The organism is Curtobacterium sp. ME26 (genome assembly GCF_903970945.1).
Classification (GTDB): Bacteria; Actinomycetota; Actinomycetes; order Actinomycetales; family Microbacteriaceae; genus Curtobacterium; species Curtobacterium citri.
This window is the reverse complement of sequence record NZ_CAJCKG010000020.1, coordinates 1-57,671: the sequence shown is the minus strand read 5'-3', so window position 1 is coordinate 57,671 and position 57,671 is coordinate 1. Positions and strand designations below refer to the sequence as shown.

Sequence of the window (57,671 nt, the reverse complement as noted above, 5' to 3'; positions counted from 1 at the left end):
CAAGGAGACGCAGTCGAACGTCGAGTTCCTGGTCCAGATCCAGAAGTCGGTGCCGGCGACCAACGGTCACCACGGCAACGGCCACCAGGAGTAACGCGTGTTCGAGTCGGTGGCAGGGCTGCTGGCGGAACACGAGGACCTGACGCAGCAGCTGTCGGACCCCGCGCTCCACGCCGATGCGGCCCGCGCGAAGAAGGTGAACCGGCGGTACGCCGAGCTCAACCAGATCAAGGCCGCGTACGAGGCCTGGCAGGCGGCGGGGGACGACCTCGCCGCCGCCCAGGAGCTCGCCCGCGAGGACGAGGCGTTCGCGGACGAGGTCCCGGCACTCCAGGAGCAGCTGTCGGAGCGCCAGGAGCGTCTCCGTCGACTGCTCATCCCGCGGGACCCGGACGACGGCCGCGACGTCATCATGGAGATCAAGGGCGGTGAGGGCGGCGAGGAGTCCGCACTCTTCGCGGCCGACCTCCTGCGCATGTACTCGCACTACGCCGAGACGAAGGGCTGGAAGGTCGAGCTCCTCGAGCGGACCGAGAGCGACCTCGGCGGCTACAAGGACGTGCAGGTCGCGATCAAGTCGAACGCGACCGACCCGTCCCAGGGCGTCTGGGCGCACCTGAAGTACGAGGGCGGCGTGCACCGCGTGCAGCGCGTGCCGGCCACCGAGTCGCAGGGGCGCATCCACACCTCGACCACCGGCGTGCTGGTGTTCCCCGAGGTGGACGAGCCCGAGGAGGTCCAGATCAACCAGAACGACCTCAAGATCGACGTCTACCGGTCCTCCGGTCCGGGCGGGCAGTCGGTCAACACGACCGACTCCGCCGTGCGCATCACCCACCTGCCCACGGGCATCACGGTGGCGATGCAGAACGAGAAGTCGCAGCTGCAGAACCGCGAGGCCGGCATGCGCGTCCTCCGGGCCCGCATCCTCGCGCGGCAGCAGGAGGAGCTCGACGCCATCGCCTCGGACGCGCGCAAGTCGCAGATCCGCGGCATGGACCGTTCGGAGCGCATCCGCACGTACAACTTCCCGGAGAACCGGATCGCGGACCACCGCACCGGGTACAAGGCGTACGACCTGGACCGCGTGATGAACGGTGCGCTCGAGCCCGTCGTGCAGTCCGCCATCTCGGCGGACGAAGAGGCTCGGCTCGCCGCCATCGGCGACCAGGACGCCTGACTGCCGGCCTGGAGGCACGCATCACGTCCGACACGCCCGTCCCGGCCGCCGCGGATCGCCTGCTCGAACAGGCGACCGCGGCGCTCGTCGCGTCCGGCGTCCCGACCCCACGAGTGGACGCCGAGCTGCTGCTCGCGTGGGCGACGCACACCTCCCGGGGCGCGGTGCAGGCCCGGGCGATGACCGGGGGAGCGATCGCCCCGGAGCACGTCGAGCGCTTCCGCCATGCGGTCGCCCGACGCGTCACCCGTGAACCGCTCCAGCACATCACGGGGCAGGCGTACTTCCGCGCGCTGACCCTGGCGGTCGGACCGGGCGTCTTCGTGCCCCGGCCCGAGACCGAGGGCGTCGTGCAGTTCGGCATCGACGCGCTCCGCGCGACCGCGGTGCCGTCGCCCGTGGCCGTCGACCTCGGCTCCGGCAGCGGGGCGATCGCGATCGCGATGGACACCGAGGTGCCGAACGCCGTGGTGTACGCGGTCGAGCGGTCGCCCGAGGCACTGCCGTGGACGCGGCGCAACGTGGACGCCCACGGTGGGACCGTTCGACTCGTCGACGGCGACCTCGCGGACGCGCTGCCCGAGCTCGACGGCACGGTGTCGGTCGTCGTGTCGAACCCGCCGTACGTGCCGGACGACATGGTGCCCGTGGACCCGGAGGTCCGCGACCACGACCCGGCGCTCGCGCTGTACGGGGGAGCGGACGGCCTCGACGCCGTGCGGGCCCTCACCGAGACGGCCCGGCGGCTGCTCGTGCCGGGCGGCCTGCTCGTGATCGAGCACGCAGAGCAGCAGGGTGCCGGCGTGCGCGCGGTGCTGGCGCGCCGGGGGTTCCGGTCCCCGGAGACGCACGTCGACCTGACGGGACGCGACCGCACGACCACCGCGACCCGCTAGGCGGACGCTCGACGGGCCTCCCGTCCGGCCTGCCCGTGCCGCTCAGGCGGTGGTGACGCGCTCCTGGGCCGTGACGAAGGCACGCACCGCCCGGCGCAGGTCGGTGTGCTCCTCGACGAGGACCGCGTGGATGCCGACGCTCCTGGCCGCCTCGACGTTGACGGGCATGTCGTCGGCGAAGAACGCACGCTCGGCCGGCACGCCGTGGTGCGCGAGCGCCCGCTCGAACACCGCGGGCTCGGGCTTGCGCGCACCGAAGTTGCTCGTGGTGTCGAGGTGCTCGCCGAAGAGCGGGGGCAGCGACGGGGCCCAGCGACCGATCCACCGGCCGGCGAGCGGTCCGTTGTTCGTGAGCAGACCGACCCGACCGTGGTCGGCGGCGATGCGCACCGCTTCGATCCGCTCGGGCAGCTCCGTCATCGCGGCGCCGCGGATGCGGGCCCAGTCGGCCTCCGGCACCGCGCACCCCATCGCCTCGGTGAAGGCCGCGAGGTAGGCGTCGCCGTCGGGGAAGTGGCCCGCCTCCGCACGCGCCTCGTCGCCGCGGTCCCACCACCGACGCCGGATCTCCTCGAACGAGTGCCCGGTGTACTCGGCGAGGGCGGTCATCCGCACCCGCCAGTCGTAGCGGACGAGCACGTCGTCCATGTCGAAGAGGAACAGGAGTCGGGGCGCGGGCGTCTCGTTCACGATGCCACCCATTGTGGCGCACTATCATCGTCGAGTCATGGCCTCCCGATACGACTGCACCGACCCCGACGGGCTCCTGACCGGGATGCGGCTCGCTCGTGCCGCACTCGGACGGGGCGAGCTCGTCGTCGTCCCCACCGACACCGTCTACGGCGTCGCCGCGGACGCCTTCAGCGCGAGCGCCGTCCAGCGGCTGCTCGACGCGAAGGGCCGCACGCGGCAGTCGCCGCCGCCCGTGCTCATCCCGGGCCCGCCGACGCTCGAGGCGCTGGCGACGGACATCCCGCAGCAGGTCCGCGACCTCGTCGACGAGTTCTGGCCGGGCGGGCTGACCGTGATCCTGCGCGCCCAGCCGTCGCTCGACTGGGACCTGGGGGAGACCCGGGGCACGGTGGCGCTCCGGATGCCCGACTCGCGGATCGCGCTCGAACTCCTGCAGGAGGTCGGCCCGCTCGCGGTGTCGTCCGCCAACTCGACGGGCGACCCCGCGGCGATGGACGTCGACCAGGCCGAGGCCATGCTCGGCGACAGCGTGTCCGTCTACCTCGACGGCGGCCCGCTCCGACTCCACGACGGCCACGCGGCGTCCACCGGTTCCACGATCGTCGACGCCACCGGGCTGTCGACGGGCGGGAAGCTCCGCATCGTCCGGCACGGGGTGATCGCCGACGAGGACGTCGTCCGGGTCGTCGGAGCCGACCTCGTCACGTGAAGTACTACCTGCTCGCGGGGGCCATCGCGGCCGTCGTGAGCTTCGTGTGCAGCTGGGCGGTGTGGAAGCTCGGCCTGCGGTACGGCTGGTACCCGAAGGTCCGTGAGCGCGACGTGCACCGGACCCCGACGCCGCGGCTCGGCGGGATCGCGATGTACCTCGGCGTGATCGTCTCGTTGCTCGCGGCCTGGTTCCTCTTCCCCTCGATCGCCGGCACCGACTACTTCCGCCTGGTGTTCTCCGAACCGGGGCGGGTGCTGGCCGTGCTCGCCGGGGCGACGATCATCGTCGTCCTGGGGGTCGCGGACGACATCTGGGACCTCGACTGGATGACCAAGCTCGCCGGGCAGATCATCGCCGCGGGAATCCTCGCCTGGCAGGGCGTGGCGATCGTCTCGCTCCCGATCGGCAACACGCTGGGCGTCGGGTCGTCGTACATGAGCCTGATCTTCACCGTGCTCGCGGTGGTGCTCGTGATGAACGCGGTGAACTTCATCGACGGCCTCGACGGCCTGGTCGCCGGCGTCGCGATCATCGCGGGCGGGGTGTTCTTCCTCTACACGTTCTTCATCAACCGCGTCGTCGTGCAGACCGAGTTCTTCTTCAACCTGCCCTCCCTCCTGACGGCGGTGCTCGTCGGGGCGTGCTGCGGCTTCCTCGTCCTGAACTGGCACCCGGCGAAGCTCTTCATGGGCGACGCGGGAGCGCTGCTCGTCGGCTTCCTCATGGCCACGAGCGCGGTGTCGGTCACGGGCAACATCGACCCGGCCGTGATCCAGAGCCGCCAGGCGCTCCTGCCGGCGTTCATCCCGATCCTGCTGCCGTTCGCGATCCTCATCGTGCCGATCCTCGACTTCGGCCTCGCCGTCACCCGGCGCCTCAGTGCCGGCAAGTCGCCGTTCTCCGCGGACCGGAAGCACCTGCACCACCGGTTGCTCGACATGGGGCACTCGCACTTCCACGCGGTGCTCGTCTTCTACGCGTGGACCGCCACCGTCGCCGTCGGCTGCCTGCTGTTCCTCTTCGTCGAGTGGTACTGGGTCGTGACGGTCGTCGCCGTCGGGTTCACCGTCTGTGCCGTCGCGACCTTCGCCCCGCTCGGCCGCAAGCGCGCCGAGTTCGCCGCGCAGGCGGCCACCCGCTCGAACACCGTGGTCGACGCCAGCCTCGACCCCCTCGACCGCGCCGCCAACGACCGTACGATCCCTGGAGACCCCTCGTGACCGCACCGAACGCCCTCGACCACGTGCGGCCCGTGTTCCGCCGGATCCTCGTCTGGGCGGCCGTCCTGGCCGTCGCGCTGGCGGTCGTCGGGGGAGTCGTCGGGCTCGTCCTCGCGGGCACGCCCGGCCTCGCCGGCGGCCTGCTCGGCGCCGTCCTCAGCGTGGTGTTCCTCGGCCTGACCGCGGTGTCCGTGCTCGTGGCGCTCCGGGTGTCGAAGGGCCAGATGATCTCGGGCGCCTTCTTCGGCATCGTGATGGGCACCTGGCTGCTGAAGTTCGTGCTCTTCCTCGTGGTGCTCATCGCCCTGCGTGATCGCACGTGGGTCGACTTCCCGGTGCTCGCGGTCGTCATCATCGCCGGTGTCGTCGGGTCGCTCGTGATCGACGTCGTCGCGGTGGCGAAGGCCCGCATCCCGATCGGGGTCAGCCTGCCCGGCGACCCGGACCCGTCCGCGCCGAGCGGCTCCGGCGCCGCTGGGAACGACACCCCCCGGGCCTGAGAGCCCGAGAAGGCTCTCGCACCTGATAGGCTTCTGGTCGTCCGCGTCCGGAGCCTTGCTCGGGGCGGACGAGCCTCCACAACGTCCACCATCGCGTGCAACGTCTGCGCGCGCCGACACAGGAGACAGCGCTGCTATCCCACGCTCTTCCCCTGTCCCTCACCGCCGCGGGTAACGCCGTGGCGGCGGGGAGCAGCAAGGCCGCCGAATTCCATGGTCCGTCGATCAACGAGTTCTTCCCGGACCCGATCTTCTTCGCCGGGACCCCGATCGAGATGGACCGCATCGTCCTCATCCGCCTGTTCGCGGTGGCCGTGCTGCTCGTCTTCGCGTTCGTCGGGACGCGCGCGCTGAAGCTGGTCCCGAACCGCGGACAGGCCTTCATCGAGTACGCGTTCGACGTCGTCCGTCGCAACACCTTCGACAACCTGGGCGAGAAGGACGGCAAGCGCTTCCTGCCGCTCCTGGCGACGATCTTCTTCGGCGTCCTGTTCATGAACCTGACGGGTCTGATCCCGTTCATGAACATCGCCGGCACGAGCCGCATCGCCATGCCGTTGATCCTCGCGGTCGTCGCCTACGTCGCGTTCATCTACGCGGGCCTCCGCAAGCACCCGGGTACGTTCCTCCGGAACGCGCTCTTCCCGCCCGGTGTGCCGTGGTACCTCTACATCATCGTGACGCCGATCGAGCTGGTCTCGACCTTCGTGCTCCGTCCGGTGACGCTGACGCTGCGACTCCTCATGAACATGGTCGTCGGCCACCTCCTGCTGGTGCTGTTCTTCTCCGCCACCTGGTTCTTCTTCTTCGACGCCGACAGCCTCTTCAAGCTGTTCGGCATCGGGACCCTGGCGTTCGGCATCGCGTTCAGCTTCTTCGAGATCCTCGTCGCACTGCTCCAGGCGTACGTCTTCATGCTCCTGACCGCGGTGTACATCCAGCTCGCGCTGGCCGACGAGCACTGACCGACCCCTTCTGACCCCCATACGGCACGACATCCGTCGGGCCGCACTCGAAAGGAAAACACGTGGACGCAACGACCGTTCTCGCGGAGATCAACGGCAACATCGCGACGGTTGGCTACGGCCTCGCTGCGATCGGCCCGGCCATCGGCGTCGGCATCGTCGTCGGCAAGACGATCGAGTCCGTCGCTCGCCAGCCCGAGCTCCAGGGCCGTCTGACGACCCTCATGTACATCGGTATCGCCTTCACGGAGGCCCTGGCCTTCATCGGTATCGCGACGTACTTCATCTTCACCAACTAAGGCTTCTCGATGCAGACTGCACTCATCATCGCGGCGGAGGAGACCCACAATCCGCTGATCCCACCGGTGTACGACATCGTGTGGTCCGCGGTGGCCTTCGTCATCATCTTCCTCGTGATGTGGCGCGTCGTGACGCCGCGCATCACGAAGATGCTCGATGAGCGCACCGAGGCCATCGAGGGTGGCATCAAGAAGGCGGAGGCCGCTCAGGAGCAGGCCGCCGCTGCACTCGACGAGTACAACAAGCAGCTCGCCGACGCGCGTGCTGAGGCCTCGCGCATCCGTGAGCAGGCCCGTGCCGACGCGACCGCGATCGGCAACGAGGTCCGCGAGCAGGCGCAGGCCGATGCAGCACGCATCACCGCCAACGCCCAGGCGCAGATCGAGGCCGAGCGGCAGAGCGCGCTCCAGTCGCTGCGGAGCGAGGTGGGCACCCTCGCCCTCGACCTCGCCTCCGGTGTGATCGGCGAGTCCCTCCGGGACGACGCGAAGTCGGCTGCGGTCGTCGACCGCTTCATCGCCGACCTCGAGGCGTCCCAGGGCCAGCCGGCCGGGGAGCGCTGAGCATGCGGAGCGCCACGCGGTCCGCACTCTCGTCCACGCGGGCGGTCCTCGCTGACCTCGGCGGGTCGGTCGACCTCGCCACGGGCACCGAGATCCTCTCCGCCGGGCGTGCGATCGCCGGTTCCTCCCAGCTGCTCGGCCTGCTGGCGGACCCGACCGCGGACGTCGTCGGCAAGAAGGTCGTCATCGACCGCGTCTTCGCCGGCCAGTCCGAGGCGACGCGTGCGGTGCTGACCGCGGTGGCCGGCTCACGCTGGTCCTCGCCGTCGGACCTGCTCGCGGGTGTCGAGGACGCGGGCATCCGCGCCGTCGCCGGCACCGCGTCGTCGGAGACGTCGATCGAGGCTGAGCTGTTCTCCTTCGAGACCGCGGTCCGCTCGGACGCAGCCCTCGAACTGGCGCTGGGCACCAAGCTCGGCAGCCCGTCGGAGAAGGGTGCGCTCGTGCAGCGGCTCGTCGGCTCGAAGGTCTCGGCGCAGACCACCGCGATCCTGGAGCACCTCGTGCAGCAGCCCCGCGGCCGCCGCATCGGTGAGATCGTCCGCGACGCCTCGCGCATCGTGGCCGACCAGGCCGGCAAGCTCGTCGCCACGGTGACCACCGCGGCCCCGCTCTCGGACGGTCAGGCGGCTCGCGTCGCCCGCGGCATCAGCGAGCGGTACGGCAAGGACGTCAGCGTCAACCAGGTCGTCGACCCCGCGGTCGTCGGCGGGATGCGCGTGCAGGTCGGTGGCGACGTCATCGACGGCACGGTGTCCACGCGCCTGTCGGAGCTCCGGCTCCAGCTGGCCGGCTGAGCGTACCGTCGAAGCCGACCCCTCCAAGTCCACAACGGGAACTGTCCCTCACCGGGCAGCATCACCCTCTCGGAGCCGCAGGGCCCCGGAAACCTACAAGGAAAATCCCATGGCAGACATCACCATCAGCCCCGATGAGATCCGTGATGCCCTGAAGGACTTCGTCTCGAACTACGAGCCGACGAAGGCCTCCACGGCCGAGGTCGGGCACGTCACCGACGCGGGCGACGGCATCGCGCACGTCGAGGGCCTGCCCGGCGTCATGGCGAACGAGCTCATCCGCTTCGAGGACGGGACCCTCGGTCTCGCGCAGAACCTCGACGAGGACGAGATCGGCGCCATCGTGCTCGGCGAGTTCGGCGGCATCGAGGAGGGCCAGGAGGTCACCCGCACCGGCGAGGTCCTCTCGGCCCCCGTCGGCGACGGCTTCCTCGGTCGCGTGGTCGACCCGCTCGGCAACCCGATCGACGGTCTCGGCGAGATCCAGGCCGAGGGCCGTCGTGCCCTCGAGCTCCAGGCCCCGGGCGTCATGTCCCGCAAGTCGGTCCACGAGCCGCTGCAGACCGGCATCAAGGCCATCGACGCGATGATCCCCGTCGGCCGCGGTCAGCGTCAGCTGATCATCGGCGACCGCCAGACCGGCAAGACGGCCATCGCGATCGACACGATCATCAACCAGAAGGCCAACTGGGAGTCGGGCGACGAGGACAAGCAGGTCCGCTGCATCTACGTCGCCATCGGCCAGAAGGGCTCCACGATCGCCTCCGTCAAGGGCGCGCTCGAGGACGCCGGTGCGATGGAGTACACCACCATCGTCGCCGCCCCGGCCTCCGACCCGGCCGGCTTCAAGTACCTCGCCCCCTACACCGGTTCGGCCATCGGCCAGCACTGGATGTACGGCGGCAAGCACGTCCTCATCATCTTCGACGACCTGTCGAAGCAGGCCGAGGCCTACCGTGCGGTGTCGCTCCTCCTGCGTCGTCCGCCGGGCCGCGAGGCGTACCCGGGCGACGTCTTCTACCTGCACTCCCGTCTGCTGGAGCGTTGCGCGAAGCTGTCCGACGACCTCGGCGCCGGGTCGATGACGGGTCTGCCCATCATCGAGACCAAGGCGAACGACGTGTCGGCGTACATCCCGACCAACGTGATCTCGATCACCGACGGCCAGATCTTCCTGCAGTCGGACCTGTTCAACGCGAACCAGCGTCCGGCCGTCGACGTGGGCATCTCGGTGTCGCGCGTCGGTGGTGACGCTCAGGTCAAGTCGATCAAGAAGGTCTCCGGCACGCTCAAGCTCGAGCTGGCGCAGTACCGCTCGCTCGAGGCGTTCGCGATGTTCGCGTCCGACCTCGACCAGGCGTCGCGTCGTCAGCTGGACCGCGGTGCGCGCCTGACCGAGCTCCTCAAGCAGCCGCAGTACTCGCCGTACCCGGTCGAGGAGCAGGTCGTCTCGATCTGGGCCGGCACGAACGGCAAGCTCGACGAGGTGCCCGTCCCCGACGTGCTCCGCTTCGAGGCCGAGCTGCTCGAGCACCTGCGTCGCAACTCCGACGTCCTGACCACCCTGCGTGAGACGAACCAGCTCAGCGACGAGACCGTCGCCGCGATGGACCGTGAGATCGACGCCTTCACGAAGGGCTTCCAGACGAGCGACGGCAAGACGCTCGGCTCGGAGTCGTTCGACGCGGCCCAGGCCGAGGACGTCGACCAGGAGCAGATCGTCAAGGGTCGTCGCTAGATGGCGGCACAGGTCCGGGTCTACCGCCAGCGCATCAAGTCGGCGAAGACCACGAAGAAGGTCACCCGCGCGATGGAGCTGATCTCGGCGTCGCGGATCCAGAAGGCACAGGCGCGCATGGCCGCGTCCGGTCCGTACTCGCGGGCCGTGACGCGTGCCGTGTCGGCCGTGGCGACGTTCTCGAACGTCGACCACGTGCTGACCACCGAGCCCGAGTCGTCGACCCGTGCAGCCGTGGTGCTGTTCACCTCGGACCGCGGCCTGAACGGCGCGTTCAGCTCGAACGTCCTGAAGCAGGGCGAGGAGCTCGCCTCCCTGCTCCGCAGCGAGGGCAAGGACGTCGTGTTCTACCTCGTCGGTCGCAAGTCGGTCGGGTACTTCGCGTTCCGCGAGCGTCCCTCCGAGCGGCAGTGGATCGGCGGGACGGACCAGCCCGAGTTCTCGACGGCGAAGGAGATCGGCGACGCGGTCGTGTCGAAGTTCCTCCAGGACACGGCCGAGGGCGGCGTGGACGAGATCCACATCGTCTTCAACCGGTTCATCAGCCTGGCGACCCAGGAGCCGCAGGTCGTGCGCCTGCTCCCGCTCGAGGTCGTCGAGGGCGTGGAGGAGCCGTCGAACGGCGAGCCCCTGCCGCTCTACGAGTTCGAGCCCGACGCCGACGCCGTCCTCGACGCGCTGCTCCCGGTGTACATCGAGAGCCGCATCTTCAACGCCATGCTGCAGTCGGCCGCTTCCGAGCACGCCGCCCGGCAGAAGGCCATGAAGTCCGCCAGTGACAACGCCGACTCGCTCATCAGCGAGTTCACCCGTCTCGCGAACAACGCGCGTCAGGCCGAGATCACCCAGCAGATCTCCGAGATCGTCGGCGGCGCCGACGCCCTCTCGTCGAAGAAGAAGTAGTGGTCCGCGAAGCTCGCGGACAGAACCCCTCAGGAAGGCACCAGCCATGACCGACACCGCCACCACCGCGGTCGAGACGTCGTCGGCGCCCGGTGTCGGCCGGATCGCCCGTGTCACGGGTCCCGTCGTCGACATCGAGTTCCCGCACGACGCGATCCCGGAGATGTACAACCTCCTGTACACGACGATCACCATCGGTGACTCGTCGCAGGAGATCGGCCTCGAGGTCGCGCAGCACCTCGGCGACGACCTGATCCGCGCCATCTCGCTGAAGCCGACCGACGGCCTGGTCCGTGGTCAGGAGGTCCGTGACTCGGGCGCCCCGATCTCGGTCCCCGTCGGCGACGTCACCAAGGGCAAGGTCTTCGACGTGCTGGGCAACGTGCTCAACACCGACGAGAAGCTCGAGATCACCGAGCGTTGGCCGATCCACCGCAAGGCGCCGGCCTTCGACCAGCTCGAGTCGAAGACCACCATGTTCGAGACCGGCATCAAGTCGATCGACCTCCTCACCCCGTACGTGCAGGGTGGCAAGATCGGCCTCTTCGGTGGTGCGGGCGTCGGCAAGACCGTCCTCATCCAGGAGATGATCCAGCGCGTCGCGCAGGACCACGGCGGTGTCTCGGTGTTCGCCGGTGTCGGTGAGCGCACCCGTGAGGGCAACGACCTCATCGGCGAGATGGAGGAGGCGGGGGTCTTCGACAAGACGGCCCTCGTGTTCGGCCAGATGGACGAGCCGCCGGGAACGCGTCTCCGCGTGGCCCTGTCGGCGCTGACGATGGCGGAGTACTTCCGCGACGTCCAGAAGCAGGACGTGCTCCTCTTCATCGACAACATCTTCCGCTTCACGCAGGCCGGTTCCGAGGTCTCCACGCTGCTCGGTCGCATGCCGTCCGCGGTGGGCTACCAGCCGAACCTCGCCGACGAGATGGGTGTGCTCCAGGAGCGCATCACCTCCACGCGTGGTCACTCGATCACCTCGCTGCAGGCGATCTACGTGCCGGCCGACGACTACACCGACCCGGCTCCGGCGACCACGTTCGCGCACCTCGACGCCACGACCGAGCTCTCGCGTGAGATCGCGTCGCAGGGTCTGTACCCGGCCATCGACCCGCTGACCTCCACGTCGCGGATCATGGACCCCCGGTACCTGGGCGCCGACCACTACGAGACCGCGACGCGCGTCAAGCAGATCCTGCAGAAGAACAAGGAACTGCAGGAGATCATCGCGATCCTCGGTGTCGACGAGCTCTCCGAAGAGGACAAGATCACGGTGGAGCGCGCACGTCGCATCCAGCAGTTCCTCTCGCAGAACACGTACATGGCGAAGAAGTTCACGGGTGTCGAGGGTTCGACGGTCCCGCTCAAGGACACGATCGAGTCCTTCCGCGCGATCGCCGACGGCGAGTTCGACCACGTGGCGACGCAGGCCTTCTTCAACGTCGGTGGCATCAACGACGTCGAAGAGAAGTGGTCGCAGATCCAGAAGGAGAACCGCTGACATGGCGGCACTCACCGTGAGCGTCGTCTCGGCCGACCGTGAGGTCTGGTCGGGCGACGCCACCATGGTCGTCGCACGTACGACTGAGGGCCAGATCGGCATCCTCGCGGGGCACGAGCCGCTGCTCGCCACCCTCGCGCAGGGCCAGGTCCGCATCACACGGGCCGACGGCTCGACGGTGACGGCGGACGCCGAGGACGGCTTCCTGTCGGTCGAGCACGACACGGTCACGATCGTCGCGCGCCAGGCCGCGCTGGCGTCCTGACCGGACTGACCGTCCTCCTCCCGCCGTCCGAGACGAAGCGGGAGGGCGGGGACCCGGCACGCGCCCTCGACCTGGGTGCGCTGTCCTTCCCGGAACTGTCCGACGAGCGGGCCGCGGTGATCACCGCGGCCCGCTCCGTCAGTTCCGAGGAGTCGACCGCGCGGACGGCCCTGAAGCTCGGTCCGCGGTCGGTCGACGAGCGCCTCCGCAACCTCGAGCTCGACACCGCACCGACGATGCCCGCGATCGAGCGGTACACGGGCGTCCTGTACGACCCCCTCGACGCGACCGCCGCGGACGATCGGACGCGGGGGTGGTGGTCGGACCACGTCGTCGTGCAGTCGGCGATGTTCGGCCCGATCGCTGCCGGTGACGCGATCCCCGCGTACCGGTTGTCCCACGACTCCCGGCTCGGGGCCCTGCGGCTCGCCAAGCACTGGCCGGAGGCATCGACGCGTGCGATCGGCACCCGGGGCGACGGTCTCGTCCTCGACCTGCGGTCGGAGGGGTACCGAGCCCTCGGACCCGTGGCCGGGGCGCTGGCCCTGCGCGTGGTGAGCGTCGACGCCGGTGGACGTCGGAAGGCGCTCAACCACTGGAACAAGACCGCCAAGGGGCGCCTGGTGGCGCTGCTCGGCCGCACCGCGGCGGACGTCGACGACGTCGACGCGCTCGTCGCCTGGGCGCGCGCCCACGACGTGGTGCTGGAACGCACCGTGGACGGCTGGGACCTCGTCGCCGAGAGCTTGGAGCCTGTGCGGGCCTGATCCTGCACAGGACCGGCGCGCGTGGTCCCCTTCCACAGGTGGACGAGCGCAGCCGGCCGGGAGGCCCGTCCTCCGTCACGATCTCGTGCATGACCTCGACGAGACACGGACACTCCTCCACCCACGTGCGCTGGCCCCGCGAGATCGCGGCGGCGGTGACCCTCCGCGCGGCCTGCGCCGCGCTGGTCGCGCCCTCCACGGGCGGACCGGCCGGTCGGGACGAGCCGGTCGACCACGAGCTCGACCAGGAGCTCGACCGTCCGCGCGCGGTCGTGGTGACGACGGCGTGCGGCGCCCTCGCCACGCGCTTCGCCCTGGTCGGGTTCCTCGCGGCGTGCGACGACCCGGACCCGCGCACGGTCGTCCCCTTCGACCCGTTCCGCGATCCGACACCACCGGCGCTCGGCGGTGGTGGCCCGGTGCCCGATCGTGCGCGCCTGCGGGTGGCGGGCGCGCGCTGTGCCTCGGCCTGGCGGACGTGGCGTGCGGACGGCGCCGTCGGAGGCGACGTGGGGATCGGTGCAGCGGGCGCGCTCGCGCTCGGAGCGTGGTGCGCCTGGGCGGTCGGGTCCTCCGCCCGCGCCGAGGTCCGCGCACGGCACGCGCTCGACACCCGACCGGACGACCCCTTCGCCTGGCTGGTGCTCCGCGCCGTGCGGTCCGGACACGAGCCGGCGTGGTGGGGGAGCGCCACGGGGCGGACGGGATCGTCTACGGTGGACTGACCATGGTGGGTGAGCCGGCACGCGGGGACGACGACGACACGGTGCTGCGCGCGCACGCTCGGCAGGAGGGCGACGACCGGGCGGCCGCCGCGGTGGCGGACACGGTGCTGCGGCCGCGCCGGACCGACGTCGAGGCCCGCGCGGTCGACCAGGCCGGCACGGTGGACGACGACCCGCTCGGTGACACCGTGATCCGTCCTGCGGTCGGGGCCCGCCCGCCCGCCGTGCCGTCGCCCGTCGCGCCGTCGCTCGACGACACGGTCGTCCGTCCGCGTCGCGACGGCCATGCGTCGGCACCCCGGAGTGGCGACCGCGTCCCGGGCCCGGAGGCGCGGCTCGAGCCGGTGCACGCACCGGACGCCGACCCGTCCGTCGGGGTCCCCACGCGCCTCCCGTCCGGCCCCGTCGCGCCCCCGCGCGTGCCGTCGATCCGGGTCGGCGGTCGTGTCGTGCGCCTCGACCGCCCGGTCGTGGTGGGCCGGCGTCCCGCCGCGCCCCGCGTGGTGCACGGAGCCGGACCCGAGCTGGTGACGGTGCCGTCGCCGACCACCCAGGTCTCGTCCTCGCACCTGCTCGTGCACGCGGCCGGAGAGGCCGCCGTGGTCGACGACCTCCGGTCCACGAACGGCACCGTGGTGCGCCCGCCGGGGTCCGCGCCGTTCCGGATGGCGTCGGGTGCCTCGATCGTCGTCCTGACCGGTACGCTCGTCGAGATCGGTGACGGCAACGTCATCGAGGTCCTGTCGCCGCACCTCCGGGTCGGACCCGACGACGGCCTCCCACCGTTCCCGTCGGTCCCGTGAAGACCGAGCAACCGGCCCGTCCCCACCAGAGAGCGACCCACACACCGTGACCGAACTCGGCCGAGCAGCCACCGAGCACGCCATCGACGTCCCCGGTGCCGCGGGCGCCACCCTCACGCTGTCGTGGGGCGCCGCGACGGACGTCGGGCGGCGACGCGACCACAACGAGGACAGCTACCTGGTCGGGGCGCCGTTCTTCGTCGTCGCCGACGGCATGGGCGGGCACCTCGCGGGCGACCGCGCGAGCGACGCGGTGGTCAGGCGGCTCGACCAGGTCGTCGAGGGGGCGTTCACCTCGCGGCAGGCGATCCAGCGGGCCCTGCTGCTCGCCACCGCCGACATCGAACGTGCCGCCGGAGGCAACGCGCTCGGTGCGGGGACCACCGTGACGGGCGTGGCGCTCGTCGCCGCCCAGGGGCAGCCCGCCGCGCTCGTCTTCAACGTCGGCGACTCGCGGACCTACCGCATCGAGGGCGGTGTCCTCCGCCGCGTGACCGTGGACCACTCCGTCGTGCAGGAGATGGTGGACGCCGGGCTCCTGCGCGCCGAGGACGCCGAGCAGCACCCGGACAGCAACGTCATCACGCGGGCGGTGGGCTTCGGCGAGCCGCCGGAGCCGGACTGGTGGACGCTGCCGCTGCGTGCCGGCGACCGGTACCTGATCTGCTCCGACGGACTCACCAAGGAGCTCGGCGACGCGGGGATCGCACGGATCGCCGCCCGGGTGCCCGGAGCACAGGCACTGGCCGAGCGGCTCGTCGGCGACGCCGTCGTCGCCGGTGGACGCGACAACGTGACCGTGGTCGTCGTGCAGGTCGACGCGGCTCCCGAGGACACCGACGTCGAGGACACCCTGCCCCGTCACTGAGGGCCGGCGCGCCGTCCGTGCCCCCTGAAGTGGGGGATGGTCGCCCTCCACAGGGCGTCAGGCCCGCCCCGGGGCGTCGGACTCGCTTCGTAGAATGGCCTGGCCGCGACGATCGACACGGCCGACCACGGGCCGGGGAAGGGAAGGACACCCATGGCACGACGCCTGCCGTCCGACCCGCCCGTCATCGCCGGCTTCACCCCGGTGCACGTCCTCGGCTCCGGTGGGTTCGCCGACGTCTTCCTGTACGAGCAGGACATGCCCCGACGCCAGGTCGCGGTCAAGGTCCTGCTCGACGAGGTCGTGGACGACCGGGTGCGACAGATGTTCCAGGCCGAGGCGAACCTCATGGCGCGGCTGAGCACGCACCCCTCGATCCTCACCGTCTTCCAGGCCAGCATCGCCGCCGACGGACGCCCCTACCTCGTGATGGAGCTGTGCTCCTCGTCGCTCAGCGACCGCTACCGCCGTGAGCCGGTGCCCGTGTCCGAGGTCCTCGCGATCGGCATCCGGATCGGGGCCGCCCTCGAGACGGCGCACCGCGAGGGCGTCCTGCACCGCGACGTGAAGCCCTCGAACATCCTGCGGACCGCCTACGGCAACCCCGTGCTCTCCGACTTCGGCATCGCGGCGACCATCGGCAGCGCCGACCCCGACGAACCGGTCGGCATGTCGATCCCGTGGTCGGCGCCCGAGGTCCTCGGCGACGAGTCCCGCGGCACGATCCAGTCCGAGGTCTACTCGCTCGCCGCGACCGTCTACTCCCTCCTCGCGGGCCGCAGCCCCTTCGAGGTCCGTGGCGGCAAGAACGGTGCCGCCGACCTCATGGACCGCATCGAGCGCGGCGGCGTGCGCCCGACCGGGCGGGCGGACGTCCCGCCGTCGCTCGAGCGCCTGCTGGCGACGGCGATGTCGCGCAAGGTGTCGTTGCGTCCGGCGACCGTGATCGAGTTCGTCCGCGGTCTGCAGCAGGTCGAGGCCGAGCTCGGGATCCCGCAGACCGCCGCAGACGTCGCGGTCGAGGCGTGGGCCGTCACGACGCCGTCGACCGACGGTGACCGCACCGTCGTGCGGGAGCTGCAGGCGCCGTCGCGTGTCGGTGCTCGTCGACGGAACCGGCGGTCCCTGCAGGGCGGGTCGGACGTCGGCGTGCAGAGCGTGGGGACCGTGCACCGCACCGGGTCCGCGACACGGGTCCGCCGACGCAGCCGGTCGACGCTGCTGTGGGCCGGCTCCGCCGGTGTCGTCGTGGTCGCTGCCCTCGCGGTGGTCACCGTGCTCCTCGTCACGCGGATCGGCACCGGTTCGATCCCCGCCGTGACGGACGTCCGCGCCGCGGCGACGGCGGACTCGGTGTCCTTCAGCTGGCAGGACCCGGGACTCCGCTCGGGCGACACGTACGTGATCTCCTCGGACGGGGTGTCGAGCCAGCAGACCGGCACGACCTTCGTCGTCTCCGGCGAGTCCGGTGCCGAGGAGTGCATCACGGTCGCGGTGAACCGCGACGGCAAGACCGGCGCAGCGAGCGCCGAGCAGTGCGGCACGATCGGCGGCGCCGGGTGATCCGCGCGTTCCTGGCGAAGCACCGCTCGGCCGCCGTGTCCGTCGGGGCCTCCGTGCTCGTCGGTGCCGTCGTCGCGACCGCGGCCGTCGTGTCGACCGGCTACCACACGCAGCGCGTCGACCTCGGGGACGGCACCGTGTGGGTGCCGTCGGCGCAGTACGGCGCCGTGGGTCGGGCCAACACCGCCGTGCTCGAGCTCAACACCGCGGCGGAGTCGCCGAGCGACGACCTGTCCGTCCTGCAGCGCGGCGCCGACGTCTACAGCGTCGACGGCACCAAGGGGACCGTGTCGCGGGTCGACGTCGCGGCGGCCACGGTCGGCGACGCCGTCACGCTGCCGGCCGGTTCACCGCAGGTCTTCCTCGCCGGGGACACCGCCGTGGTGGGCAACGGGGACACCGGTGAGCTCTGGGCGACGCCGGCTGCCGACCTCGCCGACTTCGACGCCTCGACCCGGGCGGACCTGACCCTCGGCGCGGACGCCGTGTTCGACGCGTCCGACCGACACGTCGCCGTCTACTCACCGCGGACGGGCCGTGCGGCGCTCGTCGACGTCGGCGCGGACCTGACGGTCGACCGCCGGTGGGACGTCCGCTTCGACCGCGCCCACGAGTTCCAGGTCGCCTCCTTCGGCGACCACGTCGCCGTCCTCGACCGCACCTCGGGTCAGCTCGCCGTCGACGGGGACGTCGTCGACCTCGGTGACGCGATCGGTGGTGCCCCGGCCCTCCAGCACTCCTCGGACTCGTCGACGGACGTCGTGGTCGCGGGGTCCGCCGGGATGGTGCGCGTCTCGGCGTCCGGTACCGTCGACCGGACCGCGCTCGGGGTCTCCGGACGCCCGGCACGGCCCGCGGTCGTCGGCTCCTGCACCTACGCCGCCTGGGCCGGTGGGCAGGCGACCGACTCGTGCCAGGGCACCGGACTGCAGCGGCTCGCGCAGACCGCCGGCGCGGACGACCTGCAGATCGTGCACAACGGACGCACCGTCGTGGCGAACGACCCCCGCAGCGGCCGGTCCTGGGCGATCGACCGCAGCGGCCAGCTGATCGACAACTGGTCGGACCTGGTCGAGCAGGACGACCAGCAGCAGCAGGAGCGGGTGTCGGACGAAGACCCGCAGGTCGACAAGGACCAGAAGCCGCCCGTCGCGGTCGACGACGACCTCGGGGCGCGTCCCGGCCGGACCACGAGCCTGCCCGTGCTGCTGAACGACCACGACCCCAACGGCGACCCGCTCGTGATCAGCGAGGTCGGCAGCGTCGACGACGCGGTCGGCAGCGTGGCGATCGTCGGCGACGGCCAGCGGCTGCAGATCACCCTCGCGGCCGACGCGAAGGGCACGGTTTCGTTCCCGTACACGATCACGGACGGCAACGGCGGCTCGGACAGTGCCACGGTCCGGGTGACCGTCCGGCCGGACTCCGAGAACGAACCACCCCGACAGGTCCGCAGCACCTCGGCCGACGTCGTCCAGAACGGACACGTGGTCACCGACGTGCTCTCGGACTGGGTCGACCCCGACGGCGACCCGGTGTACCTCGAGTCCGCGTCGGCGGAGGGGGACCAGGTCTCCACGACGCCCGACGGCATGCTCGACTACCGCAACGCGAGCGGGAAGACCGGCGACCGGACCGCGCAGATCGTCGTGAGCGACGGGCGTGACCGCGGACGCGGGTCGGTCACGGTCCGTGTCGCGAAGGCGGGGAACGTCCCGCTGCTCGCGGACCCGTTCGCCGTGCAGGGCTACGCGGGCAAGGCGTTCACCGTCGACCCGCTCGAGCACGTCCGCGGCGGGAACGGGACCGTGACGCTCACGAGCGTGTCGTCGTCGTCCGGGCTGACCGTCACCCCGTCGTACGACGCCGGGACCTTCCGCGTCGAGGGCGCGGGACCCGGTGACCACCAGCTCGAGTACACCGTCACCGACGGCACGAAGACCGCGAGCGGCATCGCGCGCGTGACCGTGCTCGCACCGCCCGACGCGTCGACGCCGCCGATCACGACCCCCAAGACGGTGTTCGTGAACACGCTGTCGACCAAGGACACCGACGTCACCGCGACCGACACGGACCCGGCGGGCGGGGTGCTCATGGTGACCGCACTCGACGGGCTGCCCCGGGACGTCGGCGTCCAGGCGAGCATCCTCGACCAGCACGTCGTCCGGGTCGCGCTCACCGCGCCCCTCGACGGACCGGTCTCGTTCCGGTACACCGAGTCCAACGGGCTGGCCACCGCGACGGGCACGATCACGGTCGTCGAGATCCCGCGGCCGGACCGCATCCAACCGCCCGTCGCGCAGGCGGACTCCGCGACCGTCCGGGTCGGGGACGTCGCGGAGATCGACGTCCTCGCGAACGACTCGCAGCCCGAGGGCGAGCCCCTGACGCTGCAGCCCGAGCTCGTGCAGAACGTGCCGGGCGACGGTGGCCTGCTCTTCGTCGCCGGCGACCGGCTGCGGTACCTCGCGCCGGACACGCCGGGCAACCACACGGCCGTCTACCGCGTCTCCGGGCCGGACGGGCAGTACGCCGACGCGACCGTCTCGATCTCGGTCCGCGAGCGCGACGCCGCGACCAACAACCCGCCCGTGCCGGAGACCGTCACGGCACGCGTGGTCGCAGGCCAGTCGGTGCGGGTCACCGTGCCGCTGAACGGCATCGACCCCGACGGCGACTCGGTGCAGCTGGTGGGCGTGGCCGACAACCCGGACAAGGGGTCCGTGAGTGACGTCACGTCCGACGCGCTCACCTACGAGGCGGGGGACTACTCCGCGGGGACGGACGAGTTCACCTACACGGTCGTCGACGCCCTCGGGGCACGTGCGACCGGGACCGTCCGGGTCGGCATCAGTCCGCGCGCGGAGCAGGCGTCGGACCCGGTCGCGCAGGCCGACCACGTGACGATCCGACCCGGCGGCACGGTGACCGTGCGGGTCCTGCAGAACGACTCGGACCCGCAGGGCGGGCAGCTGACGGTGACGACCGCCGAGCCGACCGCCGCCGGGGTGACCGCGCGGGTGCTGCAGGGCACCCAGGTCCGCGTCACACCGCCGAAGTCCGCGACCGAGGGCGACTTCGCCGTGCTCTACACGGTGACGAACCCGAGCGGTGGGTCGAGCACGGCGTTCCTCACCGTGACCGTCGACCGCGACGCCCCGCCGCTCCGTCCGGAGGTCGAGGACACGACCCTCGACCTGCAGGACATCCTGCGCCGCCAGAGCGTGACCGTCGACGTGCTCCGCAACGTCTTCTTCGCCGAGGGCTCGACCTCGCGGCTCGTCGTCGGCGTCGTCGACGGGTACGGCGACACCGCCCGGGTGACGAACGACCGACGCATCACCGTGCAGCTCACCGACGCATCGCAGGTCATCCCGTTCTCGGTCGCGCGGTCGGACCACCCGGACGTCGTGTCGTACGGCTTCATCCACGTGCCCGGGTTCGACGACGCACTGCCGCAGGTCGACCGCAGCGCGGGTCCGGTGACGGTCCGGAGCGAGGCCACGGTCCGGATCCCGCTCGACCGGTACGTCGTCACCGCGAACGGCCGGACCGCCCAGCTCACCGACCGTGGCACGGTCAAGGCGACGCACGCCGACGGCAAGGACCTGGTGGTCGACCGGTCGACGCTGCAGTTCACGTCGTCGAAGCTCTACTACGGCAACGCGTCCATCTCGTTCGAGGTCACCGACGGCTCGGGTGCCAACGGAGGCAAGGGTCGCGTGGCGACGCTCGTGCTGCCCATCAAGGTGACCCCGCGCACCAACCAGCCGCCGTCGTTCTCGGGCTCGAACATCGACATGCAGCCCGGGGACTCCCGCACGATCGACCTCGCCAAGCTGACGGACTACCCGTACCCGGACGACCTCGGCGAGCTCCGCTACTCCGTCGTCAGCCGACCCGGTGCGGGCACCACCGCGACGATCCAGGGCCAGCAGCTCCGGATCAGCGTCGCCGACACCGCGTCGAAGGACACCACCGCGTCGATCGGCATCGGCGTCGCGGACGACGCCAACGCGGGACGCGCCGGTGTCGTGCAGGTGGGGATCGTCGGCTCGACCCGCCCGCTGGTGCAGCCCGGTGCGGACCGCGCGGTCGTCGAGCGCGGGAAGTCGTCCACGATCGACGTCCTGACCAACGACCAGCCGACGAACCCCTTCCCCGACGAGCGGCTCCGCGTCGTGGCGATCCGTGGTCTCTCCGGCGGCCTGCCCGCCGGGGTGAGCGTGTCGCCGAGCGCCGACCGGTCGCGCCTGCAGGTGTCCGTGTCCGACTCCGCCGCACCGGTCGACGCCCACCTGCAGTACCAGGTCGCCGACGCGACGGACGACGCCGCCCGGTACGTCTGGGGCGACGTGACGATCTCGGTCCAGGACGTCCCGGACGCGCCGGGAGCGCCGACCCGGACGGGCACGTTCCAGGGCGGCCAGGCGACCCTGACCTGGGCGACCCCGCAGTCGAACAACTCGCCGATCACGGGCTACCGGCTCCAGGGCACGGGCGGTGTGGCGAAGGACTGCGGCACCTCGACGGTGTGCACGGTGACCGGCCTCGACCCCGCGGCGTCGTACCGGTTCTCGGTCGTCGCGCAGAACGCCGTGGGAGACTCGGTACCGTCCGCGACCTCCGCGTCGATCAGCGCCGACTTCGTGCCGGCCCCGCCGAAGGGCCTGCGGGTCGAACCGAGCAGCACGACGCCGAACCAGCTCGACGTGTCCTGGAACGCGGTCGGAGCGCCGAGCGGCGGCTCCGCGGTGTCGAACTACGTCGTCTCCGTGCAGGGCCCCGGCCTCTCGACCACGCGGAACGCCGGCACGGCGACCAGCGTCTCGTTCACCGGTGCGCAGAGCGGTGCCGAGTACACGGTCCGGGTCTCGGCCCGGAACGCGGCCGATCGTGACGGCAGCCCGGTCCAGTGGAACGAGGCGTCGGCGACGGGGTCCGCCGTCGGCGCTCCGGCGACGCCGCAGTTGAGCGCCACCGGGCAGCCGGACGGGTCGGCGACCGCCGTGACGCTGCGCGCGTCGGAGTCCGACTGGGCCGGCGGGAGCGCGGGTTGGCGGATCGTGAAGTACGCGAGCTCGACGCCCGTCCCCTCCGGCTGCTCGACGGCGGGCGCCGAGCAGGTGTTCACCGGCGCGTCGGCGAGCGACCGCATCACCAGCCAGTACCGGTACGTCGCACTGGCCGACAACGGCCTGTTCTGCACGCCGTCGCAGCCCGCGAGCGTCCAGGGCTACCAGACCCCGACAGCACCCAGCGGGAGTGTCGACACCGTCCAGGACGGGGCCACCGCGCCGACCTGGGGTCTCCGTGCGACCGCGACCGCGACGTCACCGTTCCTGTACTACTCGGTGAACGGCGGGACCCCCGTGCGGTTCTCCGGCTCCGCGTCGATCGGCGCCGGCAGTGGCTACGGTCTCGAGACGTCGGTCGTCTTCACGTCCTGCGCCACCGATGGTGCCTACTGCGCGTCCGGCGAGGCGGTCCGCGCCACGGCCTACACGACCCGTGCGAGCATCGCCAGCGCCGTCGTGGGACAAGCGCCCGTGGTCAACGCTCCGGACAACAACGGACGGATCGCACCGGACGGCTACCAGGTGTCCTACTGCCGGACGATCCTCCTCCAGGTCTGCTCCGACACGAACCCGGACACCGGTGCTCCGTGGGCGACCACCGACGCCGTGCCCGACGGCTACACCTCGATCCGGGTCAAGGCCACCGTCAGGGGTTCCCAGGACCCGGTCGGCGCCGTCCGCGACGTCACGGGCCAGTCCGCCCCGTCCGACCCGGCCCCGGACCCGAGCCCGACCGACCCGCCCGCCGGTTAGTCGGCGGCCGGACCCGCAGCCCCACCCGCGCCCTTCGAGAACGAGGACCCTCCCGCATGAGCATGACCCCCGAGCAGGCCGCCTGGTTCGCCGACGTCGCCGGTCGCATCGTGACGAACGTCGAGCAGGTCCTCCTGGGCAAGACGTTCGTCATCCGACTGGCCGTCACGGCCATGCTGAGCGAGGGCCACCTGCTGCTCGAGGACGTCCCCGGCACGGGCAAGACGAGCCTCGCGCGCGCGATGGCGCAGAGCGTGCAGGGGAGCACCAACCGCATCCAGTTCACGCCGGACCTGCTGCCCGGGGACATCACGGGCATCAGCGTCTACGACCAGCGCACGCAGGAGTTCGACTTCCACCGCGGTCCGGTGTTCGCGAACATCGTGCTTGCCGACGAGATCAACCGGGCCAGCCCGAAGACCCAGTCGGCGCTGCTCGAGGCGATGGAGGAGTCCGCGGTCACCATCGACGGCACACGCCACACCCTGGCGGCACCGTTCATGGTCATCGCGACGCAGAACCCCGTCGAGCAGGCCGGCACGTACCGCCTGCCGGAGGCGCAGCTCGACCGGTTCCTGATGCGCACGTCGATCGGCTACCCCGACCACGCCGCCACGGTCCGACTCCTCGAGACCTCCGCGGCACCGTCCGCCGCGGTCCCGCTCGCGAGCGTCGTCCCCGCAGCGACGGTCACGGAGATGGCGGCACTCGCGCGGACCGTGCACGTCGACCCGACCATCGCCGACTACGTCGCCCGCCTGGTCGAGGCGACGCGTGGCGCGAGCGAGGTCCGCCTCGGTGTGAGCGTCCGCGGCGCGATGGGCCTGATCCGTGCTGCGCGCGTGCACGCGGCGGTGCTCGGCCGCCACTACGTGACCCCCGACGACGTCAAGGCACTGGCGGTGCCGGTGCTCGCACACCGCCTGGTGCTCGACGCGGAGGCGGAGTTCGACGGCGTCAGCGCGACCAGCGTCGTCTCCCAGCTCCTCGTCGAGACCCCGCCGCCCGCCGACCGAGCGGTGTCGTGACCGACCGCCGCCCCGCTGCCACCCGCTCGCGCCGAGACGCCACCCGCTCACGGCGCAGCTCCGCCGTGTCCGAGCGGACCGGCACGGTCGCCGGCCTGACGAACGTCCGCACCCGCCTGGTGGGGGACCGGGACGGGGTCGCCGCCGACGCGGTCGTCGGGGTCGCGAAGGCGTGGACCGCGGCCTGGAGGCTCGTCCGCCGCGGGTGGGCCGAGGTCTCGTCCGTCGTCACCGGCCTGGGCTGGACGGTCGCCGCCGTCACGCTCGTCGCCTTCGTCGCGGGCTACCGCTTCGGACTGCGCGAGGTCGTCGTGGTGGGCTTCGCCGGGACGGTCCTCGTCGTGGTGGCGGTGCTCGCGCTGCTCGGACGGTCCCGCCTGCTCATCCGCATGCGCCTGCCGCAGCACCGGGTGGCGGTGGGCGACGACGCGGGCGTCGTCGTCACGGCCGAGAACCCGGCGCGGCTGCCGTCGGTCCCGACCACGGTGGAGGTGCCCGTCGGCACCGGCCTGGTCGACGTGGCGATCCCCTCGATCGCGCCGAACGGCGTCTTCGAGCAGCAGGTGCCGGTCCCGACCGTGCGTCGCGGTGTGCTCGACGTCGGTCCGGTCACGGGCGTGCGGGCGGACCCGGTCGGCATCGTCCGGCGCGAGGTCGTCTGGACGGCGCGGGAACAGGTCATCGTCCACCCGCGCACCATCGCCATCCCGTCGACGAGCACCGGCTTGGTCCGCGACCTCGAGGGCCAGGCGACGACCGACCTGTCGCCGGCGGACATCGCGTTCCACGCGGTCCGCGAGTACCTGCCGGGCGACGACCCGCGCACGATCCACTGGAAGTCGACGGCGAAGTCGGGCGCGTTGATGGTGCGACAGTTCGAGGACACCCGGCGATCGCACCTGGTGGTTGCCCTCGCGACCGGCCGCGGCGAGTTCGCGGACGACGACGAGTTCGAGCTGGCGGTGAGCGCCGCGGCGTCGCTCGGCACCCGCGCCGTCCGGGACGGGCGCGAGGTGTCGGTCGTCGTGTCCGAACGGACCCCGGAGTACGCCAAGCGGCCGGTCTACGCCGTGCACCGCCTGCCCACCGTGACGCCCACCCGCCTGCTCGACGAGTTCGCCACGGTCGGCCTCTCCGACTCGTGCCTCCCCGTCGCCGAGGTCGCGCGGATCGTCGGCGCCGACACCGCCGGCATCTCGGTGGCGTTCCTCGTGGTCGGCTCCGAGGTCGGGCTCCCGGCGCTCCGGCTCGCCGCCACGCGCTTCCCCGTCGGGGTCGAGGTCGTCGCGGTGACCTGCGAGCCCGAGGCACAACCGCGCTTCCTCCGGGTCGCCGGGCTGACGGTCGTGACGATCGGCTACCTCGACGACCTCCGGCAGGCCCTCCACCGATCGGCAGCGGCGTGAGCGCGGCGACCGAGGACGCTCCGCGACTGCGGACGCGGCGGACCGACCGCCGGGGCGACCGCCGGGCCGAGCGTCGGCGCGGTGCCCTGCGCACCGCGGGGGGCACCCTCGCCACCTGGCTCGTGCTCGCGGTGGCGAGCACCGCCTGGTGGCCGGTCCACCGCGACGCCTCGATGGTGACGGCCGGCGTGACCGCGGTCCTCGCCGGGACGGCCCTCGCCCTCGCCGGCGCCCTCGCCCGCCTGCCCGCCGCGGTGGTCGGCGCGCTCACCGTCGCGGTGTTCGCGCTCACCGGCGTCCCGGCGGCGGTGCCGGACCGTGCCGTCGGGATCCTGCCCACCGGTGCCGGGCTCGTCGACCTGTTCGCCGGTGTGGCGCTCGACTGGAAGCGACTCGTGACGGTCAGCCTGCCGGTCGGGTCCTACGAGTCCCTGCTGGTGCCGTACTTCGTGACGACGCTCGTCGCCACGGTGGTCGGCGTGAGCGTGGCGACCCGTGCCTCCCGTCCGGAGCTCGCGAGCATCCCGGGACTGGTGCTGTTCGCGGCCGCGGTCGTGGTCGGACCCAGCCGACTGGACGTCGCCCTGGCGACGGCCGTCGTGCTCGGCGGCATCGCCCTGGTCTGGGCCCTCACCGCACGGCACGTGCGTCGCGCCGTCTCGGTGGCGACGACGGTCGGGGCGCGCGTGCCCGTGTGGCGGTCCGTGCTGCGACCCGCCCTCGTCGGGACGGGCACCATCGTGGCGGCCGCGGTCGTCGCGACGGGCCTCGGCCTGGTGGCTCCGCCGTCGGTGGGGCGGACGGTCGCGCGGACCGACGTGGTCAAGCCGTTCGACCCGCGTGACGAGCTCAGCCCGCTCAGCGCGTTCCGGTCCTACGAGGAGCCCGGCCAGGCGGACGCCGCCCATCTGCGGGTGACGGGCCTGCCGCAGGGTGGCTTCGTGCGGATCGCCACCCTCGACACGTACGACGGTGTGGTCTACCGCGTGGGGGGCGACGACGGAGCCTCCGCCTCGGGCACCTTCGAGCGCGTCCCGACCTCGGTCGACGTGCGCGGTGTCCGGGGCACCGACCTCGACGTCACTGTCGCCGTCGAGGGGTACCGCGGCGTGTGGCTGCCCACCGTCGGCGACCTCGAGACGGTGACCTTCCGCGGGTCGGACGCCGACCGGGACCGCGGCGCCTTCTCCTACAACCGCACCACCGGGACGGCCGTCGTGGTGGGTGGCGTCGACGCGGACACCCGGTACGACCTGCGGGCGGTGCTGCCGGACCAGCCGACCGACGACCAGCTCGCGTCGGCGCGTCCGGGCACGGCCACCGTGCCGAGCCCGACCGGTGTGCCGGACGCGGTGCGGGAGCGAGTCGAGGCGACGTCCGCCGACGGCGGCTCGGACGGTGCCAGGCTCGTCGCGGCGATCGAGTCGCTCAAGCGGACGGGCTACGTGAGCCACGGCGTCGGCGACGACCGGGCCAGCCGGTCGGGACACGGTGCCGACCGGATCGAGGAACTCCTCACCGCGCCGGTCATGATCGGCGACCAGGAGCAGTACGCCGTCGCCGCCGCGCTCATGGCACGGCAACTCGGGTTCCCGTCCCGGGTCGTGATGGGCTTCACCGCCGGCGGCGACTCGGGAGCCGCGACGTCCTCCGGCACCGGCACCGACGGGACGACCACGTTCCGCGGGTCGGACGTCACGGCGCGCGTCGAGGTGGACACCGAGCAGTGGGGGTGGGTGATGGTCGACCCGAACCCGGTCGTCCGCGACATCCCCGACGAGCAGGACCAGACGCCGCAGCCGGTCACGCGGCCGGAGACCGTCGTCCCACCGCCGCCCGTCGAGCAGCAGGACCAGGACCAGCACGCCCCGCCCCAGAGCGACCGGGACACGCCTCCCGTGCAGCCGCTCTGGTTGCAGATCCTCCTCGCCGCCCTGCCGTGGGTGCTCGCCACGCTCGGCTTCGTGGCACTCGTGCTCCTGCCGTTCGCCGTCGTCGTCCTCTGCAAGCGGCTGCGACGTCGTCGACGCCGACGGGGGCCCACACCACGAGCGCGGGTCGTCGGTGCGTGGGACGAGTACCGGGACGCACTGGTCGACCGCGGGCACGACGTCGTGATGGCGGCCACGAGGCGCGAGGCCGTCGCGGGCGCACCGGGGGAGGGCGGCATCGGGCTCGCGGCGCTGGCCGACCGGAGCGTCTTCGGGCCCGGTGAGGTCGAACCGGGGACCGCCGACCGCATGTGGTCGGCCACGGACGAGGCGATCACGAGCCTCCGAGCGGGGCGCACCCGACGCGAGCGCTGGCGTGCCGCGGTGTCCCTCCGGTCCCTGCGTCGCCCCGCGGTCCGTCGCCACGGCGCACGGGCAGCGGACCGGCTGCGCCCGGAGGCGCCGGAGGCCGGTGCCGGGCTCGGTGGGGACGGCCAGGATCGTCGCGGAGGTCGTGACTACGATGGTCCGAAGGCCGGCGAGCGTCGTGGACGGCCGAGTGAGGACAGAGGCGAACCGTGATCAGATGCGAGCACTGCGGATCGATGCTGCCGGACGGCGCGATCTTCTGCGGTGAGTGCGGGCGCTCGGTGACCGTCTCGGCGAACCGTCGGCCCGTCCAGGCCGCGCCCCTCGACGAGACCCCGCCGCCGCCCCTCCGCCAACCGGACCAGCACGGTCGGCACCCGGACCCGGCCACCGAGGCCTGGCTGCCCGAGGCCACCCTCGACCCGGCCACCCGTGCCTGGCTGACCGGCGAGGACCGGCAGCCAGCCTCCCGCCCCGACGACCGACCCGCGGCACCGCCCGCGCCGACCCCGACGCAGGGTGTCGCACCGGACGCGGAACCGCCGCTCGATCCGGCCGCGTACCCGGTCGCCGACGAGACCCTGCCGGCGGACGGCACCGTCGCTCGGACACACGCAGCACAGACGCCCGGAGCGGGGGCGACTGCGGCGGACGACACCGAGGCGGATGCGGACCGCGCGGGCGCTGACGACCGGGCTGCCGCTCCGGTCTGGGCGCCCGCCGCACCGCAGCCGCCCGCTCCGTCGCGCCCGTCGTGGTGGGTCGGTCGCGGCTCGGCGGCACCGGAGCCTCCCGTGGCCGAGGAGCCGCGGGACGACGACGGTCCGCAGCCCGGTGACACCGCCGTGGTCGAGCCGCTCGTCGAGCGTCGCGCCCCGACCCCGCTCGTCACCCCGAGCAGCGGACCGGCGACCTGCCCGGTCTGCGGACACACGCTCGAGCCCGACGACATCTTCTGCGCCGAGTGTGGCGCCGTCCGACCGACGGTCACCGCCGCCTTCACCGGCCCCGTCGTGCCGCTGCCGCTGGCCCGTCCCGACTGGGCCGCCGAGCACCTGCCCGTGGACGATGCCGAGCCGGAGTCCCGGTCGGAACCGGCGGACGGGTCCTCGGAACACGTGGACGTGTCGTCGGAAGTCGCGGACGCTCCCTCGGAGCCCGAGCACGCTGACACCTTCGACGAGGCACCTCCGAGCGACCTGCCCGAGCCCCGCACGGACGCGCCCGGACCGGACGCATCAGGATCGGCAGCGCCCGAGGACACCCCGAGGACGCCCCTCCGGACCCGTGGCGCGCACGCCGCGCCCGACGCGGTCCCGGGTGCACCGGTGACGGTGCCGCCCAATCCGGCCTCGCCGACCGTCCCGACCGCCTCCGTCTCGGTGCCGCCCCTCGACGGCGTCCCGCCCGTCCCCACCGCGGCGCCGCTGCCGCCGGTGCCCGGTGCGACCGGGCCGGTGCTGCCCTCCGCGGCCTCGGCGGCCGTGCCCTCGAGTGCGGACGACGGGTCCGATGCCGAGGACGTCGAGGAGACCCGCATCGTCGACCGGAACACGAGCACCGCACCGTTCGTGCTGCACTTCAGCACGGGGGAGCGCACCGCCGTGCAGGGGACCGGCCTGCTCGGGCGTCTTCCCCGCCCGCAGCCCGGCGAACGCTTCGATGAGCTCCTCACCGTGCACGACCCCGGGAAGTCGGTGTCGAAGACGCACCTCGAGCTCGGCCGCGACGGGGACGACCTGTGGGTCGCGGACCGGTTCTCGGGCAACGGCACGGTCGTCCGGCACATCGACGGCACGATCCGTCGCTGCGAGCCGGGCCGGCGGTACCGTGTCGAGCGTGGTGCCCGGGTGGACATCGGCGAGCAGTTCTTCCTCGTGCAGTGACGGTCGGCGGTTCCCCGCCGACCTGACCCTCCTGCACAGGAGGCCGACCCGCTCGCCCGCTCCCCAGCGAGCGTCCCGCCGTTCTCGGTAGCGGGGCGGAGGCGGTTCGCTCGGACCGTGTCCCTCGCCGTCGCCCGCTCGTGCCTCGTCGGTACCGCGGGTGCGCTCGTGCTCGTCGGCGTGGTCGCGGACCTGCCGGGCTCCGGCCGTGCGGCGCTCCTCGTGGCCGGCGGGTGGTGCGCCCTGCTGGACCTCCTCGTCGTCCGGTCCGACCGAAGGACGTCGACGGGTCCGCCGGTGGTGCTCGTCGACCCGGTCACGGCGCCGTCGGAGGGCAGCGGCGTCCGGGACCACGGCGGCTCGGTACCCGACCCCAACCCCGCACCCGGCCCCGGCATCCTGCTCGGCCGGCGTGACGACGGTCACCTGGTGCGTGTCGCCACCGACCCGACCGCCCCGTGCCACGTGGTGGTGGTGGGCACCGGCGCACTCGCCGAGGGCATGTTCACCGCGGTCCGCGCCCAGCTCGACGGCGGCGCGACCACCGGGAGCCCGCCCGACGACGTCGTCCGCGCCTCCGGTGCGGGGGTCCCCGGACCACCGAGCACCCCGCTGCCCCCGGGGACCGCCGTCGCGGTCCGGCTCGACGGCGGCGGCCGGCCGCGGACGACCGTCGTCCTCGTGCCCGGACTGCACCTGCTCCCGCGCCGCTGGGACCACCTCGTCGAGGTGACCCGCCACGGCTGTCGCACGCAGGACAACGACGACGGCGGCTCGACGACGATCGACCCCGTGCTGCCCCTGCTGGTCCCGGGGAGCACGACGCCGTGACGCCCGGCTCAGCCCAGACCGGCTCCGCGCAGACCGGCTCAGCGCAGACCGGCCCCCGGTCGGACCCGTCCGACGGGGACCCCACCGCCGAGCACCTGCTCGCTCGTCGCCGCCAGGACGTCCGCCACGCCCGCGGCGTCGAGCAGACCGTTGCGTTCGAGCAGCGTCAGCGCCGCGACGGTGCCGGCGCGCTGCGATCCGTCGAGCGTCTTCACCGCGACGGCCGCACCGCCCGGGAGGCCCATGACCATGACGCCCTCGGCGCCGAACTTCGCCAGGACCTGCAGTCGTTCGATGGTCACGGTGTTCGCCCGTCCGACGCCGTCGATGACCCACGGGTGGTCGAGCACCGCGTCGACGAGGGCCGCCGTGTCCGCGTCCCGTCGCGCGACGACCCCGGCGAAGCCGCGGGCGAGGCCGCGCAGGGTGAGAGGGAAGACCGGGGCGCCGCAGCCGTCGGTCCCGACGACGTCGACGGTCTCGCCCGTGTACTCCTCGACGGTCTCCCGGACGCGCTGCTGCAGCGGGTGCGCCATCTCGAGGTAGGTGGCCTCGTCCCAGCCGTTGACGCGGCAGGCGGCGAGCATGCCGGCGTGCTTCCCTGAGCAGTTCATCGCGAGGCGACGCGGGCCGGGCATCGTCCGCGCGGTCGCCCGGTCGAACGGCAGGTCGGGCGGGCACCCGAGGTCGGACTCCTCGTGGTCGAACGACTCGAGCATGTGCAGCGCGAGTGCCTGGTGCGCCGCGGTGCCGGCGTGGCTGGCGGTCGTCAGCACCAGTTCCTCGTCGCTGAACGTGGCACCGGCGCGGCGGATCGCGAGCGCCTGGAACGGCTTCATCGTCGAACGCGGGTAGATGCTCGCTCCGGCGTCGCCGACGACGTCGAGCACGGAGCCGTCCGACGCGACGACGACCCCGGCACCGACGTGCCGGCTCTCGTCGAAGCCGTTCCGGTCGAGCACCGCGAGCTCGACGGAGCCCTCGGCGGTGAGAGGATGGCGGTCTGTGCGGACGTCGGGGATCACCGTCATGCCGTCATCGTAGTGAGCGGGCACGCCGCGACGTCGCACGCACCGATCGCGGGACGGTCGGTGCTCGACCACCACGCACGAAGGAGCGCACCGTGACCGACCACTCCTACGAGGTCGCCGTCCGGTGGACCGGCGACCGGGGCACCGGGACGAGCGGCTACCGCGACTACGGCCGCGACCACACGATCTCCGCGGCGGGCAAGCAGGACGTCGCCGGGTCGGCCGACCCCACGTTCCGCGGTGACCGCGACCGCTGGAACCCGGAGGAGCTCGTCCTCGCCGCGCTCGCGCAGTGCCACATGATGAGCTACCTGTACGTCGCCGTGCAGCGGGGCTTCACGGTGGTCGACTACCAGGACTCGGCGTCGGCGTCGCTCGACGTGCACCGCGACGGCACGGGGGAGCTGACCGGTGCGACCCTGCGCCCGGTCGTCACGATCCTCGAGGCCGACCGCGTCGAGGACGCCGAGGCGGCGCACGCGGAGGCAGGTCGCCTCTGCTTCGTCGCGCGTTCCGTGGCGTTCCCCGTCCACCACACGCCCGTCACCAAGGTCCGTGCGGCAGGATAGGTCCCCGTGAAGCGTCTCCGTCTGCTCCCGATCGCCCTCGTCCCCGCCGTCGTGCTGGGACTCGCCGCCTGCTCCGGGAACGGCTCGGGTGACGCCTCGACCTCGCCCAGTGCGTCGTCGAGCGCCACCGCGACGCCCATCTCGTCGTGCCCCGAGCCGGGGTCCGCCTCGGACGGCATCAAGGTCAGCGGTGCCGCGGTGGGCGGTGACTCCGCCCCGGGTGTCGCGTTCGAGAAGGGGCTGAGCGCCTCGACGCCGCAGGCCACCACCGTGGTGAAGGGGTCGGGCAAGGCCCTGCGGGACGGCGAGTTCGCCCAGGTCTCCTACGTCGTCTACAAGGCGTCCGACGCCTCGAAGCTCGGCGCGGTCGGGTTCGACCAGGGCAACCCGCAGGTGCTCTCGGTCGGCGGGACCGGCTTCGGTGCCCTCCTCGCGTGCACGAAGGTCGGTGAGCGGGTGGCGGTCGTCGGCCAGTCGGCGGCCCTCGGCTTCAACACCGGCGGTGACATCGTCGTCGTCGCCGACGTCGTCGCGCAGACCCCGACGAAGGCGACCGGCGCACCGCAGCCCCAGGACCCGGCGCTGCCGACGGTCGAGGACAAGGCCGACGGCGAGCCCGAGATCACGATCCCGTCGGGTGCGAAGGCCCCGTCGAAGACCGAGGTCGAGGTCCTCAAGCAGGGCACGGGCGACACCATCGCGAACGGCGACACCGCCCTGGTGCAGTACAAGGGCGTGCAGCTCGACGGCGGCAAGGAGTTCGACTCCTCGTGGTCGAAGGGCGCCCCGACCACGTTCACCGTCTCCGAGGGCTCGCTCATCAAGGGCTTCGTCACCGGACTCGTCGGGCAGAAGGTCGGCTCGCAGGTCCTCATCGTGACCACGCCGGAGGACGCCTACGGGTCGAACCCGCCCGAGGGCTCCGGCATCCCGAAGGACGCCTCGCTGGTCTTCGTCGTCGACATCCTCGCCAAGGGCTGACCGTGACGGACGGCGCCGGGCCGGGACCCACCGCGCAGCAGACCCCGGCACGGCGCCGCATCGTCGTCCTCGGCAGCACCGGGTCGATCGGCACGCAGGCCCTCGACGTCGTCGCCCGCAACCCCGACCGGTTCGAGGTCGTCGGGCTGACCGCCGGCTCGAACCGGGACCTCGTCGCCGAGCAGGCCGCACGCTTCGGTGTCCGCGACACCGCGTTCGGCGCCGCGGACGCCGAGCGCCTCGTCCGCGGCGTCGCGGCGGACGTGGTCCTCAACGGCATCACCGGCTCGGTCGGGCTCGGACCGACCCTCGCGGCCCTCGAGACCGGCGCGACCCTCGCCCTCGCCAACAAGGAGAGCCTGATCGTCGGCGGCCCGCTGGTGCAGCGGGCGGCCGCCCCCGGGCAGATCGTGCCGGTGGACAGCGAGCACTCCGCGATCGCGCAGGCGCTCCGGTCCGGCGCGGACGCGGAGGTCCGACGGCTCGTCCTCACGGCGAGCGGCGGTCCGTTCCGCGGTCGCTCCCGGCAGGACCTGCGGGACGTCACCCCGGCCCAGGCACTGGCGCACCCGACTTGGGACATGGGCCTGGTCGTCACGACGAACTCGGCGACCCTCGTCAACAAGGGCCTCGAGGTGATCGAGGCCCACCTCCTCTTCGGTGTGCCGTACGACCGCATCGACGTGACCGTGCACGCGCAGTCGATCGTCCACTCGATGGTCGAGTTCGTCGACGGTTCGACGATCGCGCAGGCGTCACCCCCGGACATGCGACTCCCGATCGCCCTCGGGCTCGCCTGGCCGAACCGGGTGCCCGGCGTCGGGGTCCCGCTCGACTGGACGCGTGCGAGCACGTGGACCTTCGAGCCGCTCGACGCCGAGGCGTTCGGCGCCGTCGACCTCGCCAAGCACGTCGGGGTCCTCGGCGGCACCTTCCCGGCGGTGTTCAACGCCGCGAACGAGCAGGCCGTCGCCGCGTTCCACGCGGGCGCGATCGGGTTCCTCGACATCGTCGACACCGTCCGCCGCGTGGTCGACGAGCACACCGCGGGGGAGCCGTCGCTCGACGGCGTCCTCGCCGCCGAGCGCTGGGCGCGCGCCGCCGCGGACCGCCTGCTGGCCCGCTGACGCGACCAGGGGCGCGGGCAGGGTCGCGACCCCGCCACGCGGTCTGGTGACGGACGCGCCCGCGGTGATCCGTGCCTCCCGGGGGTCGGGAGGCACGGCAGACCTCTCAGGGCGCGCTCGGCTCCGTCATGGGCAGGGTCCCGTACCCTGCTGCGGTGACCGTCGAATCCGTGCTCCTCTTCGTCCTCGGCGTGGTCGTCTTCATCGTCGGCCTGCTGGTCTCGATCGGACTCCACGAGCTGGGGCACCTGTCGTTCGCGAAGCTCTTCAACGTCAAGGTGACGCAGTACTCGCTCGGCTTCGGCAAGGCGATCTGGTCGTTCCGACGGGGCGAGACCGAGTACGGCATCCGTCCGATCCTGCTCGGCGGGTACATCTCGATGGTCGGCATGCTCAAGCCCCGCGCGTCGGGCCGCCCGAGCGCGATCACGAACACCGGGATGTACGGGGCGTTCGTGCAGGACGCCCGCCAGGCGAGTGCCGAGCAGATCGCGGACTCCGGCGGGGACGACTCCCGGGCGTTCTACCGGCTCACCCCGTGGAAGCGCATCATCGTGATGGTCGCGGGTCCGGCGATGAACCTGGTGATCGGCATCGTGCTCTTCGGGGTCCTGCTGTGCGGCTTCGGCGCCCCGACCACGACCTTCACGTCGAGCGTGGACTGCGTCCTGCCGACGAGCAGCTCGACGGCCTGCGCACCCGGTGACGCCGAGTCGCCCGCGAAGCAGGCGGGCATCCGCGACGGCGACGTCGTGGTCGCGGTCGACGGGCGACAGGACCCGACGATCGCCGAGGTCTCCCGGGTGTTCCAGCGGTCGGCGGGCGAGGCCGTGACGGTCGTGGTCGAACGCGACGGCGTCCGGCGGACGCTCGAGGTCACCCCGCAGCTCGCCACGCGCGACGTCGTCACGGAGCAGGGCACGGCGGCGAAGAACGCCGACGGCACGACGAAGACCCAGCGGGTCGGCGTCGTGGGCGTGAGCATCGGGCAGTCGCTGGTGCGGCAGTCGCCCGCGGCCGTCCTGCCGGCGACCGGCGCGCAGATCGCGGCGTCGGCGCACCTGATCATCGACCTGCCGCAGCGCCTGGTCGCCGTGTGGAACGCCGCGTTCGGCGCGCAGGAGCGGTCGCAGGACAGCCCCGTGTCGGTGGTCGGTGTCGGACGCGCGATCGGGGAGGTCTCGTCGATGAGCGGGGTGCCCGTGGTCGACAAGGCGTACACGATCCTCGGCCTGCTGGCGTCGCTGAACATCGGCCTGTTCGTGCTCAACATGGTGCCGCTGCTGCCGCTCGACGGCGGCCACATCGCCGGTGCGCTCTGGGAGGCCGTGAAGCGACGCGCCTACGTGCTGGTCGGCAAGCCGGACCCGGGCGCGATCGACCTGGCGAAGTCGATGCCCCTGACGATGGTCGTCGTCGTGCTGCTGGCCGGCATGAGCGCGCTCCTGATCTACGCCGACATCGTGCGACCGGTGAACCTGTTCGGGTAGCACTACGCTCGGCGCATGACCACAGCGCCCGACGTCCGCACCGTGGAGCGGCAGGGGACCGACGTCATCGCCGAGTCCGACCGCAAGGGCACACCGAGGGGCCTGTTCTGGCCGTGGTTCGCCGCGAACGTGTCCGTGCTCGGCCTGAGCTACGGCTCGTTCGTGCTCGGCTTCGGCACCTCGCTCCTGCAGGCCACCGTCGTGTCGGTCGTCGGGGTGGCGTTCTCGTTCCTGCTCTGCGGGATCGTGGCGATCGCCGGCAAGCGGGGCTCGGCGCCGACGATGGTGCTGAGCCGCGCGGCGTTCGGGGTCCGCGGCAACCGGCTGCCGTCCTTCCTCAGCTGGGTCCTCACCGTCGGGTGGGAGACGGCGCTCGCGTCGCTCGCCGTGCTGGCGACGTCGACGGTCTTCCGTGAGCTCGGCTGGGACGACGGCGTCGTGACGAAGCTCGTGGCGCTGCTGGTCGTGGCCGCGCTCGTCGTCGGTGCGGGCATCGCCGGCTTCGACGTCATCATGCGCCTGCAGACGGTCATCACCGTCGTCACCGCGGTGCTGACGGTCGTGTACGTCGTGCTCGCCGTGCCGTCGATCGACCCCGGTGCCCTCGGGGCGCTGCCGGCCGGCAGCACGCAGAACGTCGTCGGCGCGCTCGTCCTCGTGATGACCGGGTTCGGCCTCGGCTGGGTGAACGCCGCCGCGGACTACTCCCGGTACCTCCCGCGGTCGTCGTCGACGGGCGGGGTGGTCTGGTGGACGACGTTCGGCGGAGCGCTCGCCCCGGCCGTGCTCGTCGTCGTCGGGGTCCTGCTGGCCGGGTCGTCGAAGGACCTGGACGCCGCGATCCGCATCGACCCCATCGGCGCCCTCACCACGATCCTGCCGGTGTGGTTCCTGATCCCCTTCGCCCTCGTCGCGATCCTCGGGCTCGTCGGCGGAGCGGTGCTCGACATCTACTCGTCCGGCCTCGCGCTGCTGAGCGCGGGCGTGCGCATCCCGCGACCGGTCGCCGCTGGGGTGGACGGGGTGTTCATGGTCGCCGGCGCCGTGTACGTCGTGTTCTTCGCGCCGACGTTCATCGCACCGTTCCAGGCGTTCCTCATCACGCTGGGCGTGCCGGTCGCCGCGTGGGCCGGGGTGTTCGTCGCCGACGTGCTGCTGCGGCGGCGTGCCTACGCCGAGTCCGAGCTCGAGGACCGCCGAGGCCGCTACGGCGACGTCCGCTGGGCCGCGATCGCGCTCGTCCTGGTCGGCACCGCGCTGGGCTGGGGGCTCGTGACGAACACCTCGGGCGTCCCGGCGTGGCTGAACTGGCAGGGGTACCTGCTCGGACCGTTCGGCCTCGGCGGCCGCACGGGTGACTGGGCCTACGCGAACCTCGGTGTCCTCGTGGCGCTCGTCGTCGGCTTCGTCGGCACGGTGCTCGGCGCACGCGGCTCCGTGCGCCGCCAGGAGGCGGGCGCGTGACCGTGACGGTGCCCGCGGAGGCCTGGCTCGTCGCGATCGACCTGCAGCGCGTCTTCTCCGGCGACAGCCCCTGGGCGGCACCGCGGTACGACGACGCGGCGGCCGGCACCGCGCGGCTGCTGCCCCGGTTCGTCGGGCGGACGGTGCTCACCCGCTTCGTCGCACCCGAGCGGCCGCAGGGCGCCTGGGCGCCGTACTACCGTGACTGGCCGTTCGCGCTCGTGCCCGACGCGGACCCGCTGTACGCGCTGACCGAGCCGTTCGCCGCGCACCGGGACGTCCCCGTCGTGACGGAACCGACGTTCGGCAAGTGGGGGACGAGCCTCCGGGCCGTCGTGGGCGACCACCCGCACCTCGTGCTCACCGGGGTCTCCACGGACTGCTGCGTGCTCAGCACGGCGCTGGCCGCGGCCGACGCCGGAGCGACCGTGACGGTCGTCGCCGACGCGTGCGCCGGCGCGAGCGACGTCGACCACGAACGGGCCCTGGCAGCGATGCGCCTGTACGCCCCGCTGATCACCGTCGTCGACCGCGGCGCCGACCTGGTCACCAGCACCGGGTGAGGTCACCGGCACGGCGTAGAGTGACGCCCGTGCCAGCAGTGAACCTCGGTCTGCCGAAAGTCCCCGCAACCCTGAGCCCGCGCCGGAAGTCGCGGCAGATCCGGGTCGGGAAGGTCCTCGTGGGCGGCGACGCCCCGGTCTCCGTGCAGTCGATGACGACGACGCCGACGACGAACATCAACGCGACACTGCAGCAGATCGCCGAGCTCACGGCGTCCGGCTGTGACATCGTCCGCGTCGCGGTCCCCAGCCAGGACGACGCGGACGCGCTGCCGATCATCGCGAAGAAGTCGCAGATCCCGGTCATCGCCGACATCCACTTCCAGCCGAAGTACGTCTTCCAGGCGATCGACGCCGGGTGCGCGGCGGTCCGGGTCAACCCGGGCAACATCCGCAAGTTCGACGACCAGGTCGGCGCCATCGCCCGCGCCGCGAAGGACGCCGGCGTGAGCCTGCGCATCGGGGTCAACGCCGGATCCCTCGAGCCGAGCCTGCTGCAGAAGTACGGCAAGGCGACGCCGGAGGCACTCGTCGAGTCCGCGGTCTGGGAGGCGAGCCTGTTCGAGGAGCACGACTTCCACGACTTCAAGATCTCGGTCAAGCACAACGACCCGATCGTCATGGTGCAGGCCTACCGCCAGCTCGCCGCGGCGGGGGACTGGCCGCTGCACCTCGGCGTCACCGAGGCCGGCCCCGAGTTCCAGGGCACGATCAAGAGCGCCACGGCGTTCGGCATCCTGCTCGCCGAGGGCATCGGCGACACCATCCGCGTCTCGCTCTCCGCCCCGCCCGCGCAGGAGGTGAAGGTCGGCCTGCAGATCCTGCAGTCGCTCAACCTCCGCGAGCGCAAGCTCGAGATCGTCTCCTGCCCGAGCTGCGGCCGTGCACAGGTCGACGTCTACCAGCTCGCGAACGACGTGACGAAGGGGCTCGAGGGCATGACCGTGCCCCTCCGGGTCGCCGTCATGGGCTGCGTCGTGAACGGCCCGGGAGAGGCCCGCGAGGCCGACCTCGGCGTCGCCTCCGGCAACGGCAAGGGGCAGATCTTCGTCAAGGGCGAGGTCGTCAAGACCGTCCCCGAGCACGAGATCGTCCGGACCCTGATCGCCGAGGCGAACCGGATCGCGGACGAGATGGGTCCGGACGCCGCGCCGGGCACGCCGCAGGTGGTCACCACGGCCTAGGGTCGACCCCCTTCCGGACGGGAGGCACGTGGCTGCCCCGCCACGTGCCTCCCGTCCGTCGTCGTCCCGCGACCACCGCCGCTAGGCTTGCGTCCGTGGTCACACGGCTCTCCCATCTGTTCCTCCGCACGCTCCGCGACGACCCCTCCGACGCCGAGGTGACGAGCCACAAGCTGCTCGTCCGCGCCGGCTACGTCCGTCGCCAGTCGCCGGGCATCTTCGCGTGGCTGCCGCTCGGCCTCCGGGTCCGCCACAAGATCGAGGACATCATCCGCGAGGAGATGGTCGCGGCCGGCGCGCAGGAGGTCCTGCTGCCCGCACTCCTGCCCCGCGAGCCCTACGAGGCGACGAACCGGTGGACCGAGTACGGCGACGGCATGTTCCGCCTGCAGGACCGCAAGGGGTCCGACTACCTGCTCGCGCCGACGCACGAGGAGATGTTCGCGCTCCTCGTGAAGGACCTGTACGGCTCGTACAAGGACCTGCCCGTCACGCTCTTCCAGATCCAGGACAAGTACCGCGACGAGGCCCGGCCCCGCGCCGGACTCCTGCGCGGCCGCGAGTTCACCATGAAGGACGCGTACTCGTTCGACCTCACCGACGAGGGGCTCGAGCGCAGCTACCAGGTGATGCGCGACGCCTACGAGCGGATCTTCGCCCGCCTGGGCCTCGAGTACGTCATGGTCAAGGCCGACGCCGGCGCGATGGGCGGCTCGAAGTCCGAGGAGTTCCTGCACCCGATCGGTGTCGGCGAGGACACCTTCGTCCGCAGTGCCGGCGGCTACGCGGCCAACGTCGAGGCGTACGTCACGCCGGTGCCGGACGCGCTGCCGATCGACGGCCAGCCGGAGCCCGTGACGCTGCCGTCCGCGGACACCCCCACGATCGACACGCTCGTCGCGCACGCCAACGCGGTCGCGCCGCGCGACGGCGCCCCGTGGACCGCCGCCGACACCCTGAAGAACGTCGTGCTCGCGCTGACGCACCTCGACGGCACCCGCGAGGTCGTCGTCGTCGGGCTCCCCGGCGACCGCGAGGTCGACCTCAAGCGCGCCGAGGTGGCGTTCGCCCCGGCCGAGGTCGAGGCCGCCGGCGACGACGACTTCAAGCGGCACCCGGGCGTCTTCGTCAAGGGCTACATCGGCCCGCAGGTCCTGGGTGCCGACAGCGACTCGGGCATCCGGTACCTCGTCGACCCCCGCGTCGTGGAGGGCACGGCGTGGGTCACCGGTGCGAACGAGCGCGGCGTGCACGTCTCCGGGCTCGTGATGGGCCGTGACTTCACCGCCGACGGCGTCGCCGAGGTCTCCGACGTCCGCGCGGGCGACCCCGCGCCCGACGGCTCCGGCCCGCTCGAGACCGCCCGCGGCATGGAGATCGGGCACGTGTTCCAGCTCGGCCGCAAGTACGCCGAGGCGCTCGACCTCAAGGTGCAGGACGAGAACGGCAAGCTCGCGACCGTCACGATGGGCTCGTACGGCATCGGCGTGACGCGCATCCTCGCGATCCTCGCCGAGGCGCACAACGACGAGAAGGGCCTCGCCTGGCCCAAGGAGGTCGCCCCGTTCGACGTCCACGTCGTCGCGACCGGCAAGGACCAGGTCGCCTACGACCTCGCCACGACGCTCATCGACACCCTCGAGGGCGAGCGGTACGACGTCGTGTACGACGACCGTCCGAAGGTCTCGCCGGGCGTGAAGCTCCGCGACGCCGAGCTGCTCGGCGTCCCCGTGGTCGTCGTGGCCGGGCGCAACGCCGCCGACGGCGTCGTCGAGCTGTGGGACCGTCGCTCGGGCGAGCGGCGCGACGTACCGGTCGCCGAACTGCTCGAGGCGGTCCGCGCGATCTGATCGCGACCCCCTGACGGACTGGAGGCGCGGCGCCAGCTGGCACCGCGCCTCCCGTCCGTCTCGTGGTTCTGGGGTACGCTTGTGGCCGACTTCTGCGCAGTTCCACCCGCAGGAGCGACTCAGCTGAATAACGGAGGCACCTCGGTGAAGATCGATCTCGCAGTCCTGCGACTCATGGAGCGTGAACGGGAGATCCCGTTCGACGAACTCGTCCGGATCATCGAACAGGCCATCCTGACGGCGTACCAGAAGCACCGCACCGAGAACGACGAGCACGTCGACCCGCAGGCGCGCGTCGAGCTCGACCGCAAGTCCGGCGAGGTCTCGGTGTACGTGCCCGAGCGCGACGAGGACGACAACGTCGTCGGCGAGGCCGTCGACCAGCCGAGCGACTTCGGCCGCATCGCCGCCTTCGCCGCCAAGCAGGTCATCAACCAGCGGCTGCGGGACATCGGCGACGACAAGATCCTCGGTCAGTTCCGCGGCAAGGAGGGCGACATCGTCGCGGGCGTGATCCAGCAGGGTCCGAACCCGAAGATGGTGCACGTCGACCTCGGCACGGTCGAGGCGATCCTGCCGCCCGAGGAGCAGGTGCCGGGCGAGGAGTACAAGCACGGCAACCGCATCCGCGTGTACGTCACGAGCGTCGGCCGCGGACCGAAGGGCCCGCAGATCACGGTCTCGCGGACCCACCCGGGCCTGGTCCGGAAGCTCTTCGCGCTCGAGGTCCCGGAGATCGCCTCGGGCGTCGTCGAGATCACCTCGATCGCCCGCGAGGCCGGGCACCGCACCAAGCTCGCGGTGAAGGCCAACGAGCCCGGCGTCAACGCCAAGGGTGCCTGCATCGGTGAGCTCGGCGCCCGCGTCCGCGCGGTGACGACGGAGCTCGGCACCGAGAAGATCGACATCGTCGACTGGTCGTCGGACCTGTCGTCGTTCGTCGCGAGCGCGCTGTCGCCGGCGAAGGTCACGAGCGCGTTCGTGCTCGACGCCTCGACGAAGGCCGTCCGCGCCCTCGTGCCGGACTACCAGCTGTCGCTCGCCATCGGCAAGGAGGGGCAGAACGCCCGTCTCGCCGCCAAGCTCACCGGCGCGCGCATCGACATCCAGCCCGACAGCATCCTCGACGGGGACGACTGAGGGGCGGGCACCGGAGCACGTCGGGCGGTGGCCGCCGCCCGACGTGTTCCGCTGGTGGCGTGACCCGACCGGGCGCGCCGGATCGCGGTCGTCGGAGGCAAGGAGTATGGTGGTTCCCGTCAGAACGTGCATCGGCAGTCGTCGCCGTGCTCCCCGATCCTCCCTCCTCCGTGTCGTCGCCCTGAGCGACGGTCGTGTCGTGGCGGATCCGAAGGCAGTCATGCCGGGTAGGGGGGCGTGGCTCACCCCGACCGTCGAAGCCTACGAACTGGCCGTCAAGCGCCGGGCCTTCCGCCGGGCGCTCCGGCTGGATCGCGAACCCGACACGTCCGCAGTGCTCGACCACCTGCACGGCCTCGCAGCCGAGCAGTCGGGCGGACACCAGGACACGACAGAACAGGCTGAACGGCTTATGGACAACTGATGAGCGGCTCGAAGTGAGACCCGTCATCCAGTGAGTCCTGCCCCCTTCGCGGGGTGGGACCCGTGAAGGAGAACAGTGGCAAAACCACGCGTACACGAGATCGCATCCGAACTCGGTGTCGACAGCAAGACCGCAATGGAGAAGCTCAAGGAGCTCGGCGAGTTCGTCAAGGGCCCGAGCTCCAGTGTGGAACCCCCCGTCGCGCGCAAGCTCCGTGCTGCGCTGCAGGCGTCCGGCGCCTCGACGGCGTCGAAGCCCGCCGCTCCGGCGGCCCCGAGCGCCGCTGCGGCGTCCGGTGCCCCGAAGTCCGGCACCCCCCGGTCCAGCGCCCCGAAGCCCGGCGGTCCCCGCCCGGGTCCGGCGCGCCCGGCACCCGCACCCCAGGCCGAGCCCGAGGTCCAGGCGGCACCCGCCGCCGACGTGCCCGCGCCGGCCGCCCCGAAGTCGGTCGCGCAGCGGCAGGCCGAGGCCGAGGCCGCCCGCAAGGCAGCCGAGGTCGAGAAGGCCGCCGAGGCGTCCGCGCCGAAGGGTGACGCCGTCAAGCCCGGCGGTGCCCCGAAGCCGGGTTCCGCCGCCGGTCCGAAGCCGGGTGGCCCGAAGCCGGGCGCCCGTCCCGGCAACAACCCCTACGCGTCGAGCCAGGGCATGGGCTCGCGCCCGCCGCGTCCGGGCAACAACCCGTTCGCGTCCAACCAGGGCATGGGTCAGCGTCCCGCCGGCGGTGCCGGTGGTGGCAACGGCATCCCGCGTCCGGCTCCGCCGCGTCCGGGCGTCCCGCGTCCCGGTGCGCCGCGTCCCGGTGGCCCCGGCCAGGCGAACCGTCCCAACGGCTTCGGGCAGCGCCCGGGCCAGGGTGGCGGTCGTGGCGGCCCCGGCGGTCGTCCGGGCGGTGCCCCGGGTGCCGGTGGCGGCTTCCCCCGTCCGGCCTTCAGCGGCCCGCGTCCCGCCGGTGGCGGTGGCCGTGGCCGTGGCCCCGGTGGTGGTACCGCCGGTGCGTTCGGTCGCGGTGGCGGCAAGAGCCGTGCCCGCAAGTCGAAGCGGACGAAGCGCGCCGAGTACGAGATGCGGCAGGCTCCGTCGCTCGGCGGTGTGCAGGTCCCGCGCGGCGACGGCAACACGGTCGTCCGTCTGCGTCGCGGTGCGAGCATCTCGGACTTCGCGGACAAGATCGACGCGATGCCCGGCAACCTGGTGACGGTGCTCTTCCACCTCGGTGAGATGGCGACCGCGACCGAGTCGCTGGACGAGGCCACGTTCGAGGTCCTCGGCGAGGAGCTGGGCTACAAGATCCAGATCGTCTCGCCCGAGGACGAGGACCGTGAGCTCCTCGAGGGCTTCGACATCGACATCGACGCCGAGTACGCCGACGAGGACGACTCCGTCCTGCAGCAGCGTCCCCCGGTCGTCACCGTCATGGGTCACGTCGACCACGGCAAGACCCGCCTGCTCGACGCCATCCGCAACTCGAAGGTGGTCGAGGGCGAGGCCGGCGGCATCACGCAGCACATCGGTGCGTACCAGATCGTCACCGAGCACGAGGGCATCGAGCGTCCGATCACGTTCATCGACACCCCGGGTCACGAGGCCTTCACGGCCATGCGTGCCCGTGGTGCCCAGGTGACGGACATCGCGATCCTCGTGGTCGCGGCGGACGACGGCATCATGCCCCAGACGATCGAGGCGCTGAACCACGCCCAGTCGGCCGGTGTGCCGATCGTGGTCGCGGTGAACAAGATCGACAAGGAGGGCGCGAACCCGGCGAAGGTCCGGCAGCAGCTCACCGAGTACAACCTGGTGGCCGAGGAGTACGGCGGCGACGTCATGTTCGTCGACGTGTCGGCGCGCAACAACGTCGGTATCCAGGACCTCCTGGACGCGGTGCTGCTCACGGCGGACGCGGGGCTCGACCTGCGTGCGAACCCCGACAAGGACGCCCGCGGTGTCGCGATCGAGGCCCGACTCGACAAGGGTCGCGGTGCGGTCGCCACGGTGCTCATCCAGTCCGGCACGCTGCACGTCGGTGACGCCATCGTGGCGGGCACGGCCTACGGCCGGGTCCGTGCGATGACCGACGAGAACGGTGTGGCGGTCAAGGCCGCGACGCCGAGCCGTCCGGTGCAGGTGCAGGGTCTGTCGTCGGTGCCGCGCGCCGGTGACACCTTCCTGGTGACCGAGGAGGACCGTACGGCCCGCCAGATCGCCGAGAAGCGTGAGGCCGCCGAGCGCAACGCCCAGCTGGCCAAGGCCCGCAAGCGCATCTCGCTCGAGGACTTCACCCGCGCACTCGAAGAGGGCAAGGTCGACTCGCTCAACCTCATCATCAAGGGTGACGTCTCCGGTGCCGTCGAGGCACTCGAGCAGTCGCTCCTGGACATCGAGGTCGACGACAGCGTCCAGCTCCGCATCCTGCACCGCGGTGTGGGCGCGATCACGGAGTCGGACATCGACCTGGCCACGATCGACAACGCGATCGTCGTCGGCTTCAACGTTCGTCCGGACGTCAAGGCCCGCGAGCGTGCGGCCCGCGAGGGCATCGACGTGCGCTTCTACTCGGTCATCTACAACGCACTCGAGGACATCGAGCAGTCCCTCAAGGGCATGCTCAAGCCCGAGTACGAAGAGGTCCAGTCGGGTGTCGCCGAGATCCGCGAGGTGTTCCGCTCCTCGAAGTTCGGCAACATCGCGGGTGTCATCGTCCGCTCCGGCACGATCACGCGCAACGCCAAGGCGCGCGTCATCCGTGACGGTGTGGTGCTCGCGGACGGCCTGGCCATCGAGTCGCTGCGTCGCTTCAAGGACGACGTCACCGAGGTCCGCACGGACTTCGAGGCCGGTATCGGTCTGGGCAAGTACAACGACATCCAGATCGGTGACGAGATCGAGACCACCGAGCTCGTCGAGAAGCCGCGCGACTAGTTCCACGGTTACCCTGGGCCCCGGCCTCCTTCACGGGAGGCCGGGGCCCGTCCCCGTTCCACGCACGACGTTCATCTCCACAGGAGGACCCCATGGCCGATCCGCAGCGCGCACGCAAGATGGCGGACCGCATCAAGGAAGTCGTCGCCCGACGGCTCGACAAGGGCCTGCGTGACCCGCGTCTCGGCTTCGTCACCATCACCGACGTCCGTGTCACCGGTGACCTGCAGCACGCGTCGGTGTTCTACACCGTCTACGGCTCCGACGAGGAGCGCGCCGACTCCGCTGCGGCGCTCAAGGCCGCGACGGGCATGCTCCGCAGCGAGGTCGGCAAGAACATCACGGCCCGGCTCACGCCGTCGCTCGAGTTCATCGCCGACGCCCTGCCGGAGACGTCCGCGCACATGGAGGACCTGCTCGCGCAGGCCCAGGTCCGTGACGCGCAGGTGCGGGCCGCCTCGGCCGGCGCCCAGTACGCCGGCGACGCCGACCCGTACAAGCACGACGAGGACGAGGACGACGAGGACGAGGCGCGCGCCTAGTCCTCACTCACTCACTCGCTCACTCGCTCACTCGCTCACTCGCTCGGGAGCGTGTACCCACCCGCATCGTCGCCGACGGCCAGTCCGTCGCGGAGCAGCGAGGTGAGTGCACGCTCCCGCTGTGCGTCGTCGGGCCAGACGAGGTCGATGTCGGAGCGCAGGACCGGCACGTCGCTCGACCGCAGCTCGGCCATGATCAGTCCCCGCACCTGCCGGTCGCTCCCGGCGAACCGCGCCTGCTTCGGGGCCCGCGGCCCGTCGTGCTCGGGGTAGCCGGCCGCCCGCCACGCGCACCGGTCGGCGATCGGGCAGGCGTCGCACGCGGGGGAGCGGGCGACGCAGACGAGCGCACCGAGCTCCATCGCCGCGGCGTTCGTCGCGGCGGCGTCGGCACGGTCCGCCGGCAGCACCGACTCCATGAGCGGCAGGTCCTGCTTCGCCTTCGCGGGGCCCGGCTCGGCTTGGCCGAGGACCGCGCGGGCGAGCACCCGGCGGACGTTGACGTCGACGACCGGGTGCCGGTCGCCGTACGCGAAGACCGCCACCGCCCGCGCGGTGTAGTCGCCGATCCCGGGGAGTGCGAGCAGGGCGTCGACGTCGCGCGGGACGACGTTGTCGTGCCGCTCGGCGATCGCCGTCGCGGCCGCGTGGAGCGCGAGGGCGCGCCGCGGGTAGCCGAGCCGGTCCCAGGCGCGCACCGCGTCCGCCGGGGGTGACGCCGCGAGGTCCGCAGGGGTCGGCCAGCGGGTGAGCCACGCCTCCAGTCGGGGGACCACCCGCGCCACCTGCGTCTGCTGCAGCATGATCTCGCTCACCAGCGTGCCCCACGCGGGGAACCCGGGGCGGCGCCAGGGGAGGTCCCGCGCCTCGGCGCGGAACCAGGCGACGAGCGGGATGGCGAGGTCGGGGCGGGTCACGCCCGTCGTGTCGTCCGAGGTCGTCGCGTCGTCCACGACTGCCGCGTCGTCCACGACTGCCGCGTCGTCCACAGACGACCGGGAGGCTGCGCTCGCGTTCACCACGACAGCCTACGGTGGGTGCATGGCACGCTGGGCACCGCAGGAGACCGACACGATGGCTGCGATCGCGGGCGAGGTGATCGCGCAGGTCGGGACGAACCGCACCGTCGTCGGCATCGACGGGCAGGAGGGCACCGACCTCGAGCGCGTCGCCGCCGCACTGGTCACGGGCTTCCAGCAGCACGGCGTCTCCGCGATGGCCGCGGCCGCTCCGTCGCCCGATGCGGACGTCCTGCGCTCGGACGTCGTCACGCCGTTCCGGACGACCGGTGCGGGCGAGGGCGTCCTGGTCGTGCACGGACAGGGGCTCCTCGCAGCGGGCGCCCGGGGCCTCTGGCGCTGGTCGCTGTGGGTCGAGCAGGAGGCCGGCCGTCTCGAGCGTCGTGCCGACGTGAAGATCGCCGCCTCCGCGGTGCTCGACGTCACCGACCCGGAGCACCCTCGTCGCGAGTGGAACGACGCCTGCTGACACAGGAGGTCCCGACGCGGTCTCCCGCGCCCGCTCCGGTGCGGGCGGCGCTGGTACCCTCGTCCGGTGCTCGCTACCGCGCCTGACGGCATCCTCCTCGTCGACAAGCCGCAGGGCATCTCCAGCCACCGGGTCGTCTCGATCGCACGACGGCGGCTCGGGCTGAAGAAGATCGGGCACGCGGGCACCCTCGACCCGATGGCGACGGGGCTCCTGCTGCTCGGCGCCGGTCCCTCGACCCGGTTGCTCACGCACCTGGTCGGTCTCGGCAAGACCTACACCACGACGATCCGGCTCGGCATCGGCACGGACTCGGACGACGCCGACGGCACGCCGACCTCGGTGACGGGCGTCCTCGACGCCGACGTGTCCGAGGACGCGATCGAGCGGGCGGTCGCCGCCCAGCGGGGCGTCATCGACCAGGTGCCGTCGACCGTCAGCGCGATCAAGGTCGACGGCCGTCGGGCGTACGACCTCGCGCGGAAGGGCGAGGAGGTCGTGCTGCGCTCGCGCACGGTGACCGTGTCGCGCTTCGACGTCACCGGTCGGACCGACCACACGATCACGGTGGACGGCACCGAGGTGACCGTGGTCGACCTCGACGTGGTCGTCGACTGCTCGTCGGGCACCTACGTCCGCGCTCTCGCCCGGGACGTCGGCGCGGCGCTCGGCACCGGCGCCCACCTCGTCGCGCTCCGGCGCACGGCCGTCGGGCCGTTCGACGTGACGGACGCGGTCGACCTCGAGGACGACGACGTCGACGTCGCCGGGGCGCTCCAGCGACCGGCCGACGTCGCCCGGCGGCTGTTCGACGTCGTGATGCTCGACGCGGCGGCCGCGAAGGACCTGACCGACGGCAAGCGGGTGGCGGCCGACCACCCGGACAGCGATGGTCCGGTGGCCGCGGTCGCGGAGGGCGGGGACCGCCTCGTGGGCCTCGTCTCCGTCCGACGCGGACTCCTCCGGGTCATCACCAACTTCCCGGCGCCGTCCGTGCCGGGGCCGAGCGCAGGGACAGACGCGTGATCGAGTGGTTCATGTGGGTGCAGCTCACCGTCGCCGTGGTGGCAGGGCTGTTCGCCGTGGTCGTCGGGCTGATCGGGTGGAAGCCGAACGACTACACGGTCGGCTCGCTCGCGCTCATCGAGCTGCTGCTCGTCGCACAGGGCGTGGTCTCGCTCGTCCTCCCCGCAGTCGGCAGCCCGCCGCAGGGCAACGGACTCGAGTTCGGCGTGTACGCGGTGTCGGTGCTCCTGGTGCCGCCCGCCGCGATCCTGTGGGCGCTCGTCGACCGCACGCGGTGGAGCACGGTGGTCCTCGGCGCCGGGGCGTTCACCGTCGCGGTGATGGTCTACCGCATGTACCAGATCTGGTTCGCCCTGAACTGATCCACGGCTGCTGCCGGCCGTCCGTCCGCGACGACACCGGCGTCCGCGGGCGTCGTCGGCCGTCGGTAGACTCGACGCCGTGGCGAACAGATCCTCCCTCGCGACCGGCGTCGGCCGGGTCCTCATCGCCGTGTACGGCATCCTCGCCCTGGCGGCGACCGGGCGGAGCGTCGTCCAGATCATCGAGAAGTTCTCGTTCGCTCCGTTCGCGTACACGCTCAGCGCGGTGGCGGCCGTCGTCTACATCGTCGCCATGATCGCGCTCATCGTGCCCGGGCGGGCGTGGTACCGCGTGGCCTGCGTGACGATCGGCTTCGAGATGGCGGGGGTCCTCGTCGTCGGCACGCTGTCCCTGGTCGACCGGCAGCTGTTCCCGGACGACACCGTCTGGTCGTACTACGGCCTCGGGTACGTCTTCGCGCCGCTCGTGCTGCCGATCGCCGGCCTGTGGTGGCTGCGCAAGCACCACCGCGCTGCCGCCGCGGAGCCGACGCACGCCACCGTCACGGCCGGCGAGTAGGGGCGGGGCCGTGCAGTTCTACGACGACATCGCCGACGTGGCGCAGGGCTTCGGCCCGAGCGCGGTGACGATCGGCAAGTTCGACGGTGTGCACGTCGGTCACCGTGCGGTCATCGCGCACCTCGAACGGGCCGCCCGCGAACACGACCTGGTGTCGACCGTCGTGACCTTCGACCGGCACCCGCTGAGCGTCATCGACCCGGACCGCGTGCCGCCGGCGCTCACGAGCACGGCGCAGCGGCGGGAGCTGCTCGAGGGCATCGGCGTCGACGCGATGCTGCTGCTGCGCTTCGACCAGGACCTGCAGTCCCGGGCACCCGAGGCGTTCGTCTCCGAGATCCTCGTCGACACCCTGCACGCCGAACTCGTGTTCGTCGGCAGCGACTTCCGCTTCGGTGCACGCGGCGCCGGGGACGTCGCCCTGCTGCGGCAGCTGGGCGAGCAGCACGGCTTCCGGGTCGAGCTCATCGACGACGTGGACCTGCGTGACGACGTCCGGGCGGCCGACGAACGGCGGGTGTCCTCCACCTGGATCCGCGAGCTCCTCGGTGGCGGGCGTGTGGCCGAGGCCGCGCGACTGCTCGGTCGCGAGCACGCGGTGCGGAGCACGGTCGTGCACGGCAACCAGCGCGGCCGGGCAATGGGGTACCCGACGGCGAACCTCGATCCGGCGTGCGAGGGGTTCGTCCCCGCCGACGGTGTGTACGCCGCACGGGTGCTGCACGACGGCACGGTCTACCCGGCTGCCGTGTCGGTCGGCAACAACCCGACGTTCGAGGGTGTGCCGGCGAAGCAGATCGAGGCGCACCTGCTCGACGTCGACATCGACCTGTACGACGACACCATCTCGGTGCTGTTCGTCTCGTACGTCCGGGGCATGGTGGCCTTCTCGTCGATGGACGAACTCGCGGCGCAGATGCGGCAGGACGACCTGGACATCCGGCTGCTGCTCGGGATGGCTGCGCCGGTCCAGTAGCACCCGCCGCACGACGGAAGGCACCTCGCGCCACGTGTTCACGTGGTGCCAGGTGCCTTCCGTCGTGCGGGAGCGGATCGGACCGCGCTGCGCTGCTGCCGGGTCAGCCGCCGAGCGCGTCCAGCCAGATCTTGCGCGCGTCGAGGGCTTCCTGGGCCTCCTTGATCTTGCGCGCATCGCCCGATGCCTGCGCGGCCTCGAGCTCCGACTGCAGCTTGCCGATGGCGTCCTCGAGCTGGCTCGCGAGCCCCGTCTGCCGGGCCTTGCGCTCCGGGTCGGATGCCTTCCAGTGCTCGTCCTCGAGGCTGCGCACGTGGTCCTCGACGGCGCGGAGCCGGTCCTCGATGCGACGGACGTCGCCACGCGGGACCTTCCCGATCTCGTCCCAGCGACGCTGGATGTCCGTCAGGGTGCGACGGGCAGCGACCCGGTCCCGCTGCTGCAGGAGCGGCTCGGCCTCGGTGATGAGGGCCTGCTTCGCGACGAGGTTGGCGGAGTACTCCTCGTTCTCCACCGCGACCTCGGCGTGACGCTGTTCGAAGAGGACGTCACCCGCGGCCTTGAACCGGGCCCAGAGGGCGTCGTCGTGGCGCTTGCCGGCGCGACCGGCACGCTTCCAGTCGTCGAGCAGTTCCCGGTAGGCGGGGATGCCGTCGGACCCACGGGTCGACAGCGCCTCGGCCTGCTGGACGAGCTCCTGCTTGCGGTTGCGGGCGTCGCGGTGCTGCGCGTCGAGTTCCGAGTAGAACGCACGGCGGTGCTGGTCGACGGTCGAGCGCGCCGCGCGGAACCGCTTCCAGAGCTCGTTCGCCTCGTTCTTCGGGAGGCGCGGGCCGTCGTGCTGGTGCTGCTGCCAACGGGCGAACACGTCGTCGAGCTGCGCGGTGATCTGCTTCCACTGCGCGCGCGCCGGGTCGACGGCGGCGAGGGACTCGGCCTCGTCCACCAGTGCCGCGCGGTACGCGAGCGCGTCGGTGAGCGCCTGCTGGGCCTGGGCGGCCTGTTCCTGCGTGAGCGAGCCGAGCTGCTCGGACAGGGCGGCCACGCGCTTCTCGAGCGACTGCAGGTCGCCGACCACGCGGGCCTCCGACACCTGCGTGCGGAGGTGCTCCACGGTGCGGGCGACGTCGTTCGCCGAGGCGCCGCGCTGCACACGCTGCTCTGCGATCTTCACCTGCCCCTCGAGGTCGGCGTACTTGCGCGCGAAGTACGCGAGGGCCTCGTCCGGGGTGGCGTCGGGGTACTCACCGACCGCCTTCTCGGTGTCCTCGTACCGGACGTACACCGTCCCGTTCTCGTCGACCCGGCCCCAGGTCGTTGCTTCGTCAGGTCCCACAGGTCTCGCCTCGATCGTGGTAGTGCATCGCCGACGTCCCCGTCGGCACGGTCAGGTCGTCAGCCTATTGCACAGGAGGGCGGTCGGGACCAGCGGCGCGTGCGGCCTGTGGACGACGCGCCGACGACCGGGGCGCTAGTCGGCCTTCCGGATGGTCGCACCGGTGATCGTGGTCGCGACCTCCGGCTCCCCGGTGCCGTCCGAGCCCGCCGACCGGATGCCCTTCGAGGTGATCCGCGACTCGAGGTCGTCGAGTCCGCTGGTGACCTTGCCGACGACGGTGTACCCGCCGGTCGACCCGTCGAGGGTGGTGTCCCCGTAGACGATGAAGAACTGGGTGGACTGCGAGTACGGCGACGCGCCTCGGGCGATCGCCAGCGTGCCCGCCGGGTACTCCCCGTCGCTCGGCACGTTCTCGAGCGGCCCGTACTCGAACCCGGCGTCGCCCGTGCCGTCGCCGTTCGCCGAGCCGCACTGGAGGAACCGGAAGCCCTTGCCGTCGGCGAGCCGGTGGCAGGTGGTGTCCCGGTAGAACTGCTTGCGGATGAGGTCGATCTCGACGCTCGCCGCCTGCGGGGCCGCCGCGCCGTCGAGCTCGATCCCCAGTCGGACGTCCTCGTTCAGGGTGAGCGTGCCGGTCCAGCGCTTCCCATCGGCGATGTCCTTGCTCGGCACCTCTCCCGTGTTGCCGGCCGTGGCGCTGGCGGAGGGCGTGGGCGTCGAGGTGGCCGACGCGGACGCATCGGTGTCGCGGGGGGCCTGCGCACCGGCGAACGCCAACTGCGACCCGGTCGCGAGTGCGGCGACCAGCACGAGCACACCGACCCCGACCACGTCGTCCCGCCGACGACGGCGACGCTGCCGCTCGTGCAGGCCCTGACGGGCCTGGTACAGACGGAGACGCTCACGCGCCTCACGGTTGTCACGCGCCTGGTTCTTCGGTGCCACGGTGCTGATCGGACCTCTCGTCGACTGTGCCGACGAGCGTAGCGGAACCGGTCGTGCGCCCGGCCTGGAGGCACGCGGCAGGTCGGTGGGTCGGCCTACGATCGACACATGGCAGCGGACAGATCGGGCATGCGTGCGCCCACCACCGGCGGTCGCGCCGGGCTGGCGCAGGGTTCCGTCCCGCTCGCGGTGCGGATGCGTCCGACCAGCCTCGACGAGGTCGCCGGGCAGCAGCACCTGCTCGGCAGGGGGAGTCCGCTCGTGCAGCTCGCCACGGGGACGCGCGAGAACCCCGGCGGGGTCTCCGTGATCCTCTGGGGACCGCCCGGCACCGGCAAGACGACGCTCGCGCAGGCCATCGCCCGGCAGTCCGGTCGCGAGTTCGTCGAGCTCTCCGCCGTCACCGCCGGTGTGAAGGACGTGCGCGAGGTGATGGAGAAGGCACTCACCCACCGCGACCTCTACGGGTCGACCACGGTGCTCTTCCTCGACGAGATCCACCGCTTCAGCAAGGCCCAGCAGGACGCCCTGCTGCCGGGCGTCGAGAACGGCTGGGTGATCCTCATCGCGGCGACGACCGAGAACCCGTCGTTCTCCGTCATCTCGCCGCTGCTGTCCCGCTCGCTCCTGCTCACCCTGCAGCCCCTGACCGACGAGGACCTCGGCATGCTCGTCGACCGCGCGGTCGAGGACCCCCGCGGCCTCGGCGGGTCCGTGGTGCTCGGCGACGACGCACGCTCGGCCATCGTCCGGCTCTCCTCCGGGGACGCCCGCCGCGCACTCACCGCCCTCGAGGCCGCCGCGTCGTCGGCCGTCGCCGCCCGCGCCGGCGACCCGGAGGGGGACGACGAGGACGGCGACGCGCCGCTCGACGGCGTCGAGACGGTTCCGCTGGTCGACGCGGACACGGTCGCCGCGGCCGTGGACCGCGCCCTGCTGCGCTACGACCGGCAGGGCGACGAGCACTACGACGTCATCAGCGCGTTCATCAAGTCCGTGCGGGGGAGCGACGTCGACGCGGCGCTGCACTACCTCGCGCGCATGATCGAGGCCGGCGAGGACCCGCGGTTCATCGCGAGGCGGATCATCATCTCGGCGTCGGAGGACATCGGGATGGCCGATCCGCAGGCCCTGCCGATCGCGGTCGCGGCGGCGCAGGCCGTGCAGCTCATCGGGATGCCCGAGGGGCGCATCCCCCTGGCGGAGGCCGTGGTGTACCTGGCGACGGCGCCGAAGTCGAACGCCGCGTACAACGGCGTGAACACCGCGATCGCCGACGTCCGTGCCGGGCGGATGGGCGTGGTGCCGACGCACCTGCGGGACGCGCACTACCCGGGAGCCAAGCGCCTCGGCCACGGCAAGGGCTACGTGTACTCGCACGACGCCGAGCACGGCGTGGCGCGGCAGCAGTACCTGCCCGACGTGCTCGAGGGCACCGAGTACTACGCCCCGACCGGCAACGGCTTCGAGCGCGAGCTCGGCCCGCGGGTCGAGCGGCTCCGGAAGATCACCCGCGGCGAGTAGGTCCCCACCCGAGATCCTGCTACGATTGCCGAGCCTACGTCCTGGTCCTCGTGTGCGGCTGCGCCGAGGACACAGTCCCACTCCGGTGGGACGGGGGCAGAGGTTCGGACTGTAGCCGTCCGATCCCACAGGCTCATCCCTCTGGATCCCGTCGCCGGGACCGCGCGTACTCGTGCGCACGGTGCCCGCCGAGTCATTCAGTTCAGACAGAGAAAAGGACCCTGTGTCTACCAAGTCACGCACCCGCAGCAAGACCCGCCTCTCGCGCGCGCTCGGCATCCCGCTGACGCCGAAGGCGGCCCGCTACCTCGAGAAGCGCCCCTACGGCCCCGGTGAGCACGGCCGCACCCGCCGTCGTGCGGACAGCGACTACGCCGTCCGTCTCCGTGAGAAGCAGCGTCTGCGCGCCCAGTACGGCATCCGTGAGAAGCAGCTCCGCATCGTCTTCGAAGAGGCCCGCAAGACGAAGGGCCTGACCGGTGAGAACCTGGTCGAGCTCCTCGAGCAGCGCCTCGACGCCCTCGTGCTCCGTGCCGGCTTCGCCCGCACCACCGCGCAGGCGCGCCAGCTGATCGTGCACCGTCACATCCTGGTCGACGGCAAGCTCGTCGACCGCCCCTCCTTCCGCGTGAAGGAGGGCCAGATGATCCACGTCAAGCAGCGCTCCGAGTCCCTCGAGCCCCTCCAGGTCGCCGCCGCCGGTGGTCACCTCGAGGTCCTGCCGAAGGTCCCGGGCTACCTCGAGGTCGAGATCGAGAAGCTCCAGGCCCGCCTGGTCCGTCGCCCGAAGCGCGCCGAGGTCCCCGTGACCTGTGAAGTGCAGCTCGTCGTCGAGTACTACGCAGCTCGCTGATCGTCCGATCACCCCGAACGGCGGGTCGTCCTCTCAGGAGGGCGGCCCGCCGTTCCGCGTTCCCGGAGTCGTCGCGCCACTACACTCGTCTGGGCACGCACCGCCAGCGTGCGCGAGCAGGGGAGGCACCGTGAAGCAGCTGTTCTTCGTCGCCGTCGGCATCGTGATCGGCTTCGCCGCAGCGCACCGGATCGCGAACACCCCGGGCGGGGCACGCTTCTTCGCGGACGTCAACGACCGGACGAAGGCCTTCACCGGCGCGGTCGCCGACGGGTACCGCTCGCGCGAGGCCGAACTCCGCACCGACAGCTGACCACCGCGTCACCCACGCTCCACGCACTCCCGCCGACCTGAATCAGGAAGCACCATGCAGACCGCAGAGATCCGCCGCCGTTGGCTCCAGTTCTTCGGTGACCGCGGACACACCGTCGTCCCGTCCGCGTCCCTCGTCTCCGACGACCCGTCGCTCCTCTTCACGGTCGCCGGCATGGTCCCCTTCATCCCGTACCTCACCGGGCTCGTCCCGTCGCCGTACCCCCGGGCCACCAGCGTGCAGAAGTGCATCCGTACCAACGACATCGAAGAGGTCGGCAAGACCCCGCGGCACGGCACGTTCTTCCAGATGAACGGCAACTTCTCGTTCGGTGACTACTTCAAGGAGCAGGCGATCCAGTACGCCTGGGAGCTCCTCACCACCCCCGAGTCGGACGGCGGACTCGGGTTCTCGCCCGACGACCTGTGGGTCACCGTGTACGAGGACGACGACGAGGCGATCGCGTTCTGGAAGGCGCACTCGTCGCTCCCCGACGAGCGCATCCAGCGTCTCGGCAAGGACACCAACTACTGGTCCACCGGACAGCCCGGCCCCGCCGGCCCCTGCTCGGAGATCTTCTTCGACCGTGGCCCCGCGTACGGCATCGACGGCGGCCCGGCGACCGACGACGACCGCTACGTGGAGATCTGGAACCTGGTCTTCATGCAGTACCAGATCCAGAACGTGCGGTCGAAGGTCGACTTCGACATCACCGGCGACCTGCCCAACCAGAACATCGACACCGGCATGGGGCTCGAGCGCGTCGCGTTCATCAAGCAGGGCGTCGACAACATGTACGAGATCGACCAGGTCCGTCCGGTCCTCGACCGCGCCGCGGCGATCTCGGGTCGCGAGTACGGCGCCGTGCACGAGGACGACGTCCGCATGCGGGTGATCGCCGACCACGTGCGGTCCTCGCTCATGCTCGTCGCCGACGGCGTGACCCCGTCCAACGAGGGCCGCGGCTACATCCTCCGCCGTCTGCTCCGGCGCACCGTCCGGGCGATGCGACTGCTCGGTGTCGAGGGCGCCACCTTCCCGGAGCTGTTCCCCGCCTCCCGCGACGCGATGCAGGGCGCGTACCCCGAGGTCGCCGAGCAGTACGACCGGATCGCCCGGATCGTCTACGCGGAGGAGGAGACCTTCCTCCGCACGCTCGCGCAGGGCACGACGATCCTCGACGTCGCGGTCGAGCGCGCCAAGCAGGACGGCGCCCCGTCGATCGGCGGCGACACGGCGTTCCTGCTCCACGACACGTTCGGCTTCCCGATCGACCTCACCATGGAGATGGCGGAGGAGGCCGGGGTCCAGGTGGACCGCGGTGCCTTCGAGACGCTCATGTCCGAGCAGCGCGCCCGCGCCAAGGCGGACGCGAAGAGCAAGAAGACCGCCCTCGCCGACCTCAGCGTCTACAGCGCCTTCCGCGCCGCGGGCGAGACCGTGTTCCTCGGCTACGACGCACTCGAGGCGGAGTCCGCGGTCCTCGGCATCATCGTCGACGGCGTCAGCGTGGACCGTGCGGTCGTCGGCGACATCGCCGAGGTGATCCTCGGTGAGACGTCGCTGTATGCCGAGTCCGGCGGCCAGGACGCCGACCAGGGCTCGATCGTCGGCAACGGCTTCGACCTCGAGGTCCTCGACGTGCAGCGCCCGGTCGCCGGGCTGTGGAGCCACACGGTCCAGGTGCGCTCGGGCGAGGTCGGGGTCGGCGACGCCGCCACGACGGTGGTCGACGCGGAGTACCGCCGCGGCGCCACGCAGGCGCACTCCGCCACGCACCTCGTCAACGCGGCCCTGCGCGACGTGCTCGGCCCGGAAGCGCTGCAGGCCGGCTCCTACAACAAGTCGGGCTACATGCGGCTCGACTTCTCGTGGTCGCAGCCGGTGTCCGGCGCGACCCGGTCCGAGATCGAGGAGGTCGTCAACGCCGCGATCCGCTCCGACCTGGCCGTGCAGACCCGCGTGCTGCCGCTCGACGAGGCGAAGGCGCTCGGTGCGCAGGCCCTGTTCGGCGAGAAGTACGGCGCCGAGGTCCGCATGGTCGATATCGGTGGCCCGTGGTCGCGCGAGCTGTGCGGTGGCACCCACGTCGCCACGAGCGCGCAGGTCGGGCTCGTCAACCTGGTGGGGGAGTCCAGCGTCGGCTCGACGAACCGCCGCGTCGAGGCCCTCGTCGGGCTCGAGGGATTCCGCGACCTGGCGGTCGAGCGGACCATCGTCTCGCAGCTCTCGAGTGCGCTGAAGGCGCCGCGTGAAGACCTGCCGACGCGCGTGCAGGGCCTGATGGAGGACCTCCGCACCGCCCAGAAGCGCATCGCCGAGTTCGAGTCGGCCAACCTGCAGCAGCGGGTGCCGACCATCGCCCGGCAGGCGTCGACCGTGGGCACGACGACCGTCGTCGCGGAGACCGTCGACGGCCTGCAGTCCGGCGACGACCTCCGCTCGCTCGCCACCGGAGTGCGTGGACAGCTCGGCGACGGCGCCGCGGTCGTCGTGCTCGGCTCGGTCATCGGCGGCAAGCCGGTCGTCATCGTCGCGACCAACGACGCCGCTCGGGCCGCCGGCGTGCAGGCCGGGCCGCTCGCGAAGGAGGCGGCCGGTGTCCTCGGCGGCGGCGGCGGTGGCAAGCCGGACCTCGCCCAGGGCGGCGGGACCGACGCGGCCGCGCTCCCGGCGGCACTGCGTGCCGTGACGGTGCGCCTGGCGGGCTGACCGTGGGCATCCGCCCGGGGCGCCGGCTCGGCATCGACGTCGGGCGCGCCCGGATCGGGGTCGCCGTCTGCGACCGGGACGGCCTGCTGGC

51 protein-coding genes and 1 pseudogene (1 of these 52 running past the window's edge) are annotated in these 57,671 nt (G+C 72.1%); 47 read left to right on the top strand and 5 right to left on the bottom strand.

The window, feature by feature from the left end:
* The 3 genes in view from rho to prmC are tightly spaced (at most 20 nt apart) and all read left to right on the top strand, a layout consistent with a single transcriptional unit that may run on beyond the window.
* Nucleotides 1-94 carry the final stretch of a transcription termination factor Rho gene (gene rho / locus H7A69_RS09765; protein ID WP_182046846.1) on the top strand. The gene continues 2,171 nt to the left of window position 1, outside the view, so the window shows 94 of its 2,265 coding nt (coding positions 2,172-2,265); its start codon lies off the left edge, out of view; its stop codon occupies nucleotides 92-94.
* A 3-nt stretch (nucleotides 95-97) separates the two neighbouring features.
* Nucleotides 98-1,180 carry a peptide chain release factor 1 gene (prfA, locus tag H7A69_RS09760; protein ID WP_069710751.1) on the top strand — a complete coding sequence of 361 codons (1,083 nt, stop codon included), beginning with the start codon at nucleotides 98-100 and terminating at the stop codon, nucleotides 1,178-1,180.
* 20 nt (nucleotides 1,181-1,200) lie between these two features.
* Complete coding sequence (prmC, locus tag H7A69_RS09755; RefSeq protein ID WP_182046853.1) at nucleotides 1,201-2,076, top strand: peptide chain release factor N(5)-glutamine methyltransferase; 876 nt, start codon at nucleotides 1,201-1,203, stop codon at nucleotides 2,074-2,076.
* A gap of 42 nt (nucleotides 2,077-2,118) precedes the next feature.
* On the opposite strand, the gene H7A69_RS09750 is transcribed toward prmC, so the two are convergent.
* Nucleotides 2,119-2,766 carry an HAD family hydrolase gene (locus H7A69_RS09750; protein WP_182046845.1) on the bottom strand — a complete coding sequence of 216 codons (648 nt, stop codon included), beginning with the start codon at nucleotides 2,764-2,766 and terminating at the stop codon, nucleotides 2,119-2,121.
* Between the two features lie 37 nt (nucleotides 2,767-2,803).
* Between H7A69_RS09750 and H7A69_RS09745 the strand changes: the two genes are divergently transcribed.
* From H7A69_RS09745 to H7A69_RS09640, 22 genes are all read left to right on the top strand, one after another.
* Nucleotides 2,804-3,478: an L-threonylcarbamoyladenylate synthase gene (locus tag H7A69_RS09745; RefSeq protein ID WP_069710754.1), complete on the top strand. Its 675-nt coding sequence runs from the start codon at nucleotides 2,804-2,806 to the stop codon at nucleotides 3,476-3,478.
* A complete protein-coding gene (locus H7A69_RS09740) occupies nucleotides 3,475-4,701 on the top strand; it encodes an MraY family glycosyltransferase (protein ID WP_069710755.1) in 1,227 nt (408 codons plus the stop codon). The genes H7A69_RS09745 and H7A69_RS09740 overlap by 4 nt, the downstream gene beginning before the upstream one ends.
* Nucleotides 4,698-5,201: a hypothetical protein gene (locus H7A69_RS09735; RefSeq protein WP_083263595.1), complete on the top strand. Its 504-nt coding sequence runs from the start codon at nucleotides 4,698-4,700 to the stop codon at nucleotides 5,199-5,201. The genes H7A69_RS09740 and H7A69_RS09735 overlap by 4 nt, the downstream gene beginning before the upstream one ends.
* A gap of 179 nt (nucleotides 5,202-5,380) precedes the next feature.
* Nucleotides 5,381-6,166 carry a F0F1 ATP synthase subunit A gene (gene atpB / locus H7A69_RS09730; protein WP_069710756.1) on the top strand — a complete coding sequence of 262 codons (786 nt, stop codon included), beginning with the start codon at nucleotides 5,381-5,383 and terminating at the stop codon, nucleotides 6,164-6,166.
* 62 nt (nucleotides 6,167-6,228) lie between these two features.
* Nucleotides 6,229-6,465, top strand: coding sequence for an ATP synthase F0 subunit C (atpE, locus tag H7A69_RS09725; protein WP_027465781.1), 237 nt, complete (start codon nucleotides 6,229-6,231; stop codon nucleotides 6,463-6,465).
* 9 nt (nucleotides 6,466-6,474) lie between these two features.
* Nucleotides 6,475-7,029, top strand: coding sequence for a F0F1 ATP synthase subunit B (locus tag H7A69_RS09720; protein WP_066654628.1), 555 nt, complete (start codon nucleotides 6,475-6,477; stop codon nucleotides 7,027-7,029).
* A gap of 2 nt (nucleotides 7,030-7,031) precedes the next feature.
* Nucleotides 7,032-7,826, top strand: coding sequence for a F0F1 ATP synthase subunit delta (locus H7A69_RS09715; protein WP_182046844.1), 795 nt, complete (start codon nucleotides 7,032-7,034; stop codon nucleotides 7,824-7,826).
* Nucleotides 7,827-7,935: 109 nt separating this feature from the next.
* Entirely contained in the window at nucleotides 7,936-9,564 is a 1,629-nt protein-coding gene (gene atpA / locus H7A69_RS09710) for a F0F1 ATP synthase subunit alpha (RefSeq protein ID WP_066654625.1), read from the top strand.
* Complete coding sequence (locus H7A69_RS09705; RefSeq protein ID WP_069710758.1) at nucleotides 9,565-10,467, top strand: F0F1 ATP synthase subunit gamma; 903 nt, start codon at nucleotides 9,565-9,567, stop codon at nucleotides 10,465-10,467. It begins immediately after the preceding gene.
* Nucleotides 10,468-10,513: 46 nt separating this feature from the next.
* On the top strand, nucleotides 10,514-11,968 hold the full coding sequence (atpD, locus tag H7A69_RS09700) for a F0F1 ATP synthase subunit beta (RefSeq protein ID WP_182046843.1): 1,455 nt from the start codon (nucleotides 10,514-10,516) through the stop codon (nucleotides 11,966-11,968).
* 1 nt (nucleotide 11,969) lies between these two features.
* Nucleotides 11,970-12,233, top strand: coding sequence for a F0F1 ATP synthase subunit epsilon (locus H7A69_RS09695; protein ID WP_069710760.1), 264 nt, complete (start codon nucleotides 11,970-11,972; stop codon nucleotides 12,231-12,233).
* Entirely contained in the window at nucleotides 12,230-13,000 is a 771-nt protein-coding gene (locus tag H7A69_RS09690; RefSeq protein WP_182046852.1) for a YaaA family protein, read from the top strand. The genes H7A69_RS09695 and H7A69_RS09690 overlap by 4 nt, the downstream gene beginning before the upstream one ends.
* Before the next feature lie 89 nt (nucleotides 13,001-13,089).
* Complete coding sequence (locus H7A69_RS09685; protein WP_182046842.1) at nucleotides 13,090-13,725, top strand: DUF4192 family protein; 636 nt, start codon at nucleotides 13,090-13,092, stop codon at nucleotides 13,723-13,725.
* Nucleotides 13,726-13,727: 2 nt separating this feature from the next.
* Entirely contained in the window at nucleotides 13,728-14,528 is an 801-nt protein-coding gene (locus H7A69_RS09680; RefSeq protein WP_182046841.1) for a hypothetical protein, read from the top strand.
* A 46-nt stretch (nucleotides 14,529-14,574) separates the two neighbouring features.
* Entirely contained in the window at nucleotides 14,575-15,396 is an 822-nt protein-coding gene (locus H7A69_RS09675; protein WP_182046840.1) for a PP2C family protein-serine/threonine phosphatase, read from the top strand.
* Nucleotides 15,397-15,549: 153 nt separating this feature from the next.
* Nucleotides 15,550-16,959, top strand: a complete 1,410-nt coding sequence (locus H7A69_RS09670; protein WP_182046839.1) for a serine/threonine-protein kinase — start codon at nucleotides 15,550-15,552, stop codon at nucleotides 16,957-16,959.
* Nucleotides 16,956-22,790 (top strand): Ig-like domain-containing protein, encoded by a 5,835-nt coding sequence (locus H7A69_RS09665; RefSeq protein WP_182046838.1) that lies wholly within the window; start codon nucleotides 16,956-16,958, stop codon nucleotides 22,788-22,790. The genes H7A69_RS09670 and H7A69_RS09665 overlap by 4 nt, the downstream gene beginning before the upstream one ends.
* Before the next feature lie 56 nt (nucleotides 22,791-22,846).
* A complete protein-coding gene (locus tag H7A69_RS09660) occupies nucleotides 22,847-23,818 on the top strand; it encodes an AAA family ATPase (RefSeq protein WP_182046837.1) in 972 nt (323 codons plus the stop codon).
* A gap of 65 nt (nucleotides 23,819-23,883) precedes the next feature.
* Nucleotides 23,884-25,224, top strand: a complete 1,341-nt coding sequence (locus tag H7A69_RS09655) for a DUF58 domain-containing protein (RefSeq protein ID WP_259346167.1) — start codon at nucleotides 23,884-23,886, stop codon at nucleotides 25,222-25,224.
* Nucleotides 25,221-27,737 (top strand): transglutaminase domain-containing protein, encoded by a 2,517-nt coding sequence (locus tag H7A69_RS09650; RefSeq protein ID WP_182046835.1) that lies wholly within the window; start codon nucleotides 25,221-25,223, stop codon nucleotides 27,735-27,737. Before H7A69_RS09655 ends, H7A69_RS09650 begins: the two co-directional genes overlap by 4 nt.
* Nucleotides 27,734-29,410 carry a zinc-ribbon domain-containing protein gene (locus H7A69_RS09645; protein WP_182046834.1) on the top strand — a complete coding sequence of 559 codons (1,677 nt, stop codon included), beginning with the start codon at nucleotides 27,734-27,736 and terminating at the stop codon, nucleotides 29,408-29,410. The genes H7A69_RS09650 and H7A69_RS09645 overlap by 4 nt, the downstream gene beginning before the upstream one ends.
* Before the next feature lie 117 nt (nucleotides 29,411-29,527).
* A complete protein-coding gene (locus tag H7A69_RS09640; protein ID WP_182046833.1) occupies nucleotides 29,528-30,241 on the top strand; it encodes a hypothetical protein in 714 nt (237 codons plus the stop codon).
* A gap of 38 nt (nucleotides 30,242-30,279) precedes the next feature.
* Here H7A69_RS09640 and H7A69_RS09635 read toward each other — a convergent pair whose 3' ends face one another.
* Nucleotides 30,280-31,272 carry an asparaginase gene (locus tag H7A69_RS09635; protein WP_182046832.1) on the bottom strand — a complete coding sequence of 331 codons (993 nt, stop codon included), beginning with the start codon at nucleotides 31,270-31,272 and terminating at the stop codon, nucleotides 30,280-30,282.
* Nucleotides 31,273-31,364: 92 nt separating this feature from the next.
* On the opposite strand from H7A69_RS09635, the gene H7A69_RS09630 reads away from it, so the two are divergent.
* The 12 genes from H7A69_RS09630 to rbfA all read left to right on the top strand — a co-directional run bounded on the left by H7A69_RS09630 (nucleotide 31,365) and on the right by rbfA (nucleotide 45,522).
* Nucleotides 31,365-31,841 (top strand): OsmC family protein, encoded by a 477-nt coding sequence (locus tag H7A69_RS09630; RefSeq protein WP_182046831.1) that lies wholly within the window; start codon nucleotides 31,365-31,367, stop codon nucleotides 31,839-31,841.
* Nucleotides 31,842-31,847: 6 nt separating this feature from the next.
* The gene (locus tag H7A69_RS09625) at nucleotides 31,848-32,822 is read left to right on the top strand and encodes an FKBP-type peptidyl-prolyl cis-trans isomerase (protein WP_182046830.1); all 975 of its coding nucleotides are present in this window, start codon (nucleotides 31,848-31,850) and stop codon (nucleotides 32,820-32,822) included.
* Between the two features lie 2 nt (nucleotides 32,823-32,824).
* Nucleotides 32,825-33,949: a 1-deoxy-D-xylulose-5-phosphate reductoisomerase gene (locus tag H7A69_RS09620; protein ID WP_182046829.1), complete on the top strand. Its 1,125-nt coding sequence runs from the start codon at nucleotides 32,825-32,827 to the stop codon at nucleotides 33,947-33,949.
* Nucleotides 33,950-34,104: 155 nt separating this feature from the next.
* Nucleotides 34,105-35,439, top strand: coding sequence for a M50 family metallopeptidase (locus H7A69_RS09615; protein ID WP_182046828.1), 1,335 nt, complete (start codon nucleotides 34,105-34,107; stop codon nucleotides 35,437-35,439).
* A gap of 15 nt (nucleotides 35,440-35,454) precedes the next feature.
* Nucleotides 35,455-36,903, top strand: coding sequence for a purine-cytosine permease family protein (locus H7A69_RS09610; RefSeq protein WP_182046827.1), 1,449 nt, complete (start codon nucleotides 35,455-35,457; stop codon nucleotides 36,901-36,903).
* Entirely contained in the window at nucleotides 36,900-37,466 is a 567-nt protein-coding gene (locus H7A69_RS09605; RefSeq protein ID WP_182046826.1) for a cysteine hydrolase family protein, read from the top strand. The genes H7A69_RS09610 and H7A69_RS09605 overlap by 4 nt, the downstream gene beginning before the upstream one ends.
* A 50-nt stretch (nucleotides 37,467-37,516) precedes the next feature.
* Entirely contained in the window at nucleotides 37,517-38,650 is a 1,134-nt protein-coding gene (gene ispG, locus H7A69_RS09600) for a flavodoxin-dependent (E)-4-hydroxy-3-methylbut-2-enyl-diphosphate synthase (protein WP_069711351.1), read from the top strand.
* Nucleotides 38,651-38,745: 95 nt separating this feature from the next.
* The gene (locus tag H7A69_RS09595) at nucleotides 38,746-40,500 is read left to right on the top strand and encodes a proline--tRNA ligase (protein WP_182046825.1); all 1,755 of its coding nucleotides are present in this window, start codon (nucleotides 38,746-38,748) and stop codon (nucleotides 40,498-40,500) included.
* Between the two features lie 144 nt (nucleotides 40,501-40,644).
* Nucleotides 40,645-41,640: a transcription termination factor NusA gene (nusA, locus tag H7A69_RS09590; protein WP_069710778.1), complete on the top strand. Its 996-nt coding sequence runs from the start codon at nucleotides 40,645-40,647 to the stop codon at nucleotides 41,638-41,640.
* Between the two features lie 106 nt (nucleotides 41,641-41,746).
* Complete coding sequence (locus H7A69_RS09585; protein WP_069710779.1) at nucleotides 41,747-42,064, top strand: YlxR family protein; 318 nt, start codon at nucleotides 41,747-41,749, stop codon at nucleotides 42,062-42,064.
* A 75-nt stretch (nucleotides 42,065-42,139) separates the two neighbouring features.
* Nucleotides 42,140-44,980: a translation initiation factor IF-2 gene (infB, locus tag H7A69_RS09580; protein ID WP_069710780.1), complete on the top strand. Its 2,841-nt coding sequence runs from the start codon at nucleotides 42,140-42,142 to the stop codon at nucleotides 44,978-44,980.
* 92 nt (nucleotides 44,981-45,072) lie between these two features.
* Nucleotides 45,073-45,522, top strand: a complete 450-nt coding sequence (gene rbfA, locus H7A69_RS09575) for a 30S ribosome-binding factor RbfA (protein WP_182046824.1) — start codon at nucleotides 45,073-45,075, stop codon at nucleotides 45,520-45,522.
* A 35-nt stretch (nucleotides 45,523-45,557) separates the two neighbouring features.
* Here rbfA and H7A69_RS09570 read toward each other — a convergent pair whose 3' ends face one another.
* Nucleotides 45,558-46,439, bottom strand: a complete 882-nt coding sequence (locus H7A69_RS09570; RefSeq protein ID WP_182046851.1) for an A/G-specific adenine glycosylase — start codon at nucleotides 46,437-46,439, stop codon at nucleotides 45,558-45,560.
* Nucleotides 46,440-46,563: 124 nt separating this feature from the next.
* On the opposite strand from H7A69_RS09570, the gene H7A69_RS09565 reads away from it, so the two are divergent.
* The 5 genes from H7A69_RS09565 (at nucleotide 46,564) to H7A69_RS09545 (ending at nucleotide 49,894) form a co-directional block, all read left to right on the top strand.
* The gene (locus H7A69_RS09565) at nucleotides 46,564-47,010 is read left to right on the top strand and encodes a hypothetical protein (protein WP_182046823.1); all 447 of its coding nucleotides are present in this window, start codon (nucleotides 46,564-46,566) and stop codon (nucleotides 47,008-47,010) included.
* A gap of 66 nt (nucleotides 47,011-47,076) precedes the next feature.
* Nucleotides 47,077-48,036: a tRNA pseudouridine(55) synthase TruB gene (gene truB / locus H7A69_RS09560; protein ID WP_182046822.1), complete on the top strand. Its 960-nt coding sequence runs from the start codon at nucleotides 47,077-47,079 to the stop codon at nucleotides 48,034-48,036.
* On the top strand, nucleotides 48,033-48,398 hold the full coding sequence (locus H7A69_RS09555; RefSeq protein WP_182046821.1) for a hypothetical protein: 366 nt from the start codon (nucleotides 48,033-48,035) through the stop codon (nucleotides 48,396-48,398). Before truB ends, H7A69_RS09555 begins: the two co-directional genes overlap by 4 nt.
* A gap of 79 nt (nucleotides 48,399-48,477) precedes the next feature.
* Entirely contained in the window at nucleotides 48,478-48,918 is a 441-nt protein-coding gene (locus tag H7A69_RS09550) for a hypothetical protein (protein WP_182046820.1), read from the top strand.
* 10 nt (nucleotides 48,919-48,928) lie between these two features.
* Nucleotides 48,929-49,894, top strand: coding sequence for a bifunctional riboflavin kinase/FAD synthetase (locus H7A69_RS09545; RefSeq protein ID WP_182046819.1), 966 nt, complete (start codon nucleotides 48,929-48,931; stop codon nucleotides 49,892-49,894).
* 103 nt (nucleotides 49,895-49,997) lie between these two features.
* On the opposite strand, the gene H7A69_RS09540 is transcribed toward H7A69_RS09545, so the two are convergent.
* Together H7A69_RS09540 and H7A69_RS09535 are read right to left on the bottom strand one after the other, a co-directional pair.
* Nucleotides 49,998-51,230, bottom strand: coding sequence for a DUF349 domain-containing protein (locus H7A69_RS09540; RefSeq protein ID WP_182046818.1), 1,233 nt, complete (start codon nucleotides 51,228-51,230; stop codon nucleotides 49,998-50,000).
* 135 nt (nucleotides 51,231-51,365) lie between these two features.
* Complete coding sequence (locus H7A69_RS09535; protein ID WP_182046817.1) at nucleotides 51,366-52,178, bottom strand: peptidylprolyl isomerase; 813 nt, start codon at nucleotides 52,176-52,178, stop codon at nucleotides 51,366-51,368.
* Between the two features lie 108 nt (nucleotides 52,179-52,286).
* On the opposite strand from H7A69_RS09535, the gene H7A69_RS09530 reads away from it, so the two are divergent.
* From H7A69_RS09530 to H7A69_RS17465, 5 genes and pseudogenes are all read left to right on the top strand, one after another.
* Nucleotides 52,287-53,702 (top strand): replication-associated recombination protein A, encoded by a 1,416-nt coding sequence (locus H7A69_RS09530; protein ID WP_411469361.1) that lies wholly within the window; start codon nucleotides 52,287-52,289, stop codon nucleotides 53,700-53,702.
* Between the two features lie 223 nt (nucleotides 53,703-53,925).
* Nucleotides 53,926-54,555: a 30S ribosomal protein S4 gene (gene rpsD, locus H7A69_RS09525; RefSeq protein ID WP_066654559.1), complete on the top strand. Its 630-nt coding sequence runs from the start codon at nucleotides 53,926-53,928 to the stop codon at nucleotides 54,553-54,555.
* A gap of 130 nt (nucleotides 54,556-54,685) precedes the next feature.
* Nucleotides 54,686-54,868 (top strand): hypothetical protein, encoded by a 183-nt coding sequence (locus H7A69_RS09520; RefSeq protein ID WP_069710788.1) that lies wholly within the window; start codon nucleotides 54,686-54,688, stop codon nucleotides 54,866-54,868.
* 54 nt (nucleotides 54,869-54,922) lie between these two features.
* Nucleotides 54,923-57,580 carry an alanine--tRNA ligase gene (alaS, locus tag H7A69_RS09515; protein WP_182046816.1) on the top strand — a complete coding sequence of 886 codons (2,658 nt, stop codon included), beginning with the start codon at nucleotides 54,923-54,925 and terminating at the stop codon, nucleotides 57,578-57,580.
* Between the two features lie 2 nt (nucleotides 57,581-57,582).
* Nucleotides 57,583-57,671: pseudogene (locus H7A69_RS17465) on the top strand (Holliday junction resolvase RuvX); the annotation flags it as partial.

Coding starts and splice junctions, on each gene's coding strand:
- H7A69_RS09695 (WP_069710760.1), top strand. CDS start 11,970: ATGGCGGCACTCACCGTGAGCGTCGTCTCGGCCGACCGTGAGGTCTGG.
- H7A69_RS09720 (WP_066654628.1), top strand. CDS start 6,475: ATGCAGACTGCACTCATCATCGCGGCGGAGGAGACCCACAATCCGCTG.
- H7A69_RS09660 (WP_182046837.1), top strand. CDS start 22,847: ATGAGCATGACCCCCGAGCAGGCCGCCTGGTTCGCCGACGTCGCCGGT.
- H7A69_RS09530 (WP_411469361.1), top strand. CDS start 52,287: ATGGCAGCGGACAGATCGGGCATGCGTGCGCCCACCACCGGCGGTCGC.
- H7A69_RS09635 (WP_182046832.1), bottom strand. CDS start 31,272: ATGACGGTGATCCCCGACGTCCGCACAGACCGCCATCCTCTCACCGCC.
- H7A69_RS09565 (WP_182046823.1), top strand. CDS start 46,564: ATGGCACGCTGGGCACCGCAGGAGACCGACACGATGGCTGCGATCGCG.
- rbfA (WP_182046824.1), top strand. CDS start 45,073: ATGGCCGATCCGCAGCGCGCACGCAAGATGGCGGACCGCATCAAGGAA.
- H7A69_RS09585 (WP_069710779.1), top strand. CDS start 41,747: ATGGTGGTTCCCGTCAGAACGTGCATCGGCAGTCGTCGCCGTGCTCCC.
- atpD (WP_182046843.1), top strand. CDS start 10,514: ATGACCGACACCGCCACCACCGCGGTCGAGACGTCGTCGGCGCCCGGT.
- H7A69_RS09680 (WP_182046841.1), top strand. CDS start 13,728: ATGGTGGGTGAGCCGGCACGCGGGGACGACGACGACACGGTGCTGCGC.
- H7A69_RS09610 (WP_182046827.1), top strand. CDS start 35,455: ATGACCACAGCGCCCGACGTCCGCACCGTGGAGCGGCAGGGGACCGAC.
- H7A69_RS09685 (WP_182046842.1), top strand. CDS start 13,090: ATGACCTCGACGAGACACGGACACTCCTCCACCCACGTGCGCTGGCCC.
- atpA (WP_066654625.1), top strand. CDS start 7,936: ATGGCAGACATCACCATCAGCCCCGATGAGATCCGTGATGCCCTGAAG.
- H7A69_RS09670 (WP_182046839.1), top strand. CDS start 15,550: ATGGCACGACGCCTGCCGTCCGACCCGCCCGTCATCGCCGGCTTCACC.
- H7A69_RS09715 (WP_182046844.1), top strand. CDS start 7,032: ATGCGGAGCGCCACGCGGTCCGCACTCTCGTCCACGCGGGCGGTCCTC.
- H7A69_RS09745 (WP_069710754.1), top strand. CDS start 2,804: ATGGCCTCCCGATACGACTGCACCGACCCCGACGGGCTCCTGACCGGG.
- alaS (WP_182046816.1), top strand. CDS start 54,923: ATGCAGACCGCAGAGATCCGCCGCCGTTGGCTCCAGTTCTTCGGTGAC.
- H7A69_RS09705 (WP_069710758.1), top strand. CDS start 9,565: ATGGCGGCACAGGTCCGGGTCTACCGCCAGCGCATCAAGTCGGCGAAG.